Below are 54881 nucleotides of genomic sequence, written 5' to 3' on the forward strand. Positions count from 1 at the left end.
TATTCCGACGCGATGATCAAGCTGATCCTTGCGGATAGCGTCGAGCGGGGCAATGTCGCGGCAGCCGCCACCCCCGGTGGCACCGGTGCCGTGCGTCAGGCGTTTGAGCTGATCAAGATGGCCAACCCGGGCGCGCGGGTGTTCGTGTCGAACCCGACCTGGCCAAACCACATCTCGATCCTGAACTATCTGCACATCGAAACCGTCGCCTATCGCTATTTCGACCGCGAGACCTGCGGCGTTGATTTCGATGGCATGATTGAAGATCTGAAAACCGCCAACAAAGGCGACGTGGTGCTGCTGCATGGCTGCTGCCACAACCCGACCGGTGCCAACCTCAACATCGTGCAGTGGCAGGAAGTGGTGGCGCTGCTGAACGAACGCGGTCTCATTCCGATGATCGACATTGCCTATCAGGGCTTTGGCGATGGTCTGGAAGAGGACGCGCAGGGCGTGCGCTACGTGGCGGCCAGCACGCCGGAATGTCTGATCGCGGCCAGCTGTTCAAAGAACTTCGGCATCTACCGCGAACGCACCGGCCTGCTGATGGCAGTATCGCAGGATGCAGGCGCACAGGGGCTGAACCAGGGCACGCTGGCGTTCCTGAACCGGCAGAACTATTCCTTCCCGCCGGATCATGGCGCGCGTCTGGTGACCATGATCCTGAATGACGACGCGCTGCGCGCCGATTGGGCGGCGGAACTGGAAGAGACCCGCCTTGGCATGCTGAAACTCCGCCAGCAGCTCGCGGATGAGCTGCAGCGCCTGACCGGGTCTGACCGCTTTGCCTTCCTGGCCCAGCATCGCGGCATGTTCTCACTGCTCGGCACCACGCCTGAAATGGTCGAGAAGATGCGCGCCGACAGCGGCATCTACATGGTCGGCGACAGCCGCATGAATATCGCAGGTCTGAACACCCAGACGGTGCCGATCCTCGCCCGGGCGATTGTCGACGCTGGCGTCTGATCCTGCCTGGCTGATCCCGCCTGTCTGATTCAGGCTGTCAGAACCGATGATCACGCCCCGCTTCGGCGGGGCGTTTTGCGACGGCTCACCAGACTTTCTCAATTCGTCTGGGCAAAAGCCTTCAAAGACTTATGGCTGCGGCTCGGGGGGGCACCCAAATGAAAACGCGGCCCCCGGAGGCACCGGGAACCGCGTTCAGTGTCAAGCCGGGTTCGGATCAGCTGGGGGAAAATTCGGGATAGGCTTCCATACCCAGTTCCGCCATGTCCAGACCGTTGACTTCGTCCTCTTCGCCAACCCGGATACCGGTCACCGCCCGCAGGATCAGCCAGACCACGGCGGAAGAGATAATGACGAAGAGCGCGACAACCACGATCCCGGTCAGCTGTGTGATCAGGCTGGCTTCGGGGTTGGTCAGCACAACCGCGATGGTGCCCCAGATACCGGCCACCAGGTGAACCGGGATGGCGCCGACCACATCGTCGATTTTCAGCTTGTCCAGCAGTGGCACCACAAAGACCACGATGATGCCGCCAGCAGCCCCGATCAGCGTTGCCATGCCCAGACCGGGCGTCAGCGGTTCTGCGGTGATCGACACCAGACCCGCCAGCGCGCCGTTCAGGATCATGGTAAGATCGGGCTTCTTGAACAGCAGCTGCGTCAGGATCAGCGCGGCCACGGCGCCGCCAGCTGCGGCTGCGTTGGTATTGGCAAAGATCCGGCTCACGTCCGCGACATCCCCGACAGTGCCCATCGCCAGCTGCGAGCCACCGTTAAAGCCGAACCAGCCCAGCCACAGGATGAACGTCCCAAGGGTGGCCAGCGCCAGGTTGGATCCGGGCATCGGGACGGTCTTGCCGTTCTTGTACTTGCCAATGCGCGGGCCAAGGATCAGCGCGCCGGTCAGAGCCGCCCAGCCCCCAACGGAATGCACCACGGTGGAGCCTGCAAAGTCGAGGAACCCCATCTCGTCCAGGAAGCCGCCGCCCCATTTCCAGCTGGCCTGCAGCGGGTAGATCACTGCGGTCAGCACGATGGTAAAGGCGAGGAAGGGCCAGAGTTTCACGCGCTCGGCGAGGGTGCCGGAGACAATGGAGGCCGTGGTTGCACAGAACATCAGCTGGAAGAAGAAATCCGATCCGGTGGAGGCATAGGAGTAATCATCCGCCTGCTCGGCGGTGATGCCCACCGCCTCCAGAACGCCTGGACCCCAGACACCGGAGAGGACGCCCTCAATCGACCAGGTGCCCAGCGGATACATCAGGTTATAGCCGATCAGGTAATAGAAGATGGCCGCCAGAGAGAACAGCGCAACGTTTTTTGTCAGCTGCATGGTGACGTTCTTCGACCGCACCAGACCCGCTTCCAGCATGGCAAAACCGGCCGCCATCCAGAACACGAGGAAGCCGCCGACCAGAAACAGCAGCGAGTTGAGGATAAACACCGTGTCGGTGGCTGCCGCTCCGGGCGCCGGGGCCGCAGCGGCGGTCTCCTGGGCGAGGGCGAGGCCGGGCAGGGCCAGCGTCGCCACCGCTGCAAGGGAAAGGGTTGATTTACGCATAACTGATTTCCTTCCTTTGCGCGTTTTCACAGCGCGTCGTGATTGGTTTCGCCGGTGCGCACGCGGATCGCCTGCTCAACGTCGAGAACAAAAATCTTGCCGTCACCGATCTTGCCGGTGCGGGCGGTCTGGGTGATGGTGTCGACGACCTGATCGGCCAGCCCGGAGGGCACCACCAGATCCAGCCGCATCTTGGGCACGAAATTCACCTCATATTCCGCCCCACGATAGATCTCCGTATGGCCGGACTGGGCGCCGAACCCCTTGATTTCCGTGACCATCAGCCCGGACACGCCGATGGATGTCAGCGCCTCGCGGACCTCCTCCAGCTTGAACGGCTTGATGGTTGCTATGATCATTTTCATGCCCGACCCCCTGTGATGATGGCGGCGCGTGGTGACAGCGCCTGAACTGTTTGCAGGTGCAGCAAATCCGCAGAGCCGAGTCGGTGGAACGTTCGGGGCCGGGTTTTGAGGGCGGTTGCGGCGGGACGGCTAAAAAATAGGCGATCTTTTGCCAGTCCGCCTAAAAAACACCCGGCTTTCAGAGGGGAAATGTCGTGAAACTGCCCCTCAACAAACCGTCGCAGACACGGTATGGTCCGCAAAACGGGCAAACCGGGCAGGATCTGGAAGATGGCACAAGGACCGCGGCGCCGACCTCTGGTCGCAGACAAGCGCTACGCGACAGCGGGGCGCGGCACGCAGGGCAAAGCGCCCGCGCGCAAGGCCAAACCACGGCCGAAATCAACCGCAAGGCCGCGTAAATCGGGCTGGCTTGGCCTGTTCGGCGGCGGTCGCAAAACGGGTGGCACCGGGGGCGGCGGCAGAGGCCCGCGCAAACCGCAGAAACCAAAGACCCTGCTGGGCAAGATCCTCGCGCTGCTGCTGGCACCATTTCGCTGGGCGTTCCGGCTGGCCTGGGGATTTGCCTGGCGGATCGGCATGATCTCGACCGCGCTGGTGGCGCTGGCGGTGGGCTACCACTACATGAAACTGCCCGAGGTTGCTGAACTGTTGGACGGGCGCGCGCGCGGCTCTGTCACGCTCACCGATCGCAACGGCGAGGTCTTTGCCTGGCGGGGGGATCAATTCGGCGGCGTGGTCACCAGCGAAACCGTCTCGCCCTACCTGAAGAACGCCATCGTCGCGACAGAGGATAAACGGTTCTACCGCCACTTCGGTGTATCGCCGCGCGGCGTTGCCAGCGCTGTCCGCATCAACCTGAGCGAAGGGCGCGGCCCGCTGTCCGGCCATGGCGGCTCCACCATCACGCAGCAGACCGCCAAGCTGCTGTGCCTCGGCGTGGTCTATGATCCGACCGAATGGGAGAGCGAGCGCGCCTATGAACGCGACTGCCGCCAGGGGTCGCTGTGGCGCAAGGCCAAGGAAGCCATCTTCGCGATGGCGATGGAGGCCAAATACACCAAGGATGAAATCCTCTCGATCTATATGAACCGCGCCTATCTGGGCGGTGGCGCCTATGGGGCCGAGGCCGCAGCGCAGCGCTATTTCGGCAAATCCGCCAATCAGGTGGATGCCGCAGAGGCGGCGATGCTGGCGGGTCTGCTGACAGCCCCTTCAACGCTGGCACCGACCAATAACCTGCAACGCTCGCAGGATCGCGCCGCCACCGTGCTGCGCCTGATGCAGGAGCAGGGGTATCTGACCACCGCTGAAATGCGCGCGGCGCAGAATACCCCTGCGGTCCTGAGCGAGGCCGCCGCCGCCCGCGCCGGTGGCTATTTCGCCGATTGGGTGATGGACACCATCCCGGATTTCTTTGGCAATGAGACAACCGAGGATGTGGTGATCCGCACCACCATCGACCAGCGCCTGCAACGCGCAGCCGAAGATGCGCTGAACCATGTCTTTGACACCAAGGTCCGCGAAGGCTCCAAGGCGCAGGCCGCCATTGTGGTGATGAGCGCGGATGGCGCGGTCCGGGCCATGGTGGGTGGGCGCAAATCCCGTGTCTCCGGTGTGTTCAACCGCGCGACCCAGGCCAAGCGTCAGACCGGCTCGGCCTTCAAACCCTTTGTCTATGCCACGGCGCTTGAGCTGGGGTATTCGCCGCTCGACCGGGTGCTGGACGCGCAATATTGCCTTGATGTTCCGGGGTCCGGCCAGTGGTGCCCAAAGAACTATACGCGGAAATTCTATGGCGAGGTCACCCTGGCGCAGGCCCTGCGGGATTCGCTGAACGTCCCGGCTGTAAAAGTGTCCGAGGCGGTGGGCCGCGATCTGGTGCGTCGCGTGGCCGGTGATTTCGGACTGGACAGTGAACTGGCCGCCGGCCCGGCGCTGGCGCTGGGTGCCTCCGAAAGCACGCTGCTTGATATGACCGGAGCCTATGCGGGCATTCTCAATGGTGGCTCCTCGGTGACCCCATATGGCGTGACGGAGCTGACGATCATTGGCGACAACACCCCTCTGATGGGCGCCAGCGGCGGTCTGGGCGAGCGGGTGATCCAGACCAAGGCGGCGCGGGAACTGATCTGGATGATGGAACAGGTGGTGTCGCAGGGCAGCGGTCGGCGGGCGCAGATCCCCGGCTGGCAGGCGGCCGGCAAGACCGGCACGACACAGGCGGCCCGTGATGCCTGGTTTGTGGGCTTCACTGCCGATTATGTCGCGGGCGTCTGGATGGGTTATGATGACAACACGCCGCTCTCCGGCGTGACCGGTGGCGGTCTGCCCGCCGATATCTGGCGCGAGGTCATGGTGCGGGTGCATGACGGTCTGACACCCAAACCGCTGCCGATGATCGCACCGCAGCCCATCGCACCACCGCCACAACCGCAGCCACAGCGTCGCCAGCGGCCCAACGTCGGGCAGGAACTGGGGCGCGCGGTGGACGGTCTGCTGCGTGACATCTTCGGCAACCGATAGCGCATCATGCCGGACCAAGCCGGGCCAATATGGGTCTTATGTCCCGCATGTCTCTGCGCTGTCACCGTGCAGCGTTCCGGCGCGGTCGTCGGCGGTCAGTCACTCCGTTTGGTGACCGCCGGTAGCCCCGTTTGGTGTCGCACCGCGCTGGGGATCATCGCGCGACCTTATGCGCGCTGACCGGGCGCGGCGCACAAACTGCAATCCTGAAATAGAAAAAGGGGCCGCCGGGCCCCTTCTTCGTGATCTGTCTGACGCTGCGGTGGCTGAACTCAGCTCAGCCGCTTCAGCTCGGCGATCAGCTTGTTGATATCACCCTTGTTGCGGTCAAGGATGGCCCCGATCTCGGTGCGTTCGGTCAACAGCAGGTTCACGCCTTCGATGAACATGTTGTAGAATTTGTCGCGACCGGATTTATCGGACACGAGGAAGGTCACCTCAAACGGGGCCTGACCTTTCAGCTTGGCCAGCGATTTGATCTCATAACCCGCCTTGATCTTGCGCGCGGATTGCACCTCGACCGAACCGCCGATGAACTCGCGGAACCGCTTGCCGTATTTGCGGGAGATATAGCCCTGGAACGCATCGGCAAAAGCGTTCATCTGCGCGCCCGAGGCGCGGCGGGCATCCACACCCAGCGCATAGCGTGCCATGATGTTCACATCCGCATAGCGCACGAAAATCTTCTCGAAATCACGGATCATCGCGCCTTCGGACTTGCCGGAGGCGATGACCTTGTTGATGTCGCCAACGACGCTGCCGACAAGGCTGCGCGCGGCGGCTTCACTCAGGGCAAGCACTTTACCGGGCAGGGCGGCCAGCCCGAGAAAGGCAACGCCAGTGGCCAGGAAACTGCGGCGGGTCAGAAAATTACTCGGCATAGATGTCCTCATACGGATCTGAATAGGGATCGCCATAGACCCCTTCGTATTCACTTTGATCGCCGCCCAACTCGAAGCGGCGGTTCTGAAGGTAGATCAGCCGCGCCTGCGCGTAGCTGTCGGCGCTCTCATACAAAATCGAGTCGATGGTGTCGGAATATGTGCCACGATCCCCCAGACGACGCACCACCTCGGCATAGATGCCGATGTTGTCGGCTGGATTATGCCGAGCGTAGCTGATCGGATTGGTGAAGAAATCCACCACGATGCCAGCCCCGTCGCGGGCGGTGGAGGGGCCAAAGAACGGCAGCTCGACATAGGCGCCTTCGCCAACACCCCAGACATGCAGCGTTTCGCCGAAATTGGTGTCCACACGCGGCACGTTGAAGTCAGAGGCCGGATCGCCAAGGCCGCCGATGCCAAAGATCGTATTGATCACAAAGCGCGATACAGCGATGCCCGATTCCTTGAAATTGCCCTGCAACAGCGCATTCACCGCCTGACCCGGCATCGACAGGTTCTCGGCAAAGTTGTTGAAACTGGTCACCATATCCGGCGGCACAATCGCGACATAACCCTTGGCAGCGGGGCGAAAGGCAAAGCGGTCAACACCACGGTTGAAATTGTGAATGGACCGGTTGGTGTTCTCGTAAGGATCGAACACCTCACCCGACGCGCGCGAGACACTATCTTGGGTTGCGCAGCCTGCCAGTGTCGACGTAACAGTTACCAGGGCCATAATCAAAAAAGGTCGCAGCGGGAAGGTCATTCGCTTCGGTGTCCAATCTGTCTGCTGTGGGCGCGTTGGACCCACTTAGGGTGTTTCTCAGCTCTGCCTAGTCAGAGACTGGGCTTGTTTACACAGTTGTGGCAGATTTGGAACATATGTGGTCCGGTTTTCTGCGCGCGTGGCTGATACATAGGGCATATTGACAGGGAATTGCAGACCTCTCATGACGAAAACTACTAATAAATCCGGCTTCGATGAGCTGCGGGCGCATCGTCGCCGCAGTCGTGGTCTCTATTGGTCGGTCGGTATCTTCAGCTTCTTCGTGAATATGCTGATGCTGACGGGACCGCTATACATGATGCAGGTCTATGACCGGGTGCTGGGCAGCCGGTCGGTGGCGACGCTGATCGCGCTGTCACTGCTGGTGGTGTTTCTCTACGGCACCATGGGTATTCTGGATTATGCGCGCGGTCGCATTCTGTCGCGGGCCGGGGCGCGGTTTCAGGCCGAGCTGGACCAGCGCGTGTTTGATGCCATGATCCGCCGTTCCGCGGTGGCTCAGGATCCGGTGGCGCAGACCGGTCTCAGCGATTTGGAATCGGTGCAACGTCTGATCGCCTCGCCGGTGCTCGGTGCCGCATTCGATCTGCCCTGGACGCCGATCTTCCTGTTTGGCATCGCTCTGTTCCACCCCTGGCTCGGGCTGCTGGCGCTTGGCGGTGGTGCGGTTCTCATCGCCATCGCGGTGCTGAACCAGTTCCTGTCGCGCCGCCCGCAGATGCAGGCGGGCATTTCCGGCCACCGGGCCAATCTGATGTCCGAGGAAATCCGCACCGAAGCGGAGATGATCCAGTCTATGGGTATGCGCCGCGCCGCGTTTCAGCGCTGGAAAGCGGGCCGCGATGCCGCACTGGTGGACAGTGTCGCCGCCAGCGACGTTGGCGGCGGCTTCACCACATTGACCAAAACCCTGCGCCTGTTCCTGCAATCGGCGATGCTGGGTCTGGGCGCGTATCTGGTGCTGCAGAACGAGGTGACCGCCGGCGCGATGATCGCAGGCTCGATCCTGATGGGCCGGGCGCTGGCGCCTATCGAACTGGCGCTTGGTCAATGGGCGATGGTGCAGCGCGCGCTGAAGGGCTGGCGCAATCTCGCCGAGCTGCTGGAGAAAGTCCCGGAAGAGCCGCAGCGCACCGAATTGCCCAAACCCTCCGCCAATCTCGAAGTACAGGCGCTGGCGGTGGTGCCGCCGGGGGACAGCCGTCCGCAGCTGCGCAATGTCAGCTTCCGGGTGCAGCCGGGTCAGGCCATCGGCGTGATCGGCCCCTCAGGCTCCGGCAAATCCACCCTCGCGCGGGCACTGACCGGCGCCTGGCGCCCGGCGGCGGGCACGGTGCGGCTGGATGGCGCCTCGCTGGAGCAATACGCCCCCGAGGTGCTGGGCCAGAACATCGGCTACCTGCCGCAGCGCGTGCAGCTGTTCGAGGGCACCATTGCCCAGAACATCGCCCGGCTGTCGTCCAACCCGGATTCCGAAAAAGTCGTCGCCGCCGCGAAAAAGGCTGCGGCCCATGATATGATCGTGCATCTGCCCGATGGCTATGACACCCGGATCACGGCTGGGGGCGGGCGGCTCTCCGGCGGTCAGATGCAGCGCGTCGCCTTGGCGCGCGCGCTTTATGACGATCCGGTGATCGTCATTCTGGATGAGCCGAATTCGAACCTCGACAACGACGGGTCGGTGGCGCTCAACCGGGCGATCAAACAGCTCAAGGCCGATGGCAGATCGGTGCTGATCATGGCCCATCGCCCGGCGGCCATTCAGGAATGTGACCTTTTGCTGGTCATTGATCAGGGGATCCAGACCGCCTTTGGCCCCAAGGACAAGGTCCTGCGGGAAATGGTTTCGAACCACCAGAGCATTCAACAGGCAGCGCCAGGAGGTGTGCGATGAACCAGACCGATACCGGGGCCACATCCTGGTCCGCCCGCCGTCCGCTGCTGATCGGCCTGTTCGGCGTTGTGATCCTGCTCGGGGGCTTTGGGACCTGGTCGGTCGCCACCTCCATCGCCGGTGCCATTGTAGCCTCGGGCCGGATTGAGGTCGACCGCAACCGGCAGGTTGTGCAGCACCTCGACGGCGGCATCGTGCAGGACATTCTGGTGGAAGAGGGCGACACCGTGGCCGAGGGCGCGGTGCTGCTGCGGCTGGATGCCAAGGAGCTGCACTCGCAACTGGTCATCACCGAAGGTCAGCTGTTTGAACTGATGGCACGCCGCGCGCGCCTTGATGCCGAGCGGGACAGCGCCGAGACGGTTGAGTTCGACGCCGAGCTTTCCGAACTGGCCGAAACCCGGCCAGAGGTGGCCGATCTGATGCAGGGCCAGCTCCGCCTGTTTCAGGCGCGCAAGGATTCGGTGGCGCGCGAAATCGACCAGCTGGAAAAACGACGCTCGCAGATACAGGATCAGATCAAAGGCGTTCTGGCGCAGCAGGCCTCGCGCCGCACCCAGCTCGAGCTGATCGAGGAGGAGCTGGCAAACCAGCAGTCGCTGCTGGATCGCGGGCTGGCGCAGGCCGGCACGGTTCTGAACCTGCGCCGGACCGAGGCCGACCTGCAAGGTTCGCTGGGCGAGCTGATTGCCACCGAGGCCCAGGCCGAGGGGCGCATCACCGAAATCGACATCGAAATCCTCAAACTGGGCACCCAGCAGCGCGAGCAGGCCATCACCCGGCTGCGCGATCTGCGCTATCAGGAGCTGGAATTGGCCGAGACCCGCCGCGCGCTGAAGGAACGTCTGGCGCGGCTCGATATCACTGCACCGGTCTCCGGCATCGTCTATGGTCTGCAGGTCCATACGCCGCGCTCGGTGATCCGGGCGGCGGAGCCGGTGCTTTATCTGGTGCCGCAGGACAGGCCGCTGGTGATTGCCGCGCAGGTGGCCCCCACCGATGTCGATCAGATCTATGTCGGTCAGCCGGTAACCCTGCGCTTCCCGGCTCTGGATCAGCGCCTGACGCCGGAACTTTTCGGCACGGTGAAACAGGTCTCTGCCGATGCGTTTGAGGATCAGGCGAGCAAGCTCTCCTACTACCGCACCGAGATCGAACTGGATCCCGGCCAGCTGGAAACCCTGCCCGAGGGCACGGTGCTGATCCCCGGTATGCCGGTCGAAGGATACATCCGGACCGCCGAGCGCACGCCGCTGGCCTATCTCGTGAAACCCCTTGCCGACTACTTCGTCAAAGCCTTCAGGGAAAGCTGACGGGGCCGAGCAGCGCGAAGCCGAAGACACGTCGCAAAACCGCCCCACCCGGGGCGGTTTTTTGCTTTCCGCCCTGCCGCTTCCCGGTTAGCGTTCCGCAAAACCTGATGCAAAGGACTGCACCCATGGATATCGAAGCCAAACTCAAAGAACTGGGCATTCAGCTGCCGAGCGCACCGGCCCCGGCTGCCAATTACGTCCCCTATGTCGTGGTCGGCGATATGGTCTACATCTCCGGCCAGATCTCGGCCGGCCCCGAAGGGCTGATCACCGGCAAACTGGGCGCCGACATGGATGTGGTCGCAGGTCAGAAAGCCGCCCGCCAATGTGCCATCGCGCTGCTGGCGCAGCTGAAAGCCGCCTGTGATGGCGATCTCAATCGCCTGAAGCGCGTCGTCAAACTCGGCGCCTTTGTGAATTCCACCGACAGTTTCACCGATCAGCCGCAGGTGGTGAACGGCGCTTCCGATCTGATGGTCGAAGTGCTGGGCGATGCCGGCCGTCATGCCCGTGCCGCCGTCAGCTCGCCTTCGCTGCCGCTGGGGGTCGCTGTGGAAATCGACGGCGTGTTCCAGATCTCATGAGAGCTGACCTGCCTGCCGCACTCCTGCGCCAGCCCATAACCCATCGCGCGCTGCATGATGTGCGCGATGGCCGCCCGGAAAACAGCCGCGCCGCCATGCGCGCCGCGATCGAGGCTGGCTATGGTATCGAAATGGATTTGCAGCTGTCCTCGGACGGCTGCGCCATGGTGTTTCACGATTACGCCCTGGACCGGCTGGCCGAAGGCACCGGTCTGGTGGCGGATCACACCCGCGATCAGCTGCGCGCGATCCCGCTCAAGGGCGGCGACGGTGAATGTATCCCCGATCTGGCAGAGATCCTTGATCTGGTGGCAGGCCGCGCGCCGCTGCTGATCGAGCTGAAGGATCAGGACGGCGATATGGGCCCCAACATCGGCGCGCTGGAGGCAGACACCCTGCGCCAGTTGCAGGGCTACAAGGGCGATGTCGCCCTGATGTCCTTCAACCCGCATTCCGTGGCAGAGCTGGCACGGCTGGCGCCCGAGGTGCCGCGCGGACTGACCACCAGCGCCTATGATCCGGTCAGCTGGCGCGAATTGAGCACGCCGACCTGCGACCACCTGCGCGCGATCCCCGATTTCGACCGCGTCGAAGCCAGTTTCATCAGTCACGAGGTGCAAGACCTCGGCCGGGATCGCGTCACGCAGCTGCGTGATCAGGGTGTGCCGATCCTGTGCTGGACGGTGACCTCTGCCGCGATGGAAACCGAGGCACGCAAAATTGCGCATAATGTCACCTTCGAGCGCTATCTTTCTGATATTCCGGGTTGAACCCGTCCGCGACGGACACAGATACTGTCTGTCGCGGAGGCATTGAATGGAACAGGCGCAGATCGAAATCGAAGTGCTGGCTGCGCTGTCGCAGCTGGAGGCTGCGGAATGGGACGCCTGCGCCTGTCCCGAGGCCGCTGATGGCGGCCCACCGCTCGACCCCTTTACCACCTACCGGTTCCTGTCCGCGCTGGAGGACAGCGGATCGGTGGGGCGGGGCACCGGCTGGCAGCCGCAGTATCTGACCGCGCGGCGCGACGGCCTGCTGATTGCCTGCGCCCCTATGTATGTGAAATCCCACAGCCAGGGCGAATATATCTTCGACCACAACTGGGCCCATGCCTATGAACGCGCGGGCGGGCATTACTATCCCAAACTTCAGATCGCGGCCCCCTTTACCCCCGCGACAGGCCGCCGCTTTCTGGTCAGGCCCGGGTATGAAGGCGTGGGCCAGTCCGCGCTGGTACAGGGCGCCGTGCAGCTTGCCGCCAATAACCGCGTCTCCTCGCTGCATGTCACCTTCTGCACCGAGGATGAGGCCGCCATGGGCGCCGAAATGGGTCTGATGGCGCGGGTCACCCAGCAGTTTCACTGGCTGAACGACGGCTACCGCAGCTTTGACGATTTCCTCGCCGCGCTAGCGTCGCGCAAACGCAAGACCATCCGCAAGGAACGCGCTCAGGCGCAGGGCTTCGGCGGCGAGATCCGCTGTTACCACGGCAGCGATCTGCGCCGCGAACACTGGGATGCCTTCTGGACCTTCTATCAGGACACCGGCGCGCGCAAATGGGGCTCGCCCTATCTCAGCCGCGCGTTCTTTGACATCGCCCATGACACCATGGCCGACGACATGCTGCTGATTCTTGCCGAACGCGACGGGATACCGGTGGCCGGTGCACTGAATTTCCTAGGCCGTGAGACGCTTTACGGTCGCTACTGGGGGTGCACCGAACACCACCCCTGTCTGCACTTCGAACTGTGCTACTATCAGGCTATTGAACACGCGATTGCGCGTGGTCTGACGGCCGTCGAAGCAGGCGCGCAGGGCGAACATAAACTGGCGCGCGGCTATCTGCCCCGGCAGACCCACAGCCTGCATTGGGTGGGCGATCCCGGCTTTGCCGATGCAATTGCCCGCTATCTGGACGCCGAACGCGGCGCCATCGAGGAAGAGATCGAGATCCTGACGGACTACGGTCCGTTCCGCAAACCCCATGTGGAGGAGCAACAATGACCGAGAAACTTTCTGAAGCCACCCGTGGCCCGCTGCTGGACCCGCTGTTCAGCGCCGGATGGGAGGTGGTCGAGGGCCGCGACGCCATCACCAAGACCTTTAAATTCGCCAGCTTCGTCGATGCCTTTGGCTGGATGACGCGGGCTGCAATCTGGGCCGAAAAATGGGACCACCACCCGGAATGGAGCAATGTCTACAATACCGTTACAGTGACCCTGACCACCCATGACGTCGGCGGTATCAGCGCGCTGGACGCCAAGCTGGCGCGCAAGATGGAGAGCCTTGTCTGACAGGCGCCGTCTTCATCCGCGGTAGAATGACAAGAGAGGCAAGGGTATCCGCGCCTCTCTTGGTGTTTCTAGCGCCCCGATCTTGGTCTGGGGCAGGGGCTCAGCCCATCGCCTCCAGCAGGGCCTCGCCTGCCGACAGCTCACATTTGCCGGGCGAATCCTCGGCATTCATGATCTCGACCTTGCCGTCGCGGGCCAGCATCGCATAGCGCAGAGAGCGCCCGACCAGCCCCGCCGCAGGCGCGTCCAGCCGCATCCCGATCGCATCGGTAAAGCCGCATTCGGCGTCCGACAGCATGGTAATCCCCGCTGCACCGGCACCGGTCGCCTCTGACCAGGCCTGCATCACAAAGGGATCGTTGCCCGCAATGCAGATGATTTCATCCACGCCCTTGGCCGCCAGCGCCTCGGCGTTGCGCACGAAACTGGGCACATGGGCGGAATGGCAGGTCGGCGTAAACGCACCCGGCACCGCAAAGATCGCCACCGTGCGCCCCTTTGTAAGATCACTGATCGCGACCTGCTCCGGCCCGTCCTTGCCCATCCGCGTCAATGTCGCCTCCGGCAGGCTGTCCCCTTGTGAAATCATGCTGTGTTCCTCTCCGTGCTGATTGTGTTTTATGTTCCCCCACATATAGGGTTCGGCAACAGCCTGACCAGCACGCAAACTGGCAATGGCATTTCCGAAAGACAGCAGAAGGCACAATAGCAAATGACCCATTTTGTCGTGATCGGGGCAGGCCAGGCGGGGGCCTCGCTGGTGGCGCAGCTGCGCAAGCAGGGTTTTGACGGAGAGATTACGCTGATTGGCAGCGAACCCGTTGTGCCCTATCAGCGCCCGCCTCTGTCAAAGGCCTATCTCCTGGGGGAGATGGAGATGGACCGCCTGTTCCTGCGGCCCGAGAGTTTTTATGCCGAGGCCAATATCACCCTGAAACTTGGCCAGCAGGTGCAGGCCATCGACCCGGCGGCGAAAACCGTGACGCTGGCGGATGAGGTGCTGCACTACGATCAGCTGGCGCTCACCACCGGCTCCACCCCCCGCCGCCTGCCTGCGGCCATCGGCGGCGATCTGGGCGGGGTCTACGTCCTGCGCGATCTGGCGGATGTGGATGCCATGGCCCCGGCGGTCACGGATGGCGCGCGCACGCTTATCGTCGGCGGTGGCTACATCGGGCTGGAGGCCGCAGCGGTCTGCGCCAAACGCGGGGTTGCCGTGACGCTGGTCGAGATGGCGGAGCGCATCCTGCAACGGGTCGCAGCTCCCGAAACCTCGGATTATTTCCGCGCGCTTCACACGGGCCACGGTGTTGATCTGCGCGAAGGCGTGGGTCTTGTGCAGCTGGAAGGTGAGGGCGGCGCCGTCAAACGCGCCGTGCTCAGCGATGGCAGCACGGTCGAGGTGGATTTCGTCATTGTCGGCGTCGGCATCACCCCGGCCACCGATCTGGCAGAGGCGGCAGGCCTCGCGCTGGAGAATGGCATCCGGGTGGATGAACAGGGCCGCACCTCGGATCCGTCGATCTGGGCGGCGGGCGATTGTGCGTCCTTCCCCTATCACGGCAGCCGCATCCGGCTGGAAAGCGTGCCCAACGCCATTGACCAGGCCGAAGTCGCCGCCCGCAATATGCTCGGCGCGAATGAAACCTATGTGGCCAAACCCTGGTTCTGGTCCGATCAATACGACGTCAAACTGCAGATCGCGGGCCTCAACACAGGCTACGACAACGTGGTCACCCGCACCGGCAGCGATGGCACCATGTCGTTCTGGTACTATACCGGCGATCAGCTGGTGGCGGTGGACGCAATGAATGATCCGCGCGCCTATATGGTTGCCAAACGTCTGATCGAGGCCGGGCGTACCGCTGACAAATCCGTCGTGGCGGACGCTGACGCGGATCTGAAGCCGCTGCTGCGCACATGAGGATCATCGCCGGCGAGTTTCGTGGCCGCGCGCTCACCAGCCTGGGCAAGGGCGACGCGGGCGCGCATCTGCGCCCCACCACCGACCGTGTGCGCGAAAGCCTGTTCAACGTGCTGGGCCATATCGTCGATTTCGACGGCGCGCGGGTGCTGGATCTGTTTGCAGGCACGGGTGCCCTGGGGCTTGAGGCGTTGTCGCGCGGCGCGGCCGAGGCCGTGTTTGTGGATGATGGCCGGGTGTCGCAGGGGCTGATCACCAAGAACATCGACCTGCTGCGCATCAAGGATCGCGCCCGCCTCATCCGCCGTGATGCCACCCGCCTGCCGGTCAATGACGCTGCGCCTTACGATGTGGTCTTTCTCGATCCGCCTTACGGCAAGTCGCTGGGGCAAAAGGCGCTGGCGGCGGTGACAAAAGGCGGCTGGCTGGCCGAGGAGGCGCTGGTCGTCTGGGAAGAAAGCAGCCCCATGCAGCCCCCCGAAGGATTCACTCTGCACGACAGCCGCAAATACGGGGACACCCATGTCACCCTTCTGTGGCGCGAGAGCTGAGCATCAGCCCAAAAGGACAGCACCATGCCGATTACATATCCCACGCCGAAACTGGTGATTTTTGATTGCGACGGTGTGCTGGTCGATAGTGAAACACTTAGCAATCAGGTGCTGGTCGACAATCTTGGACGGTATGGTCTGCAACTGTCGTTGGCGGAGTGCATGGACCTCTTTGTTGGTGGCACCATGGCGGATGTCCGAACCAAGGCCATCGCGCGCGGTGCGGATCTGCCCGAGAACTGGGTGGCGCAGGTCTATGATGAAACCTACGCAAGGCTGCGGCAGGGTGTGGATCTGGTGCCGGGTATCCCGGATCTTTTGGCACTGTTGCAAGTCCGCGGCATCGCCTTCTGCGTCGCCTCCAACGGCAGCGAGGAAAAGATGCGGATCACTCTTGGTCAGAACGGCCTCTGGGACCTGTTCCATCCCCATGCCATGTTCTCGGCCCAGACGCTGAAGACCGGCAAACCCGATCCCGATCTGTTTCTTGCGGCGGCCTGTCATTTCGACGTGCAGGCGCGCGACTGTCTGGTGATCGAAGACAGCGAAAACGGCGCCCTCGCCGCCGCCCGCGCCGGGATGCGCTGCCTCGGCTTCGACCCCCATGGCAAGGGCACGCGCCTCAAGCGGCATAATGCCGAGCATATCACCGCCATGTCAGAGGTTCCGCGCCTGATTGGACATATTCCCTAAAGGCACCCTCAGGTAGAGTGCGACATTTTCACAGCAATCTATACGCTTTGTTCAGCGGAACACCCCACGATCCAACCGCAGGATTTACACCGTTCGATGCAGGCAATATTCGACCTGTGAAACGGACGATCAATCGTTTCGTTCAGCACTTCATTTCAGATGCCCAGAATTGACGTAGGACACAATGTGAAATTCAATCTCCGTATTGGCCTGGCGCTCGCCAGCGCCTTGGCCCTGTCGGCCTGCGTGTCGCCTGATGTTGTCACCAAAACGCAGGTGGGGGATGCCAAGCTGACCTGCACTGAAATCGCGGTGCAGCTGAACCAGCTGGAAGAAATCCGCAAAGAAGCCAAGAAGGGCAAGAGCATGTCCGGCGAGAATATCGCCGCCGCGCTATTGTTCTGGCCGGCTGTTATCGGCAACCATTCCAACGCCAAGCAGGCGCTAGAAGCCGCGAACGAGCGTCACGAGGTTCTGGTAGCCCTGGCAGAGCGCAAACGCTGCAAGCTGTGATATCGGTACGGGGCAACCCGTATCGCAGAACGACAAAGGGGCGCGCCACAAGGCACGCCCCTTCTTTGTTAAATGATACGGTATCAGCCGTAGGTCGGGTGAAACTTCCCGCCGGGCGACAGGGTAAAGATCTCGGCCCCATCAGCGGTAACGCCAACCGAATGCTCGAACTGCGCGGACAGCGATTTATCGCGGGTAACAGCGGTCCATTCGTCCGCCAGGATCTTGGTTTCCGGGCGGCCAAGGTTCACCATCGGTTCAATGGTGAAGAACATGCCTTCCTCCAGCACCGGGCCGGTGCCCGGGCGGCCATAATGCAGCACATTGGGCGGCGCGTGGAACACCTGACCCAGACCATGGCCGCAGAAATCCCGCACCACGCTCATGCGCTGCGCTTCCACATAGGACTGGATCGCATGGCCAATGTCGCCAAAGGTATTGCCGGGTTTCACCGCCTCGATCCCCTTCATCAGGGAGTCATGGGTCACCTGGATCAGCCGCTCGGTCTTGCGCGACAGCTTGCCTGCCACATACATCCGGCTGGTGTCGCCGAACCAGCCATCGACGATGACGGTGACGTCGATATTCAGGATATCGCCATCCTTCAGCTTCTTGTCGCCGGGAATCCCGTGACAGACCACATGGTTCACGCTGATGCAGCTGGCGTGCTGATAGCCCTTGTAGCCGATGGTGGCCGAGGTCGCGCCTGCGTCCTCCACCATCTGGGTGATCAGCCGGTCCAGCTCGCCGGTGGTCTGACCGGGGACGACATGGGCAGCGATATCGTCAAGGATCTGTGCCGCCAGCGCCCCGGCAGCGTGCATTCCGGCAAAATCGCCGGGCTCATAAATGCGAATGCCGTCTTTGGTGGTGCGGCCGTCTTTCGATCTCATCAGATGAGGCTCCATCGGGTGTCTTTGACATAGCTATCTACGCGCTCCGCGCCAAAAGGGCCAGAGCCGGCACCACCGCCTGCCGGGAACTTTTTGCCACCCGGATGCGTTCCCCTCCCTGACGAATTGCAATCGCACCACGGAGGGACCCGCAGCCATGGACAGCATGAATGCCCTGATGCAGACCGAAATCTATAACGGAAAAGCGCTGGCCGATCTGATCACGCTGGAATTTCTGGCTCAGGCCATGGGCAGCGTGCTCGCCGCCATGCTGATCCTGATGGCTGGCTTCATCGTCGCGGGCTGGGTCAAACGACGGATCGTTCAGATCGGCGACAGCCATGCCAGCCTTGATGTGACGCTGTTCCACTTCCTCGGCAATCTGGCACGCTATGTGATCCTTGCCTTTGCGGTGCTCTTTGTTCTCAACACCTTCGGGGTCCAGACCACCTCGATCATCGCGGCCATCGGTGCCGCGGGTCTGGCCATCGGTCTGGCCATGCAGGGCGCGCTGTCCAATGTGGCAGCTGGCATCATGCTGATCCTGTTCCGCCCGTTCAAACTGGGTGATTTCATCGAAGTGGACGGCGAAATGGGCACGGTCAAGGAAATCACCCTGAACAACACGGTGATCGCCGACCTGTCGAACCTCAAGGTGATCATCCCCAACTCCGAAGTCTGGGGCAACACGATCACCAATTACTCCGAATATGACACCCGCCGCGCGGAATGGACCTTCGGCGTCGGCTACGGGGCCAACCTTGCCACCGCCGAGCAGGTCATCCGCGACGCCATCATGTCCGACAGCCGCTCGCACGCAGAGCCGGAACCCTTCATCCAGGTCAATAATCTCAACAGCAGCTCGGTGGATTTCCTGGTCCGTGTCTGGGTCGATGCGGCGGAATATTTCCAGTATCAGGCGGATATGAAACGCCGGGTGAAGGAAGCACTGGATGCGGCCGGAATCGATATTCCCTTCCCGACCCGGACGCTGGTGCAGGCCAGCCCCGACAGCTCGGACAGCTCGGATAGCGCCGAGCAGAGCAAAAGTGGCACCACCGACACGCAGAGCGAAGCAGCCTGACAGGCGACCCGCAGCGCTCAGCCCGCGCCTGCGCCAATCGCGCCCGCAATTGCAACACCCTCCGGGGTGATGCGGGTGGCGATCACCAGCCGCTCCACCCCCGCAGCCGCCGCCGCATCCCAGGCGGCGGCATAGGTCGGGTCGATATCGCCGGCGATCTGAAACCGCTCACAATCACCGCGCTGCACCAGATAGAGCAGCACCGCCCGGTGACCGGACCGGCACATGTCGGCCAGGTTGCCCAGATGCTTGGCCCCGCGCGCGGTCACGCTGTCGGGGAACTCCGCCAGACCGGGCTGGCGTGACAGCGTCACGCTTTTGACCTCAACATAGCAATCGGGCAGGCCGGGCTGGCTCAGCAGGAAATCAATGCGGCTCTTCTCGGCATATTTCACCTCGGCCCGGACCGTTTCATAGGCCGACAGCGCTGCGATCTGGCGCGCCTCCAGCGCCGATTTCAGCGCGCGGTTCGGCACCGATGTATCCACACCCACCAGGGTGCCACCGGCAACCTCGACCAGCCGCCAGCCGTATTTCAGCTTCTTCTTCGGATCGTCATTCGGCTCCAGCCAGACCGTGCTGCCCGGGTCCGCCAGCCCCATCATCGAGCCGGGATTGGCACAATGCGCGGTTATTTCGCGCCCATCCGGCAACTGGCAGTCCGCCAGAAACCTCTTGTAGCGTCGGATCAGCGTGGCGGGCAGCAGAGGGGTTTGAAAGCGCATGTGACAGGGCCTATACCTGCGCTATCATTGGTTCAAGAGGAGGAGCGCAGATGGCCACCCCAACCGGCGCCATGCCAACCGCAGCGATGCTTGTCATCGGTGACGAGATTCTGTCCGGGCGCACCCGCGATGCCAATATGTATTACCTCGCCGGCGAGCTGAGCAAACATGGCATCGACCTGCAGGAAGTGCGCGTCGTCAGCGACAATGAGGCCGCGATCATCGCCGCCGTCAGGGCGCTCTCGGATGGTTTTGACCATGTCTTTACCAGCGGCGGTATCGGCCCCACCCATGACGACATCACCGCCGATTGCATCAGCAAGGCCTTTGATGTGCATCTGGACGTGCGCGAGGATGCGCGCGCGCTGTTGCAGGCCCATTACGACAAATCCGGGCAGGAGCTGAACGCGGCCCGCCTGCGCATGGCCCGGATCCCCGATGGCGCCACGCTGATTGAAAACCCGGTCTCCACCGCGCCCGGTTTCACCCTGCGCAACGTGCATGTGATGGCCGGGGTGCCCAGCGTGTTTCAGGCCATGGTCGCCTCGGTCCTGCCGACGCTCACCGGCGGTGCGCCGCTCTTGTCGCAGACCCTGCGAGTGCAGCGGGGCGAGGGCGACATTGCCCCTATCCTGACTGCCATTGCCGAGGCCTATGATGACCTCTCGATCGGCTGTTACCCGTTCCAGCAGAATGGTGCCTTTGGCGCCAATGTGGTGGTGCGCGGTGCCGATGGCGCGCGGGTGGATGCGGCGATTACCGCGCTGGCGCGGGATCTTGATCTTTGACTGCCACGCCGTCGCTGACCGACCCGAAATACTATGACGTCACCGACCACACCTGGCCTGCCGCCGAGGTCCGCCAGCTGGGTCCGGTCACCCTGCGCCGGGGCGATGGCGGCGGCAGCCGGGTCTCCGCAGCAACCGTCATCACAGGCCACGCAAGCGAGGCAGAAATCACCGCCGCCGAACTGGCGATGTCGGAGATGGGGCAGGATCATCTGTTCATGATCCGCGACGGTCAGGACGCCCTTGATGCGCAGCTCGCTGCGCGGGGCTATGTGATCAAGGATCCGGTGGTGCTCTGGACCTGTCCTGTCGAACAGCTCTGCCATGTTGAAATCCCGCCCGTGACCGCCTTCTGCGTCTGGGAACCCCTTGCGATCCAGCATGAAATCTGGGCCGCCGGTGGCATCGGTCCCGAGCGCTTTGCGGTCATGCAGCGCACGGCGGGGGCCAAGACCTCGCTGCTGGGCCGCTGCGATGATTCCCCCGCGGGCACCGTTTTTGTGGCGATCCACGACGGCACCGCCATGGTGCACGCGCTGGAAATCCTGCCGCACCAGCGGCGCAAGGGCATGGGCGTCTGGCTGATGCACCGCGCTGCGCAATGGGCCGCTGATCAGGGCGCGCGCGAACTGGCGGTTCTCTGCACCGAAGCCAACGCCGGGGCAAACGGTCTATATGCCTCACTTGGCATGCTGCGCGCCGGGCGTTACCACTATCGTCACAACCCAGAGGGAGTGTAACCGATGACCCGCGACGCTGATGCCCCAACCGCATTGGACCTGCCGATGGTAGACCCGCTGCCGCCGGAGACGCAGAAATATTTCGACATCTGCCAGGACAAACTCGGCATGGTGCCCAACGTGTTGCGCGCCAATGCCTTCGACATCGACAAGCTCAACGCCTTTACCGCGATGTATAACGACCTGATGCTGGCGGACAGCGGCCTGTCAAAGCTGGAGCGCGAGATGATCGCGGTGGTGGTCTCCGCCATCAACAGCTGTTTCTACTGCCTCGCAGCCCATGGCGCGGCCGTGCGTCAGCTGTCGGGCGATCCCAAGCTGGGCGAAATGCTGGTGATGAACTACCGGGTTGCTCCGTTGGAGCCGCGCCAGCGCGCCATGCTGGATTTCGCGGCCAAGGCGACCAAGGCCAGCGCCGAGATCGAAGAGGCCGACCGCCAGACCCTGCGCGACCACGGCTTCAGCGACCGCGATATCTGGGATATCGCCAATGTCACCGGCTTCTTCAACATGTCCAATCGGGTTGCCAGTGCCACCGGCATGGTCCCCAACGACGCCTATCACGCGCAGCACCGGTGATCCGTCGCGCTGTCCTTGCCGCCCGGCGGCTGACGCCTGCGGTGGCGGGGCTGCTCTGTGCGGCCCTGCCGTCATTTGTGGCAGCCCAGGGCATCGAGCTGCCGCCCGGCGCGCGCCAGCTGGCCGAACGGCCAACCGCCCTTGGCAGCTATGCGGTACCGCTAGGTGCGGCCAGCGACGACGGCGTGCCCGAACGCCAGGTTGAAGGTCAGATTCTGCGCCGCAGCTGGCGAATTTCCGGCGATTCCACGGTTTTGCAGGTGCTGGCGCCATTGCGCGCGCAGCTGGTCGATGCCGGCTATGACCTGCTGTTTCAATGTCCGGCGCGCAGCTGCGGCGGCTTTGATTTCCGCTTTGATATCGAGGTGATCCCGGCGCCGGATATGACGGTGGATGTCAGCAACTTCAGCTTCCTCTCTGCCGAACATCCCGACGGGCGGATCGTCACCCTGCTGGTTTCCCGCTCCGGCAATGCAACCTTTGTGCAGATGATCGAAGTCCGCTCCGCGGAAACCGCCAGCGCGGCACCGCGCGACGACACCGCCACCACCGCCAGCCAGCCAGCGGAGGCGCCGATCGTGGCACCGCCGCTGGTGGGCGCGGCAGAGCTGATCGAGCGCCTGCGCCGCAATGGGCGCGCGGTGCTGGCGGATCTCGAATTTGAAACCGGCGCGGTGGCGCTGGGGGCCAAACCCTATGCCAGTCTGGCGGCGCTGGCAGAGTTCCTTAGCCAGAACCCCGACTATTCCGTGCTCTTGGTGGGCCATACCGATACCGTCGGCAGTCTTAGCCAGAATATCGCGCTCTCCGAACGGCGCGCCGATGCGGTGCGGACCCGTCTGCTGGAGGAGGGCGATCTGGAGCCCGGTCGCGTGTCGGTGGCAGGTGCGGGCTTCATGGCGCCGCTGACCAGCAACCTCAGCCCCGAGGGGCGCGAGGCCAACCGCCGGGTTGAGGTGGTTCTGATCGCCCGCTGACAGGCCGCCCGCAGATCTCCCATGGCCACCGCCCAGAGGCCCGGAACGGGAAAACCCGGCACAATGGCCGGGTCCTCTCCAGTTCCAACGGGGCGCGCGGCTCACCAGGTGATGCCATCCTTATCGGCAAAGGCCTCAGCGAGAAAGTCGATGAACGCCCGCACCTTGGGCTGGGTAAAGCGGCCAGGAGGGTAGACCGCATAGATGCCTTGGGTTTCCATCGGCAGCGAGGGCATGACGTCCTCGACCAGCCCCTCGGCCATGGCATCTGAGTAGAGATAGCTTGGCAGATAGGCGATCCCGAGGCCTGAAATGGCCGCATTCAGCAGCGACTGCCCGTCATTCACCGACAGCCAGCCAGAGGTCCGCACCTGCCGTTTTTCGCCCGACGGCGCGGTGATCTTCCACATGCTGCCGCTGGACTGGTTCGAATAATGCAGCAGCTTGTGCATGTTGAGATCGTCGATCTTCTGTGGACGACCGAATTTCTCCAGATAGGCGGGGGAGGCGATCATCCGCTTGGTGGTTTCGGTCAGCTTGCGCGCCCGCAGAGAGCTGTCTTCCAGCTCGCCGATCCGCAGCGCCATATCAAACCCTTCGGAGATCAGCTCCACATAGCGGTTGTTCAGCACCATGTTGACGGTGATATCGGGATAGTCGCGCAGGAAGTCCGACAGCACCGGCGACAGGTGATTGACGCCGAAATCCGTCGCCACTGAAATCCGCAGCAGCCCCGATGGCGCCGATTGCATGGAGGTGACCAGCGCATCCGCCTCACCGGCATCATTCAGGACACGGCGGGCGCGGTCATAGTAGGCCAGCCCAATTTCTGTGGGCGAGACCCGCCGCGTGGTCCGGTTCAGCAGCCGCGCGCCCAGACGGGCCTCAAGGCTTGAGACATGTTTGGACACCGCCGATTTGGAGATCCCCATCTTCTTTGCCGCATCGGTGAATCCGCCCTGGTCCACCACATTGGCAAAGGCCTCCATTTCGGTCAGTCGGTCCATAGCACTCGCGTCCTTGTTTACCCGTGTTGCCTCAAATGTCGCGGGCAAATCGGGCAAGAACGGGGCGAGGATGGGATAATTGCAGGGTTATTCACCCATAGTTTACCAGCTGGAAACACCTGCGGCTCGGCCCGAAGATCGCAATAGCAGTCAAAGCCACTATGTTGAGAGGGGCTTACATCAATGGGAGGACAACTTATGACTGCGATCATCAGATCCACGATGAGAACCGCGCTGGCGGCCCTCGTCGCCTGTGCCCTGCCGGTTTCCGCGGCCCTGGCCGGCGGCGAAACCCCGTCGCCGGAGGGGGCGGAGGTCTACTTCGTGATGCCCAGGGATGGCGATACCGTCTCATCCCCGGTCACCGTGGTCTTTGGCCTGCGCGGCATGGGGGTGGCCCCGGCGGGCACCGAAAAGGAAAACACCGGTCACCATCACCTGCTGATCGACCGCCCGCCGCTGGGCGAGGGCGAGGATGGCGCGGATGAGCTGTCCTACGGTCTGCCATCGGATGAAAACCACATCCATTTTGGCGGCGGCCAGACCGAAACCACGCTGGATCTGGCACCGGGCGAACATACGCTGCAACTGGTGATGGGCGATTACGGCCATGTGCCGCATTCCACCCCGGTGGTATCGCAGGTGATCACCATCACGGTCGAATAGGCGAGGTAACGGGCGGCGATACTTCGGCGCAGGGCGAAGCATCGCCGTCGGGCCGGCTGCTAGATCAGGGGCGTATTTCTCAACGAAGGACGCCCCATATGCTCACCTGTGTCATCCGCTACCATATCGACCCCACCAAACGTGAGGATTTCGCCACCTACGCCCGCAACTGGGGGCAGGCGATCCCCCGCTGCGGCGCCGATCTGATCGGCTATTATGCCCCGCATGAAGGCTCATCAACGCTGGCCTATGGCATCTATGATGTGGCAAACCTTGCCGAATACGAAGCCTACCGCGCGCGCCTCGCAGCCGACCCACTGGGCCGCGAAAACTACGCCTTCGCCCAGGAGCGCCGCTTCATCCTGCGCGAGGACCGCACCTGGCTGAAAAAAGTTTCCGACCCAGAAGGATCCACAGGATGATCGCAGTCATATTCGAGGTTGAAATCAAGGATGGCGCCAAGGACCGCTATCTTGAGATCGCAGCCAGTCTGAAGCCGCTCCTGGAGCAGATCGAAGGCTTCATCTCCGTCGAACGGTTCCAGAGCCTCACCACGCCGGGCAAACTCCTGTCGCTGTCCTTCTGGGAGAGCGAGGAAGCCGTGGCCAACTGGCGCCAGCTCAGCGCCCACCGCGCGGGGCAGAAAGAGGGCAGGGACCATGTGTTCAGGGATTACCGCCTGCGGGTGGCAGGCGTGCTGCGCGACTACGGCATGGAGCGGCGCGACGAAGCCCCCGCCGATGCCCGCGCGGCCCACGACCCTGTTGCCACGTGAAACACGAGGGGCGCAGGCTACACCTCTGGGGCTGTGCCGTGATCGGTATGGCCCTCTTCACCTCTCTTGTTGGGGCGGAAGAGGCGCGAATACCCGGCGCGGCGATCCTGTCGCCCCGAGATGGCGATATCGTCGCGTCGCCCATCACTGTTGGTATCCGCGTACCCGCAAAGGGCGCATATCACCTCTATGTCGATGGCGACCCTGTCGGTTCCGATGGGTTGCCCATGGGCGACATCCGCCTGACATTGGATGTGCCAACAGGGGTCCACGAACTCGACGTGCGCCAGATGGGCGCCGCCGTCAGCGGTCAGGCTATCACCGTGCTTGTTGACCGGATCACCTTGCCGGACGACAAGAACTGCCTCGCCTGTGGCGGTTTGCGCCGCCCTTGATCGTTACGTCAAAGACCCCGGTTGCGAACCGGGGCCGTTGTGGAAATAGACACATTAACCGGTCGCAGCTTCAGCGCGGGTGGCGGCCTTCTTCGATCTCTTCCACGATCTTGCCGACAAATGCCTTCAGATCATCGGGGTTGCGGCTGGTCACGATCCCGTTGTCCGCGACGACCTCCGCATCCTGCCAATCGGCCCCCGCGTTGATCATGTCGGTCTTGATCGACTGAAACGAGGTCATGGTGCGGCCCTTGACCAGACCGGCCTCGATCAGCAGCCAGGGCGCATGGCAGATTGCGGCGACAACCTTGCCCTGATCGTAGAAACCGTTGATCAGCTCGATCACATCGTCATTGATGCGCAGCAGATCCGGGTTGATCTGACCGCCGGGCAGGACCAGCGCGTCGTACTCCTCGACACGGACCGCCTCCAGCGCCAGATCCGCCTCGGCCTCACGGCCCCAGTCATCGCCTTCCCAGCCCTTGATCGCCTTGCCATCGAGGCTGGCGACAGAGACCTCAGCGCCCTTGACCCGCAGCTGATCGCGCGGGAATTCCAGTTCGGACTGCTCGAACCCATGGGTGGCAATCATCAGGATCTTGGCGTCGGTGATACGGGGCATGAAACTCTCCTGTCTGTCGTGGCGGTAATCGCGCCACCGGGGCGGCGCCGTTCACGGACAAAACGCCACTGGGCGCCGGAGGTTCCACAACCGCAAACGACCCCCGCCACCACAGGCGGCGAGGGTCGCAAGATTTACACAGCGGCGAGACGGTGCCGGATCAGAGGCTGGCCGCCAGCCGTGTACCCTGATTGATGGCCCGTTTGGCGTCCAGTTCGGCCGCCAGATCGGCGCCGCCGATCACGTGGCAGGATGTGCCCTGTGCCTCCAGCGCATCCGCCAGCGACCGCTCCGACAGCTGGCCAGAGCACAGAACAACGGTATCCGCCGCGATCACGGTTGGATTCTCGCGCGCCTCGCCAAAGCTGACATGCAGCCCGTCGTCGTCGATCTTCTCATAGTTCACGCCGCCGACGAAATTCACATCCTTCATCTTCAGCGTGGCGCGGTGGATCCAGCCGGTGGTCTTGCCCAGCCGCTTGCCGTGGCGCTCCGCCTTGCGCTGCAACAGCGTCACCTCGCGGGCCGGGGCCTCAGGCTGCGGGCCTTCGGGGGCCAGACCGGCGCGATGCTCGGCCGGGTCCGCAACGCCCCATTCCTTCATCCACAGGGGCAGGTTCTCCGTGGCGCTTTCACCTTCGTGCAGCAGGAATTCCGACACATCAAAGCCGATGCCGCCTGCGCCGATCACCGCCACCCGCTTGCCCACCTTGGCCTTGTGGCGCAGCACGTCGATGTAATCGACCACATTGTCGCGGTCCTGACCGGGGATCTGCGGATCGCGCGGCACTACGCCGGTGGCAATCACCACCTCGTCAAAGCCCTTGAGATCGCCCGCCGACACCTCGCGGTTCAGCTCCAGCGTGACGTCGCTCTGGGCCAGCATGGTGCGATACCAATCGACCAGCCCCCAGAATTCTTCCTTGCCCGGCACCTGCTTGGCCATGTTCAGCTGGCCGCCGATCTCGCTTGCGCGATCAAACAGCGTCACCTTGTGGCCGCGCTCCGCTGCCGCCAGCGCGGTGGACAGACCCGCAGGACCCGCGCCGACAATGGCGACGGTCTTCACGCTCTCCGCAGGCGTCAGCACCAGTTCGGTCTCATGGCAGGCGCGCGGATTCACCAGGCAGGAGGTCAGCTTGCCGCTGAACGTATGGTCCAGACAGGCCTGATTGCAGGCGATGCAGGGTGCGATCTGATCGGCCTTGCCCTCCGCTGCCTTGGCGACAAAATCCGCATCCGCCAGCATTGGCCGCGCCATCGACACCATATCGGCGCAGCCCTCGGACAGCACCTGCTCGGCGACCTCCGGCGTGTTGATCCGGTTCGATGTGATCACCGGAATGCCAACCTTGCCCATCAGCTTTTTGGTGACCCAGGCAAAGGCCGCGCGGGGAACAGATGTGGCAATCGTCGGAATGCGCGCCTCATGCCAGCCGATCCCGGTGTTCAGGATGGTGGCACCGGCCTTCTCGATCTCCTGCGCCAGTTCGACCACCTCGTCATAGGTGGAGCCATTGGGCACAAGGTCGATCATCGACAGGCGGTAGATGATGATGAAATCCGTCCCCACCGCCTCACGGGTGCGGCGCACGACCTCGATCGGCAGGCGCATCCGGTTCTCATAGGACCCGCCCCAGCGGTCCTCGCGCTTGTTGGTATGGGTGACGAGGAACTGGTTCAGGAAATAGCCCTCCGACCCCATGATCTCAACGCCATCATAGCCCGCCTGCTGTGCCAGCACGGCGGCATTCACGATGTCGGAAATCTGCTTCTCGATACCCTCTTCATCCAGCTCCTGCGGCGGGAAGGGCGAGATCGGCGATTTTATCGGGCTTGGCGCCACGCATTTCGGACCATAGGCATAACGCCCGGCATGCAGGATCTGCATCGCGATCTTGCCCCCGGCCTCATGCACGCGGTTTGTGACGATGCTGTGGTTGGCCACATCCTGCTCGCTCGCCATCATCGCCGCCCCTGGCAGAACCGATCCTTCAAGGTTCGGACCAATGCCACCGGTGACCATCAGCGCCACGCCACCGCGCGCCCGGTCGGCATAGAACTCGGCCACCCGGTTCCAGTCCTTGGTTTCCTCAAGCCCGGTGTGCATGGATCCCATCAGCACGCGGTTTTTCAACGTGGTAAAGCCGAGATCCAGCGGCGCCAACATTTTCGGGTACGCAGTCATGACACTCTCCCTGGTAGTTCTCTGATAAGTCTTTGGTCTTCGTTTGCGCGAAAATGGCCCGGCCTGAAAGGGATTGTCACTTTGGACGCGGCGTCAACCTCTTGCACGACGCTGGGGCACAGGTGCACAAGGGATGCATCCAACCAAGGAGAGACTGGATGACCCCCGAAGATATCGCAACCCTGCCGTACCGGCCCAATGTCGGCGTGATGCTGGTCAATGCAGCGGGTGAGGTCTGGGTCGGCCAGCGCATGGACCGGCACAAGGACGCCTGGCAGATGCCCCAGGGTGGTATCGACGCAGACGAAGATCCCAGGCTGGCGGCGCTGCGCGAACTGGAGGAAGAAACCGGCGTCACCGCCGATCTGGTCGAGATCATCGCCGAAAGCAACGGCTGGCTGCCCTATGATCTGCCCGCCGAGGTGGTGCCGCATTTCTGGGGCGGCAAGTATCGCGGGCAGGAACAGAAATGGTATCTGATGCGCTTTCTCGGGCGCGACGATCAGATCAATATCGCCACCGACCACCCGGAATTCTCCGCCTGGTGCTGGCAGCCGGTCGATCAGCTGGTCGGCAAGATCGTGCCATTCAAACGCGAGGTCTACGAACGGGTTATTCAGGAGTTTCAGGACCATCTATGATGGTTCGGACTGCCCCCCGTCTGACAAAGGATGTCCTGATGTCGCCGCTTTGCACGCGTTTTCTGCCCGTTGCCCTCCTGTCTGCGCTGGCCGGTCCCGCATCCGCTCTCAGCTGCCTGCCTTGGGGACCGTCGGACGCCTATCTGGAGGCGGTGAAATCCGACAAAAACTACGTCGTGGTCGAGGGTAAGCTCAGCTTTGATGAAACCGCCCTGCCGAAACCGCCGCAGGACAATCCCAATGATGCGCCGCCGCGCAGCCTGATCCCCGCGCGGATCAACGGTAAGGTGATGACCCCGGACGGCTTTTCAAAAGACGTCGATCTGGACATCACGCTGGAAATCCTCTGCTTTGGGCCGTGGTGTGCTGGCGCTGCGGATGGCGTGGACTATCTGGCCTTTCTGGAGCAGCGCGCAGGCGATTACGTGCTGCGCATGGATCCCTGTGGCGGCTTTGGCTTCGGGGGCACCGATGGTGCCGCCCGAGAGGAGGTGCTGGCCTGCCACGCGGGCACATCCTGCACTCCTTGGTCCGAACGCTAACCCGGTCCCGGCTTTGGTCCTGCACATCCGGCAGGGTCTCAGGCCCCGGCCACCCGCCGCCTGCGCCAGCGCAATCCGCTTTGCCCCAGCCACAGGCTGAACAGCGCAAGGCCCGCGCCAATCGCCTGTTTCGCCGTCAGCACCTCGCCAAGGAACACCCAGCCCAGCACCACCGCTGATAGCGGGCTGAGCACCCCGAGAAGCGACACCACCGATGGTTCCAGCCGGGCGATGCCGCGAAACCACAACACATAGGTCGCAGCGCCGCCGATCAGGCTCATGTACGCCAACCCCAACAGGTTCTCGGCACTCAGCTGCGGCAGCGATGGCAGCGACCACAGGGTGGCCGGGATCAGCAGCAGCCCGCCCGCCGTCAACTGCCAGGCGGTGAAGGTCAGCAGCGACACAGGCGGCTGCCACTTGCGGCTCAGCACAACGCCGGCTGCCATCGCAATGGCCCCGGCGAGCCCTGCCAGAACACCGATCCCGTCCAGCTGCGCACTCGGCGTCAGCACCAGCAGCGCCACGCCCAGAATGCTCAGGGCCGCCGCCAGCACTGCCGCCGTGCGCACCGGCGTCTTCAGCATCAGCGCCGACAGGAACACCACCACCAGCGGCTGCACCGCGCCAAGGGTCGCAGCAACCCCGCCGGGCAGGCGGTAGGCAGCGACAAACAGCAGGCTCCAGAAGATCGAGAAGTTCAGCGCCCCCAGCACCAACAACCGCGGCACCCAGCTCAGCGGCGGCAGTTGCCGCACCATCAGCATCAGCAACAGCCCCGCAGGCAGCGCGCGCAGCAGTGCCACCAGCAGCGGCGACTGCCCCGGCAGCAGGGTGGTGGTGACAATATAGCTGCTGCCCCAGATCACGGGGGCCAGCGCGGTTAGGATCAGATCGCGGCTTTGCATGGCAGAGATTCCTTTATTTCTCGACATCAAGATATATCGGTTTTTCTTGACGTCAAGATATCATGCGATAATACCTTCCCACATGGACCATGTGGATTTTGTGACCCAGCAATGGGAGCGAGAGCGCCCCGACCTTGATGTATCGGCGATGGCCGTCATCGGGCGGGTCGGACGATTGGCGCAAGCCTATCAGAAAGAAATGCAGAAAACCTGGGCGGGCTATGATCTGAACGCGGCCAAGTTCGATGTGCTGGCCACCCTGCGCCGGGCAGGCGCGCCTTATCGGCTGTCACCGGGCGATCTGTTGCAGGCCACCATGGTCGCCTCCGGCACCATGACCAACCGCATCGACCGGCTGGTGGACGCCGGTCTGGTGGCGCGCAGCGTCAACCCCGAGGACAGCCGCGGCTTCCTGATTGAGCTGACGCCAGAGGGGCTGAAGCTGATCAACGAGGTGGTCGAGGCCCATGTCGCCACTCAGGCCCGCCTGCTCGGCGATCTGTCGGACACCGAACAGCGCAGCCTGACACATCTTCTGTCCAAGGCGCTGAACGCGGCAGAAACCGCCTGAAGCCCCCCGCGACCGTCAGGGTCGATCACCGATGAACAAAGCCGCCCCCGATTGCTCGGGGACGGCTGTGCAATAGTGGCTGCGGGCACGGCCCCGGCTCAGATCAGCCCTTCGCGGCGCAGCACCTGATTCATCACCGCCTTGGGGCGGGGGCCGATATGGCTGATCACCTCGGCGGCGCAGACATTGCCGATCCTGGCGCAGGTCTCGATATCCAGCCCCTTGGCCATGCCGAACAGGAACCCGGCCGCAAATTGATCGCCGGCCCCGGTGGCATCCACCGGCACCACCCGCTCAACCGGCACTGTCACGCGGGTGTCGCCCTCAACCACGGTGACGCCATCGCCGGAGCGGGTGCAGACCACCAGCGGGCAGATGGCGGCTGTCTTGGCCAGCGCCTCTTCCAGATCGTCGGTTTCAAACAGCGATTTGATCTCAGCCTCATTGCCAATCACGAAATCGAGGTCGTGTTCGATCAGCGACAGGAAGTCGGCCCGGTGGCGTTCCACACAGAAGGGATCGGAAATCGCGATGCCGCATTTGCCGCCGCCGTTGCGGCAGTCCCGCGCCGCTTCCATAAAGGCGCTCTTGCCCTTGTCTTTGTCGAACAGATAGCCCTCAAGGAACATCAGCTGCGCCTTGCCGGCCACCGTATCCGGCACATCCGACGAGGACAGCTCGGAGGAGATGCCCAGATAGGTGTTCATCGACCGCTCGCCATCGCCGGAGACAAAGATCATCGACCGCGAGGTCGGCAGCTCGCCGCCCGCAACCGGCGGGTTCACAAAATCCACGCCGTCATCCGCCATCGCCTTGGCGTAGAACCGTCCCAGCGCATCGTCATGCACCCGCCCGATAAAGGCCGCATCCAGCCCCAGTGCACCCGCGCCCGCAATGGTATTCGCCACCGAACCGCCGGGCGTCTGCACCCGTTCCTGCATAGCCGCATAGAGCACCTCGCCGCGATCACGTTCGATCAGCTGCATAATGCCTTTCTCGATGCCCATATGCTCCAGAAAGCTGTCGTCACATTGGCTGATCACGTCCACAACGGCATTGCCGATCCCGACGAGCTGGTAGGTTTTCATAGAGTCTTGTCCTCAAACTGGCAGAGATCGCGGATGATGCAGGTGGGGCACATCGGCTTGCGAGCCTTGCAATGGTATCGTCCGTGCAGGATCAGCCAATGATGGGCATGAAGCTGGAAATCCGCCGGAATATTGTCTTCGATGGCACGTTCGACCGCATCGACATCCTTGCCCGGCGCAATGCCCGCCCGGTTGCCAACGCGAAAGATATGGGTGTCCACCGCCTGTGCGGGCTGGCGCCACCACATGTTCAGCACCACATTTGCGGTCTTGCGCCCGACACCGGGCAGGGATTGCAGCGCCGCGCGGGAATTGGGCACGATGCCGTCATACTCCTCGACCAGAATCCGCGACATCTTGATCACGTTCTTGGCCTTCTGGCGATATAATCCGATGGTCTTGATATGCTCGATCAGACCTTCTTCGCCCAGATCCAGCATCTTCTGCGGGGTGTCGGCAATCTTGAACAGCTCGCGTGTTGCCCGGTTCACGCCCGCATCGGTGGCCTGCGCCGACAGCGCCACCGCCACCACAAGCGTATAGACGTTGACGTGATCCAGTTCGCCCTTCGGCTCTGGATCCGCTGCCTGAAACCGCGTGAAGATCTCACGCAGCGTGTGATAATCGAGTTGCTTTGCCATCGCGGCCCTTAATGCCGCGCAGGAACAGTCGGCGCAAACAGAAAAGCGGGTCAGGGTGAGCGAAGCGTTACACTGCGGCTTGCCGGTCTCGCGCAGGCCCTTCGCGCAAGATCCGGGTCGCACTGCCCGGCCAGCGCCATATACTGGAGCACAGGACCACAGGCGGGAGTGCGACCCATGACATTGCAGACGCGCGAGGAGAGCTATCATTACGGCGTCATGCGCCGGGCGATTGCGCTGATTGACGATGGCGGCGAGGATCTGACGCTGGCCGAACTCTCTGCCGCGATGGGGATGAGCCCCTCGCATTTCCAGCGGCTGTTCTCGGCCTGGGTCGGCGTCTCCCCCAAACGCTACCAGCAATATCTGCGGCTGGGCCATGCCAAGAGCCTGCTGGAGGATCGCTTCACCACGCTGGAGGCCGCCCATGCCGTGGGTCTTTCGGGCAGTGGCCGACTGCACGATCTGTTCCTGCGCTGGGAGGCGATGAGCCCCGGTGAATACGCCCGCAAGGGGGCCGGTCTGACAATCCACTGGGGCTGGTTTGACAGCCCCTTCGGTCTGGCGCTGGTGATGGGCACGCAGAAAGGCATCTGCGGGCTGGCCTTCGCGGCGGAAACCGGGCCGGAGGCGGCGATGGCAGATATGCGGTCACGCTGGCCTCAGGCCGCGTTTGCCGAAACCCCGGAGCTGTTGCGGCCGCAGGCGGAGGCGATCTTTGCACAGCGCGGCGAGGCGGCCCTGCATATGATCGGCGCCCCCTTGCAGATCAAGGTCTGGGAGGCGCTGCTGCGCATCCCGTCCGGGCAGGTCACCACCTATTCCGAGATCGCCCAATCCATCGGCGCGCCGCGGGCGGTGCGCGCCGTCGGCACGGCGGTGGGGCGCAACCCGGTCAGCTGGCTGATCCCCTGCCACCGCGCCCTGCGCAAATCCGGCGCTCTCGGCGGCTACCACTGGGGGCTGCCGGTCAAACGCGCGATGCTGGCCTATGAGGCGGCGCGGGAGGAGGGGCAGCAGGACGGCGCGGCCTGATCCGCGCGCACCCTGTCCTGACCCGCGCGCCGCGCAAACAGGCGCCGCAGCAGGCCGGGGCGCTTGCCACCCGGCGCGATCTCGGCCTCGGCCCGCGCTGCGGCCATTGCGGCGGCCGTTGCCGCGCCCCGGATCTGAGCGGCCTCCCGCTCTACTTCGTAGGATTTGGAAAACTGGCGCTGCGCCTCCCATTTGTCTTTGCCCAGCGTGATCAGAACAATCCAGTCATAGGTCAGCATGGTGTTTCTCCTTCTGTCTGAAGTCAGAACACCACAACGCTGCTGACACGCTTTGTCAGCGGCCTGTGCTAAGATGTCAGCAGCCTGTCAGCGGAGAGAGACCATGGAACGCACCGGCCGCCTGTTCGAAGTCATCCAAATCCTGCGCGCCGCCTCCGCCCCGATCCGGGCGGAGGATCTGGCGGAAAAGCTGGAGGTCTCAAAACGCACCGTCTACCGCGATATCGCCGCGCTACAGGGGATGCGCACCCCGATCGAGGGGGAGGCGGGCATCGGCTATGTGCTGCGCAAGGGCTATGATCTGCCGCCGCTCAACTTCGACGAAGAAGAGCTGGAGGCGCTTTATGTCGGCCTGTCCCTGTTGATGCGAACCGGCGACGGCGCCTTGCAGGAGGCGGCCAAAAGGGTCTGTCGCAAAGTCATGGAATGCCGCTCGCCCGGAGATCGGTTGCAGGTGGCCCCCTGGGGCGGCGCGCCGCTGGATGATCCCGAGCGGGGCTGCGTGTCAAAGGGGCTGCTGCGACAGGCGGTCCGGGAAAGCCGCAAACTGCGGCTCACCTATCTCTGTCCCGACAGCGGCGAAACCCTGCGGGTCCTGCGCCCGCTGGCGCTGATCTACAACGTCGAAACCACGCTGCTGGCGGCCTGGTGCGAATTGCGCGGCGGCTTTCGCCATTTTCGCGCCGACCGGATGCTCTGCGCCGATCTGCTGGCGGACAGCTTTGCGGCAGAGGCCGATCTGCTGCGCAAACTCTGGATGGAGCAGGGCGGCGGACTTGAGGAGGATGCGGCCCGGATCACCTCAGCCTAAAGCAGAGCTTGGGCAGGTTTTCGCCGAGCCAAAAAGACGTTACCTTGTGATGACGGCACCGCGACACGATATTCTCCGCAGCACGGGCCCCGCCCGGATTGAGCAAGCAAAAGGCAGATTTTTGATGATGCAGATGAAACTTACCACCGCCGCCATCCTGGCCGCAGGCCTGGGCCTGACCGCCTGTACCGATCCCGCAACCGTCGGCACCCCCGGCAGCAAGACCCAGAGCGGCGCTCTGATCGGGGGCCTGATCGGCGCGGGCGTTGGCGCTGCTGCCAATGATTCCGACCGGGGTCTGGGTGCTGTCACCGGCGCGCTGGTCGGTGCCGCCGCCGGCAGCGTCATCGGCAACCAGCTGGACGCGCAGGAGCGCGAGCTGCGCCAGTCGATCTCCAATGATGGCATCTCCATCGTCAACACCGGCGACCGTCTGATCGTGTCGCTGCCCAATGACCTCACCTTTGCCACCGACAGCGCGGCGATCTCGCCCGCGGTGCGCTCTGACCTGAACAAGGTTGCCGCCAGCCTGGTGCGCTACCCCAACAGTCAGGTTCAGGTGATCGGCCATACCGACAGCGATGGCGATGCCGCCTATAACCAGGGCCTGTCGGAGCGTCGCGCAAATGCGGTCGCCGATCAGATCCAGGCCGGTGGTGTGCCCTACAACCGCGTCCAGATCATCGGCCGCGGCGAAAGCCAGCCGGTGGCGTCGAACCTCACACCCGATGGCAAGGCGCGCAACCGCCGCGTGGAAATCGTCGTGATCCCGCAGGGCGCCTGAGCCTCCTGACGCAGCCATATCCGGGGTGTTGCCCCGTCCAAGCAGAAAGACCGCGCCGCAGGGTGCGGTCTTTTTTCTGCGCAGTTATGTAACTATTCCAGACTGCGTGGCGTTGTGTGGATGACTGCACATCGGCTGCGCAGGCGTCGGGGTTTTCTCACCGGCCTGACGGCATAGGTTTGTCCGAGACAGAAATTCAAAACCGAAAGAGGCATCACACCATGTCCGACCCCAAAATCCTGACCATCTCCGGTTCGCTGCGTGCGGGCGCCACCAACCGTAAACTGCTGGCCGAGGCCCTGCGCCTGTTCGGTCCCGCCGAGGTGAGCGAGGCCGATCTCAATCTGCCGCTTTATGACGGTGACGACGAACAGGCCAATGGCATTCCCGCAGCGGTTCAGACACTTGCGGATCAGATCGAGGCGGCGGATGCGGTGATCATCTCCACCCCGGAATATAACGGCGCGCCCTCTGGCGTGTTGAAGAACGCTCTCGACTGGGTCAGCCGCACCAGCAACAAACCGTTTCAGGACAAACCGGTGGCCGTCATGTCCGCCGCTGCGGGCCGCGCCGGCGGGGAGAAGTCGCAGATGCTGCTGCGCACATTCCTGGTGCCGTTTCAGCCCCGCGTGCTGACCGCACCGCAGGTGCATGTGGCGGCATCGCAGTCCGAATTCGACGAAGGCGGCCGCCTGAAAGGCGAGATGTATGTCAAAACGCTGGAAACGCTGATGACGGCGCTGCGGGCCGAAATCGCGCGCTGAGCGGACCCAGACCAGAGATCAACCAGACCAGAGATCAACCAGCCTCGCAGCGCAACCACCGCTTCGGGGCTGTCTTTGTGTCGGCGTCTGCCGCATTGATCACCCGTCGCGGCCCGGCTCGTCGGGAGAGTTGGAAAACAGCGCGATCTTATTGCCGTCAGGGTCGCGCAGATAGCCGACATAAAACCCGGCGCTATAGGCCGCGCGAAACCCCGGCTGGCCGTCATCAGATCCGCCCGCCGCAACCGCCGCCGCGTGCAGGTCGCGCACCTGCTGCTGATCGCGGGCCTGAAACGCCACCATCACGCCATTCCCAGCCGAGGCGGCAGCGCCATCAAACGGCGGCTTCACATAGAAATCGGGCAGGGTCGGCAGCTCTCCCTCCGGCACTGGCAGGGCAAAGCTCAGCCCTTCCGGCCCCTCGCTGAGACCATAGCCAAGCACCGGCAGAAATGCGGTGTAAAAGGCCTTTGCCTTTGCCATGTCATTGGCACCGATGGTGATATAGGCGATCATTGCTCTTCCCCTTCGCCTGACATTCAGAAGTTATCTTCGACCCGGAACCCGTCCGGGATATCGTCGTTTCCGTCCAGAACCAGATCTGCCATTGTCCCGGCCACCTTTGGCGCCATGCCAAAGCCGATCTTGAAGCCGCCATTGGCAATGAAATGACCATTCCTGCCGGGCCAGCCGCCCAGCATCGGCGCGCGTGAGCGGGCGCGGGGCCGCACCCCGGCCCAGCGTTCGATCACCTCGGCACCATGCAGCACCGGCAAGGCGGCGCAGGCGCGCGCGATCACATCGTCCAGCTGCGCATCGGTGCTGCTGGGATCCTCAAACTCACGTTCACTGGTGGAGCCAATCGCGAGGGTGCCATCGGCATGGGGAATGATGTGCAGCCCGTCGGCATAAAGCTGCGGCACATCCCCCTCGGCAAAGCGCAGCAGCGCCGCCTGACCCTTGACCCCATTGCCCAGCGTCTTGCCCTCGGCCGGGCCGCCGGGGCCTGCCAGCCTGTCGTTCAGCTCCAGCAGTCCTGCATAGCCCTTGGCATGGATCACCTGTCCCTGATCGGCGCCCTCTGCCTGCACCTCGATCCCCATGACGGACAACCCTGCCACGAGCGCGGCACAGGCGCGGCGCGGGTGCATCCGGGCGCTCAGCGTATCGTGGATGACATATCCGCTGGCGCTGGGCGGCACCCATGGCCCTGCGTCGGCGGCGGCGATGACGGACCAGTCCGCCAGTCCCCGCCACAGCGACCGGGCGCTTTCTGCGCGGTCATGGGCCAGATCCAATGTCCGCTGATCATTGATCGGTTGCAGCCGCCCGGTGCGCCCATAGCCGGGAGACACCCCGCCGGTTGCCTCAACCTCGGCCCAGAAGGCGTCGGCCATCAGCAGGCTTTCCAGCTGATATTGTTTCTTTGGGTTCCAGTTCTCCGGCACATGCGGCGCCAGCGCGCCGACCAGACCGCCGCTGGAGCCTGACCCGGCGCCAAAGGGATCAATGATCTGGACCTTGGCGCCGCGCCGTGCGCAGGCCCAGGCAATCGACAGGCCAAAGATCCCGGCCCCGCGTATGGTGATATCCGCCATTGCCATTCCTGCACCCTTTCGCCAGTGTCGCGTCGTTCACCACATCACTTAGGGGATTATAGCATGGCAGACCAGCAGGCCCGGCTCAGCTGGCGGGATGGCAGCATTCCGGTGTCGGATCAGTTCGACGATCCCTATTTCTCCATCCATGATGGGCTGGCCGAGACGGAGCATGTGTTTCTGGGCGGCAATGATCTTTCTGATCGCTTTGCCGCTGCGGCGGAGGCGGGCGCGGATTTCCATATTGCCGAACTCGGCTTTGGCACTGGGTTGAACCTGCTGGCTGCCTGGCGGGCCTGGGAGACGGCGCAGGCTGAACATGACACCGCAGCGGTGCTGCATTTCACCAGTTTCGAGGCCTTCCCCATGGCCACGGATGATATGGCCCGTGCGCTTCAGGCCTTTCCCGAGGTGGCGCCCTGGGCCGAACGGTTTCTGGCGGTCTGGGGCGGGCCGGGCCTCTGCGATCTCGGCAACCTGCGTGTCACTGTCCTCACCGGCGACGCCCGCGTGTCGCTGCCGGAGTGGACAGGCAAGGCGGATGCCTGGTTCTTGGACGGGTTCTCCCCGGCAAAGAACCCGGAGCTGTGGCAGGACGACCTGCTGGAAGAGGTTGCCCGTCACACGGCGGCAGGCGGCACGGCGGCGACCTACACGGCGGCGGGATTTGTCCGCCGCGGGCTGGAGGCTGCCGGATTTGACGTAACACGCACGCCCGGTTTCGGGCGCAAGCGGCATATGACAAAGGCAATATTGCGATGACCATGCGCCCCGACGCCAAGATGCTGGAGCCTCATCCGCCCCGGATTATCCAGCAGAACAACGTCACCGCCGGCGTGCTTCTGATGATTGCGGCAACCATTGTGTTTGCCTTGCAGGATGGCATCTCGCGGCATCTGGCGGGGCAGTACAACACCTTCATGGTGATCATGGTGCGTTACTGGTTCTTTGCGCTGTTTGTGATTGCACTTGCGGCGCGCGCACCGGGAGGTATTCGCGCCACGGCCCGCACCGATCAGCTGGGGTTGCAGGTCTTTCGCGGCGTGCTGCTGGTGGCGGAAATCTGCGTGGCTGTCTATGCCTTTACCGTGCTTGGGCTGGTCGAAAGCGTGGCGGTGTTTATCTGCTATCCGCTGCTGGTCGCGGCCCTGAGTGGGCCGGTGCTGGGCGAGAAGGTCGGCTGGCGGCGCTGGGCGGCGATCTCGGTGGGGCTGATTGGCGTGCTGATCATCCTGCAACCGGGCGTCGGTGTCTTTGATCCGCTGGCGATCATCCCGTTTGTTTCGGCGCTGATGTTTGCGCTTTATGGTCTGATCACCCGCTATGCAGCGCGGCGCGACAGCACGGCGACCAGTTTCTTCTGGACCGGGGTTGCGGGCATGGTGGCGATGACCCTTGTCGGCATCTGGTACTGGGAGCCGATGAGCCAGGGCGACTGGATGTGGATGGGCGTCCTGTGCCTCACGGGTGTGACCGGGCATTGGCTGCTGATCAAATGCTATGAGATGGCCGAGGCCAGCGCGGTGCAGCCCTTTGCCTATTTCCACCTGATCTGGGCCGCGGCACTTGGGGTGGTTGTCTTTGGCGAGGTGATCCGCACCAATGTCGCCATCGGTGCGTCCATTATCGTAGCGGCCGGCCTGTTCACCCTATGGCGCGAACGCGTCAAGAGTTGATCCGGCCAGTTCCTTGGAAAACGGCACCGGCAGCGGCGGTTTGCCAAGGCGCGCGCGATAGATCGGCAGGCTCTCGGTGACGCGCATCACGTAGTTGCGGGTCTCGTTGAAGGGGATGTGTTCGATCCAGTCGACAATCCCCGGCGTGCCATCGCGCGGATCGCCGTAGCGTTCCATCCAGGCCTTTGGGCGATGGGGGCCTGCGTTATAACCTGCCGCCATCATCACCACATTGCCGTTAAAATCACCCGCCAGATCGGCCAGGTAATTGCTCCCCAGAAGCGCGTTATAGGACCAGTCGGAGATCAGCCGCCCGGTGGTGTGATCGGCCAGAAGACCCATGTTCGAGGCCACCAGCTTGGCGGTGGCGGGCATCACCTGCATCAATCCGCGCGCGCCGGCATGGCTGATCACGATGGGGTCGAATTCGCTCTCGCGGCGGGCAATGGCAAGGGTCATCTCCCGCGCCATTGGCAGATCTTTCTCGGCCACGGGATGCAGCGGAAAATAGGCCGCTTCCAGCTCTTCGCCGGTCTGCGCGGCGCGTTTGGCGATCATCACTGCCAGATGCGGTTCGTTCATGGCCACCGCCATCTCGCCCAGCTGCCGCGCCTCGACCGGGCCCAGCCCCTCAACCAGATGGGTGAGGAAGCGTTCCGCCAGGGCCAGATCGCCAGCCTGCAACAGCAGCAGGCCGGCCTCTGCGACGGTGGAGTTCAAAAAGCTGGCCGCGCGCCAGTCGGGCAGCTGCGGCGGGGTGATCAGATCGGGATCAAAGGGGCGGCCCAGAACCTCTGCCGCCAGCAACCCGTAGAAAGACGTCTGATAATCTGCCGCCTTGGCATAGGCGGCATGGGCTTTTTCGATATCGCCGTGGGCACCATAGGCCTGACCCAGCCAATAGCCGCCGCGTCCGATTGAGATCGGGCTTTCGACGGAGGCGAGGAAGCGTTCGAAGTGATAGGCGGCCAGCTCGGGGTCGTTGAGCTTGCGCAGGGCGATATAGCCGGCCAGCCATTCGCAGTCGGAATAGCCATAGCCTGCATCCGCCGTGGCAAAGTGATGGGCGGCCAGCTGATAGGCGCGTTCGTGGTTGCCGTCGCGCATGTCCTGCCGCGCCAGATCCCGGCGGCGGCGCAGCCATTTTTCGGGCTGTCCCAGTTTCTTGGCCGAGGTGCTGCGGTCCATCATCAGGCTGATGGCATCCTCCTGCCGCCGCTTGCGGTCGCGCCAGGCAAAGCGGTCATAGGCGAGACCCGCGTCATCCTTCAGCGCGTCGGGGACGGCGGCGATTTTGCCGTCAACGCCCGGCTCGGCGTCTTGCAGGGCGAGGCGCGCCTCCGCCAGCCTGCGCTGATCGGCGCTGACCAGGGACAGCATCTGCCGCGCGCTGACCTTGTGATTGTCCCACAACATCTGGTCGAGCCGGGCCGCGTGATGCGCTGAGAGCAGCTTGGCGTGGTCTTTCAGATAGTCGTCCTGGATCACCGACCCCATCGGCATTGTACGCCAGGCCAGCACCAGCTCGGCCTCGCCTTCGCCCTTTTGCTCGGCCCCGATCAGCGCACGCCCATAGCTCAGCGCGCCCTCGGCGGTCTGCGGGCGATGGTCGCGGTAAAAGGCCAGAATGGTGTCGCGGCTGGCTTCGGCGATCTGCGGCTCGTGCTTGCGCCGCAGAAGGTCCAGCCCCGGCCAGTCGGCACGCCGCGCCAGAAAGGCCACAACATCGGAGACCGACCCCATGCCCTCCCGCAGGCGGTGCCATTCGATGACGTCGCGGGCCACGGTGGTTTCGCGCCCGGCACTGCGCCCCGCCTCGCTCCATTTTTCCGAGCGCATCAGCTCCAGCGCGCGACCAAGGTCGACCGCCATGGCAGGTTGGCCGCTCAGGCTGGCGGAAATGAGGGCAATGAGGGCCAGAATGCGTGTCATCTCTTGCATTTTCCAACGTTCCGGGGATAGAGCCAATGACGATAATCCGTGACCTGCCGGTATCAACTCAAATCCCCGGCATGTCCATCACCCAAGGCGGCGCAATCGCGCCTGCACGAACAGCAAAGGGAGCGTGCCCATGTTCAAAGGCTCTATGCCAGCCCTCGTCACCCCGTTTTCCAACGGCGAGCTGGATCTGGATACGCTCAAACGCTTGGTCGAATGGCACATTGACCAGGGTTCCACGGCGCTGGTCCCGGTCGGGACCACCGGTGAAAGCCCGACGCTGACCCATGAAGAGCATGAAACCGTGATTGCCGAGGTGGTGAAAACCGCCGCTGGCCGGGTGCCGGTGATTGCCGGTGCGGGCTCCAACAACACGGTTGAGGGCAAGCGGTTTGTGCAGTTTGCAGCCGAGGTCGGTGCCGATGCCGCGCTGGTGGTGACGCCGTACTACAACAGGCCGACTCAGCGCGGGTTGATTGCGCATTTCACCGAGCTGCATGACTGCGCCGATATTCCGATCGTGATCTACAATATCCCCGGTCGCTCGGTTGTCGATATGACCCCCGCCACCATGGGCGAACTGGCCAAGCTGGAGCGCATCATCGGCGTGAAGGATGCAACCGGCGATATCGCCCGTGTGTCGCAGCAGCGCGCCTCCTGTGGTGCGGATTTTGTGCAGCTGTCCGGCGAGGATGCCTCGGCGCTGGGGTTCAATGCCCATGGCGGCGTCGGCTGCATCTCGGTGACGGCCAATGTGGCGCCGAAGCTCTGCGCGGAATTCCAGGCGGCGACGCTGGCGGGTGATTACGCATTGGCGCTGGAGTATCAGGACAAACTGATGCCGCTGCATGAGGCGATTTTCATTGAGCCGGGTTTGGTCGGGGCGAAATACGGCCTGTCGAAACTGGGTCTGTGCAGCGAGGAGATCCGCCTGCCGCTGACCGGTCTGACCGACAGCACCAAGGCCGCGATTGATGCCGCGATGGTACACGCGGGCCTGCTGTAAGCGCAGGACACCGACCATAGACATGGTTTTTCGGACCGGGACGCTGCTGCGTTCCGGTCTGTTTCGTTTGGGCTGTCTTCTGTCTCTAACTGGCGGTTCAGGGTCACATCCCCAGCGCCAGATCCGTCGAGAATAAAAAGGCGGCGCCGCCCCGAGGAAGGATCCCGGGAAAGGCTGGAAGCTGCGGGGCGCGTCACTGCCCCGGTGCCAAACTGTTTTGCACGGACCCCGGCGGCATTCCTGCCAGCGGGGCCGGTTTCCATGGTGTCCGGGGTCGTAAATCCCGGAGCAGATCGCGATCCCCAGCAGCTTAGCCAATCGGCGTGCAGGCCCGGTAAACGCTGCGCGCGCCGCCCTGCAACGGGGGGCTGCCCATCACGGCAGAGCCGCCGCCAGATGCCGGGTCTTGTCCGGGTTGCGGGTGACATAGATGCGGGCAATCCGGCCGTCGCGAATATCCAGAGAGGTGGCTTGCAGGATGCCGTCCTCGGCCCGGGTCAGCATCGCAGGCAACCCGTTCAGCTGGCACAACCGCCATTGTTCGGGGGCTGTCTGATTGCTCTTGCGGGCAAGCCCCGCCAGCAGCCGCAGCACCTTGTCGCGCCCGTAGATCGGGTTGAGCGCCGCAGTCGCCTTGCCACCGCCATCAGAAATCAGCTGCACATCTTCGGTCAGCAGCCGGGTCAGGGCGGCGGTGTCACCGGTCTTGGAGGCGCGAAAGAACGCCTCGGTCAGCGCGCGCCCCTCATCCGGGTTGCCGGGGCGCTGGGGGCGCAGCGCCTGCACCTTGCGGCGGGCGCGGGTGGCGAGCTGGCGGCAGGCCTCGGGCGAGCGGTTCAGGGCGGCGGCCACATCCCCGTAAGAGCTGTCGAAGATATCATGCAGCAAAAAGGCCGCGCGTTCGAGCGGCGACAGCGCGTCCAGTGCCAGGAGCAGCGCAACCGAGACGTCATGGTCCAGCTGCTCTGTGGCGTCATCGGTGAGCACCGGTTCCGGCAGCCATTCACCGGGGTAGGTCTCGCGCCGTTTGCGGGCCGATTTCAGTTGATCAAGGCACAGCCGCGTGGTGATCCGCATCAGATAGCCGGTGGTATCCAGAATCTCGCCCTGGGGTGCGGATTGCCAGCGCAGATAGGCATCCTGCAAGACGTCCTCGGCGTCCGTCACACTGCCCAGCATCCTATAGGCGGCCGCAAACAATCGCGGCCGCGCTGTCAGGAACGCGTCGGTTCCTGTGTCTTTCATCTGTGCTGTCACGCGGCGTTGGCCCCTGTGGTCTGGTCCTCGCTCACAGGGTGGGCGCTGCGAAAGCCGATTGCAATGCGGTTCCAGCTGTTGATGGCGCCAATCAGCAGCGTCAGCAGCACCTGTTCGCGCGGCTCAAACAGGTCTGCCATGGCGTCATAATCGGCATCCGGTGCGGCGGTGGCCTCCACCCGCGTCAGCGCCTCGCACCATGCCAGGGCGGCGCGTTCGCGGGGCGTGTAGAGCGGCGATTCACGCCAGGCGTTCAGCAGATGCATCCGATCCTCGCTCTCGCCGTGGGCGCGCATCTCATGGGTGTGCATGTGGATGCAGAAGGCGCAGCCGTTGATCTGCGAGGCGCGCAGCTTCACCAGCTCCACAACGCTGAATTCCAATGTGCTGTTCTTGAACAGATTCTCCTGCTCCAGCATCGGTTTGAAGAGATCACCGGCGACGGAGAAATAATCGAGACGTTGGGTCATGGGTTTGGTCCTTTCTGATGGGTTCAGAAACAGGACGAGGCAGCGGCCGGGTTTGTGACATGACCGGCGCGATTTTTTGAAAAAGGATGCGCATTCAACGAAAAAAGGGCGCCGCTGGGGCGCCCTGATTGTGGTCTTTGGTGGTGATCAGCGTTTGCCGTAATAAAGCCCGACCACATGTTCGGCCTGGGCAAAGAACAGCCAGCGCGACACGGCAATACCGGCGATATGCAGCAGTACGGCGACGCCTGCGAGCAGGTGTTTGAGCATCAGACCCTCAACTGGCAGGATCAGGCAGATCAAGGGCAGCGCAAAGCCAAGGGCAAAGGCAATGACCCGCAGTTTCTGCGCGTGTTTGCGCCCGACAACATGCACGAATTCGCGCAGCAGATAATTGGAGCCGGTATGGGGCGGCTCAAACGCGCGCACGGTGCCGCGATCGCCAAGGCCGGTGGCGGTGCCCATATTGGTGCCAGAGGTAGCAAAGGCCTGATCGCCCTTGGCCCAATAGGCCAGCTGCACCGAGCCCGCGATGGCCAGAAGCCAGGGCGCCAGCGCCTCGGCCCCCGCCAGCAGCGACCCGCCCGCAAGGCTGAAGGACAGGAACATCACCGGCGTCAGGGACATGTTCCAGCGTGGGATGGTCTTCAGCTGGGTGTAGATCATCGAGGTGGTAAAGACCGTTGCCAGCGACAGCGCCGCACCGAGCCAGCCAAGCGCCCACCAATGGGTGCCCAGAAACACCGCGCCAAAGGCAAAAAGCCCCATCGCGATGAGGGCTGCAACTGCGCAGATGCCCTCACGGCTGAGCCAGCTGGTTTTCCACTGGGTGAAGGCGCGCCAGGCCCGTTCCGGTCGGCCGAGGTGAAACGTCGAAGCCAGTAGCCCGCCCACCGCAAAGCCAAAGGCGATGGTATAGAACACAAAGGCAACCCAGCCGGTGACCTCGGGCTTGCCGAGGCCAAGGAAGGCCAGAAGGCCAAAGCCCAGACCGGAGAGAGTGGTGAAGATGATAACGGATGGTGCCGGATGCATCAGCTCGCCCCCCCTGTGGTCTGTCCCGGAAGCTTATCAAGCGCCTTGTCCAGCCAGCCAAGGAAGCCTTTGGGATCTTCGGCGACGGGGGCCAGCAGCGGGGCGAGGATGTCGATCTGATCCTCGATCTGGTCCTTGGGGCGGGGCGGCAGGTATTTGTTCACCGGTTTGGTGCCCATTTCCGGCATCAGATCCATGCCGCCGCGCGCGGCCACCAGTTTGGAGACATCGCTGTCGGGATCCCCCAGATCGCCAAAATGGCGCGCGCCTGCCGGACAGGTGCGCACGCAGGAGGGCACACGGTCCACCTCCGGCAGGTTCTCATTGTAGATCCGGTCGACGCAGAGGGTGCATTTCTTCATCACCCCTTCGGCCAGATCCAGCTCGCGCGCGCCATAGGGGCAGGACCAGGCACATAGGCCACAGCCGATGCAATTGTCCTCGTTCACCAGCACGATACCGTCTTCCACCCGCTTGTAGCTGGCGCCGGTGGGGCAGACGGTGACGCAGGGGGCGTCTTCACAGTGCAGGCAGGATTTCGGGAAATGCACCAGCTGGGCTGCTGGGTTGGGCTGGCTGGCACAGGGGGAGGGCTGCACCTCATAGGAATGCACACGGTTAAGGAAGGTGCCGGAGGGATCAGCGCCATAGGCGTTCTGATCGCTGAGCGGCGCGCCATAGTTTTCGGTGTTCCAGCCCTTGCAGGAGATCACACAGGCATGGCAGCCGACGCAGGTATCAAGGTCAATGACCAGACCCATCTTGCGGTCGGTCCTGGTGGGAAGCTCGGTCATTGCATACCCTCAGTACAAGTTGCGGAACCAAGAAGACGGGTATTTTCTTGGCAATTTTCTTCGAAGAAAATTGGGTCGATCATTTGCCCACCTTCCATGTGAGGTCTTTGGGGCCGGTGCCCACCGGCGAGGCCTGCGCCGGGATGGCGGGTTGGCTTTCGCTCAGATCTTCCGGCGCGGCGGCTTTCTCGATCTTCACCTTGAGGTCGAACCATGCGGCCTGACCGGTGATCGGGTCGGAGTTGGCCCAGCGGAGGCCGTCGCCCTTGGGCGGCAGCAGCTCGTGGATCAGATGGTTCAGCAGGAAGCCCTTGGTCGCTTCGGGCGCGTTTTCCTCCAGCGCCCAGGCACCCTTGCGCTTGCCGATGGCGTTCCAGGTCCAGACGGTGTTTTCATTGAGCGCGGCCATCTCCATCACCGGAACGGTGATTTCGCCATGGGGGGAGGTGACCTTGGCCCAGTCGCCATCGCTGAGATTGTTCTGCCGCATCAGTTTGGTCGGCACATAAAGCGGGTTGCGCCCGTGGATCTGGCGCAGCCAGGCGTTCTGCGTGCCCCAGGAGTGATACATCGCCATCGGGCGCTGGGTCAGGGCGTTGACGGTGAAGCCTTCGTTGCCCTGCTGATCGGTCTCGTACCAGATCGGCAGCGGGTCCATGGTCTGGCGAATGCGGTCGCGCAGATGGTCGGGCGGCTGACGTTCGCCGTGGCCTTCGGCGGCCAGCTGGAATTTGCGCAGCGGTTCGACATAGAGCTGGAACAGATAGGGCTGCGGGCTGTCGAACAGACCGAGGTTCACCGCCCAGTCCTGATAGGCCATGTTCCAGGGTTTGAAATAGCTGGCCTCTGCCGGGATATGTTCGACAAAGAAACCGCCGTTTTCGATGTATTTGTTCAGCTGTTCGGGGTTCACCTCGCCCCGGCCAACCTTGTCGCCATTTTCACCGCGAAAGCCAGCCAGCGGACCGATGCCGGGTTTGCGTTCGTGGTTCACGATATAATCGGCGTAGTCCTGCCATTTGGCGGTGCCATCCTCATGGGTGAAGCCGGGCAGCTTCATCTTGTTGGCAAGCTGCACCAGCACGCTCTGGAAACCCCGCACATCGCGGTCGGGTTCGACCACAGGCCAGCGGATCGCATCGGCTGCGCCATCGGCTTCGCAGATGGGGCGATCCAGCAGGGAAATACAGTCGTGGCGCTCCAGATAGGTGGTGTCGGGCAGGATCAGATCGGCATAGGCCACCATCTCAGAGGAGTAGGCGTCCGAATAGATGATCCGGGGGATCACATAGTCGCCGTTGTCGTCGGTATCGGTCAGCATCTCCATCACGCCGCGCGTGTTCATCGAGGAGTTCCACGACATATTCGCCATATACATGAACAGCGTGTCGATCTTGTAGGGATCGCCGGCATGGGCGTTGGAGATCACCATATGCATCAGCCCGTGGCTGGACATCGGGTTTTCCCAGGTAAAGGCCTTGTCGATGCGCGCCGGGCTGCCGTCGGTTTTCAGCGCCAGATGTTCCGGCCCATGGACAAAGCCCAGATGCGGGCCGTCCAGCGGTTTGTTCGGGGTGACGCGGCAATGGGGGGCGGGATGCGCCTCTACCGGTTTGGGGTAGGGTGGTTTGAAACGGAAGCCGCCGGGGGCCTCGACCGTGCCCAAAAGGATCTGCAACACATGCAGGGCGCGGCAGGTCTGGAACCCGTTGGCATGGGCCGAGACACCGCGCATGGAGTGCATGGCAACCGGGCGGCCCTTCATGGTTTTATGGGTTTCGCCGCGGAAATCGGTCCATTCCTGATCCAGCTCAAACGCCTCGTCAAAGGCGACGCGGGCCAGTTCGGCGGCGATGGCACGGATGCGTTTGGCGGGGATGCCGCAGCGCTCGGCCACCGCTTCGGGGGCGTAATCGTCGCTGAGATAGCGCTGGGCCATCAGCTGGAACACCGACACATGGGTGATGCCATCGAGTTCGAACGAGCCGCCCAGATCGGGGCGCACGCCGCGCATGTCAAAGGGCGCCAGCTTGCCGGTGGTGCGATGGATCACCAGCGGCGCGCCATGATCGTCGCGCAGGAACAGGCCATAGTCGGGGCTGGCGGGATCCTGATTGACCAGCACCGGCGCATTGGTGAACTGGCCGAGGTAGTCGAGGTCGATCTTGCCAGCCTTCATCAGCACATGCACCAGCGACAGGATGAACAGCCCGTCGGTGCCCGGCGTGATGCCGACCCAGTCGTCAGCCACGGCGTTGTAGCCGGAGCGGATCGGGTTTACCCCGATGACCCGCACGCCGCGCGCCTTGATCTTGCCGATGCCCATCTTGATCGGGTTGCTGTCGTGATCCTCGGCAACGCCGAACAGCATGAACAGCTTGGTATGATCCCAGTCGGGCTGGCCGAATTCCCAGAACGCGCCGCCCATGGTGTAGATGCCGGCGGTGGCCATATTGACCGAGCAGAAGCCGCCATGGGCTGCATAATTGCAGGTGCCGAAATTCTGCGCCCAGAAGCTGGTGAAGCTCTGGGACTGGTCGCGGCCGGTGAAAAACGCGAGCTTTTCGGGATTATCCTCGCGGATCGGTTCCAGCCAGCCTGCAGCGATATCCAGCGCCTCGTCCCAGGAGATTTCCTCAAACTTGCCGGAACCGCGCGGGCCGACGCGTTTCATCGGCGCGCGCAGACGCGAGGGCGCGTTGTGCTGCATAATGCCGGCGGAGCCTTTGGCGCAGAGCACGCCCTTGTTCACCGGGTGGTCGCGGTTGCCTTCGATATAGGCGACTTTCTTCTGGCCATCCTCATCCGTTTTCATGTGGACGTTGATGCCGCAGCGACAGGCGCACATGTAGCAGGTGGTCTGGCGGATCTCGTCCGATACGGGCGGCGAGGTGTCTAGCTGGGGCTGGGTATGTGCCATGGTGTCCCTGTTTGATGATGCGCCGGGCCTGCATGGGCCGGGCGGCGTTATTTGGTGTGGCGCGGAGTGCGTGGGATCAGCGCGTATTTATCGGAATATAGGCGCGGGGTTCCGGCCCGTTGTAAAGGGTCAGCGGGCGGATCAGGATATTGCCGCGCTGCTGTTCGATGCACTGGATGATCCAGCCGGGCATCCGCCCGATGGCAAAGATCGGCACGTAGAGATCCATCGCGATGCCATGCAATTGGTAGATCACGCCGGAGTAGAAATCGACATTCACGTTGAGGCCATGGCGCGCGTAGGGTTGCATCGCCTCAACCACGGCTTGCAGGATTTCGTACCATTCGGGCGCGCCCATTTCCGCGCCCAGCTGGCGCACGCCGTCGCGCATGTGCCGCGCGCGGGGGTCTTCCTTGCGGTAGACGCGGTGGCCAAATCCGGTGACGGCCTCCTTGGCGGCGCGCTTGGCCTTCACATAGGCGGCGGCTTTGTCGGGGGTGCCGATCTCATGCACCATTTTCATCACGTCCTCGGCAGCGCCGCCATGGGCCGGACCTGCAAGGGTAGAGAGCGCGGTGACAATGCCGCCGTGCAGATTGGTCTCTGTCCCGATGGTCACGCGCGCGGCAAAGCTGGAGGCATTGGCGCCATGTTCGGCGTGCAGGATGAAATCCACATCCGCCAGCCGGGTCGCCTCGGGTGTGGGTTTCTCGCCCTTCAGCATCCACAGCCAGTTGCCCGCATGGCTGAGATCCATGTCCGGGGCCACAACTTCGCGGCCATTTCGGATCGCGTCATGGGCCGCGATGATGATCGGCACCTGCGAAATCAGCCGGATCCCGTTGGCGACAAAAGCGTCTTCGCCGACCTGCTGGCTGTTCGGTTCCAGTGCCGCAAGCGCCGAGACAGCGGTGCGCAGCACGTCCATGGGATGGCCATCCTTGGTGGCGCGGATGATATCGAGCACCGGTGCCGGCAACACGCGTGCGGATTTCAGTGAGGCGTCAAACTCTGCGAGTTGGTCAGCGGTCGGCAGCTCGCCGTGGATCAGCAGGTAGCAGACTTCCTCGAAGGTGGAGTGGGTGGCGAGATCGTGAATCGAATAGCCGCGATAACTCAGCTCTCCCTTGGCGCCATCAATGTCGGAAACCCCGGAGCGTTCGAAGTAGATCCCCTTGAGACCGCGGTTGATCTTGACGTTATCGCTCATTGCTGGCTCCTTTCCCCGCAAGGGAGATCAAAATGACTGTACTTGAAAAGGCATATGCGCTGGCCCGCAACCGTAGGGCGCGGGTGGTGTTCCCCGAAATGGACGACCCCAGAGTGGCGGCTGCGGTGGACCAGCTGACCCGCGAGGGGCTGGTTGAGGCGGTGCCTTTGGCGCCGATATCTGCGGCGCATGTGGAGGTGTTGGTTGCGGCGCGCGGCATGAAGGAGGGCATTGCCAAGCGGATGCTCTCCAAACCTTTGTACCGCGCGGCGGCAATGGTGGCTGCAGGCGAGGCGGATGCGATGGTGGCGGGCGCAGATGTGCCCACGCGCCGGGTGATTGAGGCGGCCAGCATCGGCATCGGGCTGGATGCAGGGGTTAGTACCGCGTCGTCGTTTTTCCTGATGATTTTTCCCGATGGGCGCGAATTGGTGTTTGCTGATTGCGCGGTAAATGTCGCGCCGGATGCAGCGCAACTGGCGGATATTGCACGGGCCTCGGCACGTTCGGCAGAGGCTCTTTTGGGGTCAGCACGGGTTGCGATGCTGTCGTTTTCCACCGGCACCTCGGGCGATGGCGACAGTGTGGCGCTGGTGCGCGCGGCGGCAGAGGCCAGCGGTTTTACAGGCCCGGTGCAGGCGGATGCGGCGCTGAACCCTGTGATTGCCGAGAAGAAGGGCATCGCCCCGGTTAAGGCCAATGTGCTGATCTTCCCGACGCTGGATGCGGGCAACATCGGATACAAACTCTGCCAGGAATTGGGCGGCGCGCAGGCGCTGGGGCCGTTCTTGCAGGGCTTTGCCAAGCCGGTCTGCGATCTGAGCCGGGGCGCCTCGGTCGAGGATATCGTGGCGGCGACCGTTCTAACGGTGGCGCAGATCTGATCTGACGCCGGGCCGGACAGGAGGGCGGGGGCGGCGATCATGGCGTCCCCATCAGGGTCTGGGTATCCATGGCGATCTGGCGCTCTTCCTCGGCCTCGACCACCCAGATCGCCACCTTAGAGCTGGCCGCATGCAGGCGCGATTTGCGGGCGTGGTTGGCATCGACATCCATCCGCGCGCCGATCCATTCCAGACCGCGCAGGATGCGGGCGCGCACACCCACCGCGTTTTCGCCGATGCCGCCGGTGAAGGCGATGGCATCCAGCCCCTCCATTGCGGCAATCAGACTGCCTGTATGACGCAGGCTCCAATAGCAGAAATGTTCGATGGCAAAGGCGCTGTCAGCGCTGGGGTCGAGCATCAGGTTGCGCATGTCGGACTTGCCGCCGGACAAACCCAATAGCCCGCTTTCATTGTTCAGGATCGCCTTGGTGCGGTCCAGCCCGTTGTCTTCGACCAGGCGCAGCACCGCATTGGCGTCAATCCCGCCTGACCGGGTGCCCATGGTCAGCCCATCCAGGGGCGAATAGCCCATTGTGGTGGCAACGGACTGGCCATTGCGGATCGCACAGAGCGACGCGCCATTGCCGAGGTGAAACGCCAGCAGGCGCGAGGGCAGGGCGGCGCCGGAAATTTCCGGCAGGCGTCGCACCAGCGAGGCGTAGGACAGCCCGTGAAACCCGTAGCGGCGAATGCCCTTGGTCTCTTCCACGCGGGGGATCGCATAGCGGGTTGCGACCTCTGGGTTGGTGGCGTGAAACGAGGTGTCAAAGCTGGCAAACTGCGGCAGATCGGGGGCGGTGGCAGACATCGTGTCAATTGCGGCGAGGCTATGGGGGTTATGCAGCGGGGCAAGCGGGGTGCAGTCGGCAATTTCCGCCCGGATCTCGTGGGTGATCCGCACCGGCTTGGTCAGTTTGCGCCCGCCATGCACGACCCGGTGGCCCACGGCGGCCAGATCTGCGGGATCAATGCCATGGTCCGGCAGCGCCGCCAGAATGGCCGCCAGCGCCTCGGCATGGCTGGGGAACTGGCTGTCCCGGCTGTCGCCCGCGATGCGCAGGCGCGATTGCGGCGTGCCGATCCCCTCGGCCAGACCGGCGAGCCGCTGAGTGAGGTAGGCGTCGAAGATCGCGAATTTGATCGAGGAGGATCCTGCATTGAGGATCAGGATATCAGCGGCGGATCGGGGGCTCATAGCGCAACCTTCGCGATATTGAGGGCGGCCAGAGCCGCCAGCAGGGTGACGACATAGCGACGAAACAGATGCGGCGCGGCGAGCGCAAAGCCGCGTGAACCGACCCAGACGCCCGCGCCAAGGATCGGAAAGGCAAGGAGAACCCCCCAGAGCGTGTCCGGCCCGGTCAGCCCATGGGCGGACATCACCGGCAGGGCCATCAGGTCGATGCCGGTGAGAAACACGATCATCGTGGCGCGAAACACCGCAGGCGGGATCGGCTGCGCGGTCATGAAGGCGGCGGCGGGCAGACCGCCGACACCTGCGCTATTGGCCATGCCGGAGGCCATGCCCACGGCGACATGACCGGTGGTGCCGATGGGCCGCGCGAGGCTCCAGCCACTGAGCAGGAGCAGGCTGAGCGCAAAGATCAGCACCGAGATCACCAGCCGGGCCTGATCCGGGCCAAGGCGCGCCATCACGGCCACGGCGGGCAGGGTGGCAACGGCGGCACCTGCCAAGAGGGCCGCCGATCTGCGCCAGTCGATATGGGGGCGGATGCCACGCGCCTGAAAGACGGTCATCGCAATCTCGCAGGCAAAGACCACAGGGATCAGCGGCAGCGGGTTGGTGATGAGAGCGGCAAGGATGATGAAGATCGCGGAAAAGCCAAAGCCGGAGTAACCGCGGATAAAGGCCGCCGCAAACAATGCGGCGGCCAGAAAGGCGCCCGCGCCCATTGAGAGATCAAAAGGCAGGGGCATTTGCGTCAGACCTGCTGTTCGCGCATGTCGGCCTTGTCGATGCCTGCCACGCGGACCGGCTTCTTCATGGCGTCACGGCGGAACGGTTCCCCCAGTTCCTGGTTGATCATGGCTTCGATCAGGGTGGTCTTGCCGTTTTTCTGGTCCTCGATGGCCTGCGCCAGTGCCGAGGTCAGCTCGTCCATGGTGCGGGCCACAACGCCGTTGAGACCACAGGCCTTGGCGATGCCTGCATAAGAGACCTGCTCGTCCAGCTCGGTGCCGACGAAGTTGTCGTCAAACCACAGGGTGGAGTTCCGTTTCTCCGCGCCCCACTGGTAGTTGCGGAACACGACATGGGTGATGGCGGGCCATTCCTCGCGGCCGATGGCGGTCAGCTCGGTCACGGCGATGCCGAATGCGCCGTCGCCGGAGAAGCCGACGACAGGGGTGTCCGGGCAGCCGATCTTGGCGCCGATGACAGCGGGCAGACCATAGCCGCAGGGGCCGAACAGGCCGGGGGCGAGGTATTTGCGGCCTTCGTCAAAGGAGGGGTAGGCGTTGCCGATGGCACAGTTGTTGCCGATGTCGGAGGAGATGATCGCCTCACGGGGGAGGGCCTGCTGGATGGCGCGCCATGCCATGCGCGGGCTCATCCAGTCGGGTTTGTCGTCGCGGGCGCGCTGGTTCCAGGTGGTGCCCGGATCGTCGTCCTCGTGGGTCATTTCAGTCAGCTGCTGGGCCCAGCGGGATTTGGTTTCCGCGATGCGGTTCCTGCGTTCGTCGCGGCCCGCGTCACCGGCGGTGTCGCTCAGCTGCGCCAGAATGCCATTGGCCACTTTGGCGGCATCGCCGATGATGCCGACGGAGACTTTCTTGGTCAGGCCGATGCGGTCGGGATTGATATCGACCTGAATGATCTTGGCATTGGCCGGCCAGTATTCCATGCCGTACCCCGGCAGGGTGGAGAACGGGTTCAGACGGGTGCCGAGGCAGAGGACGACGTCGGCGTCCTTGATCAGCTCCATGCCGGCCTTGGACCCGTTGTAGCCCAGCGGACCTGCAAACAGCGGGTGGTTGCCGGGGAAAGCATCGTTGTGCTGGTAGCCCACGCAGACCGGAGCATCCAGACGCTCGGCCAGTGCTTTCGACGCGGCGATGCCGCCCTTGGACAGGACAACACCGGCACCGTTCAGGATCACCGGGTTCTTGGCTTCGGAGAGCAGTTTGGCCGCATCGCTGACAGCGGTTTCGCCACCGGAGGGGCGTTCGAATTCGACGATTGCGGGCAGTTCGATGTCGATGACCTGGGTCCACATGTCGCGCGGGATGTTCAGCTGCGCAGGTGCTGAGGCGCGTTTGGCGTTCATGATCACACGGTTCAGCACTTCGGCCACGCGGGAGGGGTCGCGGACCTCTTCCTGATAGGCCACGCAGTCGGCGAACATGCGCATTTGTTCCATTTCCTGGAAACCGCCCTGACCGATGGTCTTGTTCGCGGCCTGCGGGGTGACCAGCAGCAGCGGCGTGTGGTTCCAGTAGGCGGTTTTGACGGCGGTTACGAAGTTGGTGATGCCGGGGCCGTTCTGGGCGATCATCATCGACATCTTGCCGGTGGCGCGGGTGTAGCCATCGGCCATCATCCCGCCGGAGCCTTCATGGGCGCAGTCCCAGAAAGTGATGCCGGCTTCGGGGAAGATGTCGGAAATCGGCATCATGGCCGAGCCGATGATGCCAAACGCATGTTGGATGCCGTGCATTTGCAGTGTTTTTACAAATGCTTCCTCGGTGGTCATTTTCATCGCGTGTTCTCCTGATGAGACGCCAATAGGGCCGGCACAGAGGCCGGGATGAC

Annotated in this window: 58 protein-coding genes (1 of these 58 only partly in view); 32 read left to right on the plus strand and 26 right to left on the minus strand. The window is 63.4% G+C overall.

Going from position 1 to position 54881, the window contains the following annotated elements:
- Positions 1-966 carry the 3' portion of an aromatic amino acid transaminase gene (locus VXL81_RS13685; RefSeq protein ID WP_416554729.1) on the plus strand. The gene continues 219 nt to the left of window position 1, outside the view, so 966 of the gene's 1185 nt are visible here — the last part of the coding sequence; its start codon lies off the left edge, out of view; it ends in the stop codon at positions 964-966.
- 217 nt (positions 967-1183) lie between these two features.
- Here VXL81_RS13685 and VXL81_RS13690 read toward each other — a convergent pair whose 3' ends face one another.
- Positions 1184-2527 (minus strand): ammonium transporter, encoded by a 1344-nt coding sequence (locus tag VXL81_RS13690; RefSeq protein WP_340546780.1) that lies wholly within the window; start codon positions 2525-2527, stop codon positions 1184-1186.
- Positions 2528-2553: 26 nt separating this feature from the next.
- On the minus strand, positions 2554-2892 hold the full coding sequence (locus tag VXL81_RS13695) for a P-II family nitrogen regulator (RefSeq protein ID WP_024095995.1): 339 nt from the start codon (positions 2890-2892) through the stop codon (positions 2554-2556).
- A gap of 270 nt (positions 2893-3162) precedes the next feature.
- Between VXL81_RS13695 and VXL81_RS13700 the strand changes: the two genes are divergently transcribed.
- Positions 3163-5418, plus strand: a complete 2256-nt coding sequence (locus VXL81_RS13700) for a transglycosylase domain-containing protein (protein WP_416535283.1) — start codon at positions 3163-3165, stop codon at positions 5416-5418.
- Positions 5419-5690: 272 nt separating this feature from the next.
- Here VXL81_RS13700 and VXL81_RS13705 read toward each other — a convergent pair whose 3' ends face one another.
- Both VXL81_RS13705 and VXL81_RS13710 read right to left on the minus strand, forming a co-directional pair.
- Entirely contained in the window at positions 5691-6299 is a 609-nt protein-coding gene (locus VXL81_RS13705; protein WP_340546782.1) for an MlaC/ttg2D family ABC transporter substrate-binding protein, read from the minus strand.
- Positions 6289-7068 (minus strand): VacJ family lipoprotein, encoded by a 780-nt coding sequence (locus VXL81_RS13710; RefSeq protein ID WP_374015516.1) that lies wholly within the window; start codon positions 7066-7068, stop codon positions 6289-6291. The genes VXL81_RS13705 and VXL81_RS13710 overlap by 11 nt, the downstream gene beginning before the upstream one ends.
- Positions 7069-7252: 184 nt before the next feature.
- Here VXL81_RS13710 and VXL81_RS13715 point away from each other — a divergent pair, with 184 nt between their 5' ends.
- The 6 genes from VXL81_RS13715 to VXL81_RS13740 all read left to right on the plus strand — a co-directional run bounded on the left by VXL81_RS13715 (position 7253) and on the right by VXL81_RS13740 (position 13174).
- Positions 7253-8983, plus strand: a complete 1731-nt coding sequence (locus tag VXL81_RS13715; protein ID WP_416554731.1) for a type I secretion system permease/ATPase — start codon at positions 7253-7255, stop codon at positions 8981-8983.
- A complete protein-coding gene (locus VXL81_RS13720; protein WP_416535281.1) occupies positions 8980-10296 on the plus strand; it encodes an HlyD family type I secretion periplasmic adaptor subunit in 1317 nt (438 codons plus the stop codon). Before VXL81_RS13715 ends, VXL81_RS13720 begins: the two co-directional genes overlap by 4 nt.
- A 125-nt stretch (positions 10297-10421) precedes the next feature.
- Positions 10422-10880 carry a RidA family protein gene (locus VXL81_RS13725; protein ID WP_416554733.1) on the plus strand — a complete coding sequence of 153 codons (459 nt, stop codon included), beginning with the start codon at positions 10422-10424 and terminating at the stop codon, positions 10878-10880.
- Entirely contained in the window at positions 10877-11650 is a 774-nt protein-coding gene (locus VXL81_RS13730; protein ID WP_340546787.1) for a glycerophosphodiester phosphodiesterase family protein, read from the plus strand. Before VXL81_RS13725 ends, VXL81_RS13730 begins: the two co-directional genes overlap by 4 nt.
- A gap of 46 nt (positions 11651-11696) precedes the next feature.
- Positions 11697-12884, plus strand: a complete 1188-nt coding sequence (locus VXL81_RS13735; RefSeq protein ID WP_340546788.1) for a GNAT family N-acetyltransferase — start codon at positions 11697-11699, stop codon at positions 12882-12884.
- On the plus strand, positions 12881-13174 hold the full coding sequence (locus VXL81_RS13740) for a 4a-hydroxytetrahydrobiopterin dehydratase (RefSeq protein ID WP_416537419.1): 294 nt from the start codon (positions 12881-12883) through the stop codon (positions 13172-13174). The genes VXL81_RS13735 and VXL81_RS13740 overlap by 4 nt, the downstream gene beginning before the upstream one ends.
- 100 nt (positions 13175-13274) lie before the next feature.
- Here the strand turns inward: VXL81_RS13740 and VXL81_RS13745 are convergent, their stop codons facing one another.
- The gene (locus VXL81_RS13745; RefSeq protein WP_340546790.1) at positions 13275-13763 is read right to left on the minus strand and encodes a peroxiredoxin; all 489 of its coding nucleotides are present in this window, start codon (positions 13761-13763) and stop codon (positions 13275-13277) included.
- 123 nt (positions 13764-13886) lie between these two features.
- On the opposite strand from VXL81_RS13745, the gene VXL81_RS13750 reads away from it, so the two are divergent.
- From VXL81_RS13750 to VXL81_RS13765, 4 genes are all read left to right on the plus strand, one after another.
- The gene (locus VXL81_RS13750; protein ID WP_416554735.1) at positions 13887-15098 is read left to right on the plus strand and encodes an NAD(P)/FAD-dependent oxidoreductase; all 1212 of its coding nucleotides are present in this window, start codon (positions 13887-13889) and stop codon (positions 15096-15098) included.
- Positions 15095-15649, plus strand: coding sequence for a 16S rRNA (guanine(966)-N(2))-methyltransferase RsmD (gene rsmD, locus VXL81_RS13755; RefSeq protein ID WP_340546792.1), 555 nt, complete (start codon positions 15095-15097; stop codon positions 15647-15649). The genes VXL81_RS13750 and rsmD overlap by 4 nt, the downstream gene beginning before the upstream one ends.
- Before the next feature lie 24 nt (positions 15650-15673).
- Positions 15674-16342: an HAD family hydrolase gene (locus tag VXL81_RS13760; protein WP_416537416.1), complete on the plus strand. Its 669-nt coding sequence runs from the start codon at positions 15674-15676 to the stop codon at positions 16340-16342.
- A gap of 186 nt (positions 16343-16528) precedes the next feature.
- On the plus strand, positions 16529-16855 hold the full coding sequence (locus VXL81_RS13765) for a hypothetical protein (protein WP_040181163.1): 327 nt from the start codon (positions 16529-16531) through the stop codon (positions 16853-16855).
- Positions 16856-16938: 83 nt separating this feature from the next.
- Here the strand turns inward: VXL81_RS13765 and map are convergent, their stop codons facing one another.
- Entirely contained in the window at positions 16939-17748 is an 810-nt protein-coding gene (gene map, locus VXL81_RS13770; protein WP_416554737.1) for a type I methionyl aminopeptidase, read from the minus strand.
- Positions 17749-17905: 157 nt separating this feature from the next.
- On the opposite strand from map, the gene VXL81_RS13775 reads away from it, so the two are divergent.
- On the plus strand, positions 17906-18832 hold the full coding sequence (locus tag VXL81_RS13775) for a mechanosensitive ion channel family protein (protein WP_416554739.1): 927 nt from the start codon (positions 17906-17908) through the stop codon (positions 18830-18832).
- Between the two features lie 17 nt (positions 18833-18849).
- Here VXL81_RS13775 and sfsA read toward each other — a convergent pair whose 3' ends face one another.
- On the minus strand, positions 18850-19557 hold the full coding sequence (gene sfsA / locus VXL81_RS13780) for a DNA/RNA nuclease SfsA (RefSeq protein WP_340546796.1): 708 nt from the start codon (positions 19555-19557) through the stop codon (positions 18850-18852).
- A 50-nt stretch (positions 19558-19607) separates the two neighbouring features.
- Here sfsA and VXL81_RS13785 point away from each other — a divergent pair, with 50 nt between their 5' ends.
- The 4 genes from VXL81_RS13785 to VXL81_RS13800 are packed head-to-tail and all read left to right on the plus strand — an operon-like array spanning position 19608 to position 22641.
- A complete protein-coding gene (locus VXL81_RS13785; RefSeq protein WP_340546797.1) occupies positions 19608-20345 on the plus strand; it encodes a competence/damage-inducible protein A in 738 nt (245 codons plus the stop codon).
- Positions 20342-21085: a GNAT family N-acetyltransferase gene (locus VXL81_RS13790; protein WP_416554741.1), complete on the plus strand. Its 744-nt coding sequence runs from the start codon at positions 20342-20344 to the stop codon at positions 21083-21085. The genes VXL81_RS13785 and VXL81_RS13790 overlap by 4 nt, the downstream gene beginning before the upstream one ends.
- A 3-nt stretch (positions 21086-21088) precedes the next feature.
- Positions 21089-21664 (plus strand): peroxidase-related enzyme, encoded by a 576-nt coding sequence (locus tag VXL81_RS13795; protein ID WP_340546799.1) that lies wholly within the window; start codon positions 21089-21091, stop codon positions 21662-21664.
- The gene (locus VXL81_RS13800) at positions 21661-22641 is read left to right on the plus strand and encodes an OmpA family protein (protein ID WP_416554743.1); all 981 of its coding nucleotides are present in this window, start codon (positions 21661-21663) and stop codon (positions 22639-22641) included. The genes VXL81_RS13795 and VXL81_RS13800 overlap by 4 nt, the downstream gene beginning before the upstream one ends.
- A 101-nt stretch (positions 22642-22742) precedes the next feature.
- On the opposite strand, the gene VXL81_RS13805 is transcribed toward VXL81_RS13800, so the two are convergent.
- Complete coding sequence (locus VXL81_RS13805; protein ID WP_340546801.1) at positions 22743-23648, minus strand: LysR family transcriptional regulator; 906 nt, start codon at positions 23646-23648, stop codon at positions 22743-22745.
- A 198-nt stretch (positions 23649-23846) separates the two neighbouring features.
- On the opposite strand from VXL81_RS13805, the gene VXL81_RS13810 reads away from it, so the two are divergent.
- The 4 genes from VXL81_RS13810 to VXL81_RS13825 all read left to right on the plus strand — a co-directional run bounded on the left by VXL81_RS13810 (position 23847) and on the right by VXL81_RS13825 (position 25484).
- Positions 23847-24314, plus strand: a complete 468-nt coding sequence (locus tag VXL81_RS13810) for a DUF4399 domain-containing protein (protein ID WP_416554745.1) — start codon at positions 23847-23849, stop codon at positions 24312-24314.
- Between the two features lie 98 nt (positions 24315-24412).
- The gene (locus VXL81_RS13815) at positions 24413-24736 is read left to right on the plus strand and encodes an NIPSNAP family protein (protein WP_027248680.1); all 324 of its coding nucleotides are present in this window, start codon (positions 24413-24415) and stop codon (positions 24734-24736) included.
- Positions 24733-25089, plus strand: a complete 357-nt coding sequence (locus VXL81_RS13820; protein WP_340546803.1) for an antibiotic biosynthesis monooxygenase family protein — start codon at positions 24733-24735, stop codon at positions 25087-25089. The genes VXL81_RS13815 and VXL81_RS13820 overlap by 4 nt, the downstream gene beginning before the upstream one ends.
- Positions 25090-25136: 47 nt before the next feature.
- Positions 25137-25484, plus strand: coding sequence for a hypothetical protein (locus VXL81_RS13825; RefSeq protein ID WP_416545339.1), 348 nt, complete (start codon positions 25137-25139; stop codon positions 25482-25484).
- Between the two features lie 70 nt (positions 25485-25554).
- On the opposite strand, the gene VXL81_RS13830 is transcribed toward VXL81_RS13825, so the two are convergent.
- Both VXL81_RS13830 and VXL81_RS13835 read right to left on the minus strand, forming a co-directional pair.
- Entirely contained in the window at positions 25555-26106 is a 552-nt protein-coding gene (locus VXL81_RS13830; protein ID WP_416554747.1) for a type 1 glutamine amidotransferase domain-containing protein, read from the minus strand.
- Between the two features lie 160 nt (positions 26107-26266).
- Positions 26267-28294: an FAD-dependent oxidoreductase gene (locus VXL81_RS13835; protein ID WP_416554749.1), complete on the minus strand. Its 2028-nt coding sequence runs from the start codon at positions 28292-28294 to the stop codon at positions 26267-26269.
- A 158-nt stretch (positions 28295-28452) separates the two neighbouring features.
- On the opposite strand from VXL81_RS13835, the gene VXL81_RS13840 reads away from it, so the two are divergent.
- On the plus strand, positions 28453-28935 hold the full coding sequence (locus tag VXL81_RS13840) for an RNA pyrophosphohydrolase (protein WP_340546806.1): 483 nt from the start codon (positions 28453-28455) through the stop codon (positions 28933-28935).
- Complete coding sequence (locus VXL81_RS13845; protein ID WP_416554751.1) at positions 28932-29477, plus strand: hypothetical protein; 546 nt, start codon at positions 28932-28934, stop codon at positions 29475-29477. The genes VXL81_RS13840 and VXL81_RS13845 overlap by 4 nt, the downstream gene beginning before the upstream one ends.
- A 38-nt stretch (positions 29478-29515) precedes the next feature.
- On the opposite strand, the gene VXL81_RS13850 is transcribed toward VXL81_RS13845, so the two are convergent.
- Entirely contained in the window at positions 29516-30385 is an 870-nt protein-coding gene (locus VXL81_RS13850; protein WP_416554753.1) for an EamA family transporter, read from the minus strand.
- 82 nt (positions 30386-30467) lie between these two features.
- On the opposite strand from VXL81_RS13850, the gene VXL81_RS13855 reads away from it, so the two are divergent.
- On the plus strand, positions 30468-30956 hold the full coding sequence (locus tag VXL81_RS13855) for a MarR family winged helix-turn-helix transcriptional regulator (RefSeq protein WP_416554755.1): 489 nt from the start codon (positions 30468-30470) through the stop codon (positions 30954-30956).
- 98 nt (positions 30957-31054) lie between these two features.
- Here the strand turns inward: VXL81_RS13855 and VXL81_RS13860 are convergent, their stop codons facing one another.
- On the minus strand, positions 31055-32044 hold the full coding sequence (locus VXL81_RS13860; protein WP_416535260.1) for an adenosine kinase: 990 nt from the start codon (positions 32042-32044) through the stop codon (positions 31055-31057).
- Positions 32041-32685, minus strand: coding sequence for an endonuclease III (nth, locus tag VXL81_RS13865; protein WP_416541203.1), 645 nt, complete (start codon positions 32683-32685; stop codon positions 32041-32043). Before nth ends, VXL81_RS13860 begins: the two co-directional genes overlap by 4 nt.
- Before the next feature lie 177 nt (positions 32686-32862).
- On the opposite strand from nth, the gene VXL81_RS13870 reads away from it, so the two are divergent.
- Positions 32863-33720, plus strand: a complete 858-nt coding sequence (locus VXL81_RS13870) for a methylated-DNA--[protein]-cysteine S-methyltransferase (protein WP_416537402.1) — start codon at positions 32863-32865, stop codon at positions 33718-33720.
- Here VXL81_RS13870 and VXL81_RS13875 read toward each other — a convergent pair.
- Entirely contained in the window at positions 33675-33959 is a 285-nt protein-coding gene (locus VXL81_RS13875) for a hypothetical protein (protein ID WP_416554757.1), read from the minus strand. The genes VXL81_RS13870 and VXL81_RS13875 overlap by 46 nt on opposite strands.
- 103 nt (positions 33960-34062) lie before the next feature.
- On the opposite strand from VXL81_RS13875, the gene VXL81_RS13880 reads away from it, so the two are divergent.
- The 3 genes from VXL81_RS13880 to VXL81_RS13890 all read left to right on the plus strand — a co-directional run bounded on the left by VXL81_RS13880 (position 34063) and on the right by VXL81_RS13890 (position 36318).
- Positions 34063-34770, plus strand: coding sequence for a helix-turn-helix transcriptional regulator (locus VXL81_RS13880; protein ID WP_340546813.1), 708 nt, complete (start codon positions 34063-34065; stop codon positions 34768-34770).
- A 124-nt stretch (positions 34771-34894) separates the two neighbouring features.
- Positions 34895-35554, plus strand: coding sequence for an OmpA family protein (locus tag VXL81_RS13885; protein WP_340546814.1), 660 nt, complete (start codon positions 34895-34897; stop codon positions 35552-35554).
- A gap of 221 nt (positions 35555-35775) precedes the next feature.
- Positions 35776-36318: an NADPH-dependent FMN reductase gene (locus tag VXL81_RS13890; protein WP_260101076.1), complete on the plus strand. Its 543-nt coding sequence runs from the start codon at positions 35776-35778 to the stop codon at positions 36316-36318.
- A gap of 99 nt (positions 36319-36417) precedes the next feature.
- On the opposite strand, the gene VXL81_RS13895 is transcribed toward VXL81_RS13890, so the two are convergent.
- Both VXL81_RS13895 and VXL81_RS13900 read right to left on the minus strand, forming a co-directional pair.
- On the minus strand, positions 36418-36834 hold the full coding sequence (locus tag VXL81_RS13895) for a VOC family protein (RefSeq protein ID WP_260101075.1): 417 nt from the start codon (positions 36832-36834) through the stop codon (positions 36418-36420).
- Positions 36835-36857: 23 nt separating this feature from the next.
- Positions 36858-37922, minus strand: coding sequence for an NAD(P)/FAD-dependent oxidoreductase (locus tag VXL81_RS13900; protein ID WP_416543275.1), 1065 nt, complete (start codon positions 37920-37922; stop codon positions 36858-36860).
- 57 nt (positions 37923-37979) lie between these two features.
- Between VXL81_RS13900 and mnmD the strand changes: the two genes are divergently transcribed.
- Together mnmD and VXL81_RS13910 are read left to right on the plus strand one after the other, a co-directional pair.
- The gene (gene mnmD / locus VXL81_RS13905; RefSeq protein WP_416537399.1) at positions 37980-38678 is read left to right on the plus strand and encodes a tRNA (5-methylaminomethyl-2-thiouridine)(34)-methyltransferase MnmD; all 699 of its coding nucleotides are present in this window, start codon (positions 37980-37982) and stop codon (positions 38676-38678) included.
- On the plus strand, positions 38675-39592 hold the full coding sequence (locus VXL81_RS13910) for a DMT family transporter (protein WP_416554759.1): 918 nt from the start codon (positions 38675-38677) through the stop codon (positions 39590-39592). Before mnmD ends, VXL81_RS13910 begins: the two co-directional genes overlap by 4 nt.
- On the opposite strand, the gene VXL81_RS13915 is transcribed toward VXL81_RS13910, so the two are convergent.
- Positions 39566-41524: a lytic transglycosylase domain-containing protein gene (locus tag VXL81_RS13915; protein ID WP_416554761.1), complete on the minus strand. Its 1959-nt coding sequence runs from the start codon at positions 41522-41524 to the stop codon at positions 39566-39568. The genes VXL81_RS13910 and VXL81_RS13915 overlap by 27 nt on opposite strands.
- A gap of 139 nt (positions 41525-41663) precedes the next feature.
- On the opposite strand from VXL81_RS13915, the gene dapA reads away from it, so the two are divergent.
- A complete protein-coding gene (gene dapA, locus VXL81_RS13920) occupies positions 41664-42536 on the plus strand; it encodes a 4-hydroxy-tetrahydrodipicolinate synthase (RefSeq protein ID WP_340546818.1) in 873 nt (290 codons plus the stop codon).
- A gap of 375 nt (positions 42537-42911) precedes the next feature.
- On the opposite strand, the gene sigJ is transcribed toward dapA, so the two are convergent.
- The 6 genes from sigJ to VXL81_RS13950 all read right to left on the minus strand — a co-directional run bounded on the left by sigJ (position 42912) and on the right by VXL81_RS13950 (position 50222).
- The gene (gene sigJ / locus VXL81_RS13925) at positions 42912-43781 is read right to left on the minus strand and encodes an RNA polymerase sigma factor SigJ (RefSeq protein WP_416541210.1); all 870 of its coding nucleotides are present in this window, start codon (positions 43779-43781) and stop codon (positions 42912-42914) included.
- 8 nt (positions 43782-43789) lie between these two features.
- Positions 43790-44263: a carboxymuconolactone decarboxylase family protein gene (locus VXL81_RS13930; RefSeq protein ID WP_014875774.1), complete on the minus strand. Its 474-nt coding sequence runs from the start codon at positions 44261-44263 to the stop codon at positions 43790-43792.
- 147 nt (positions 44264-44410) lie between these two features.
- Positions 44411-45298: a dimethyl sulfoxide reductase anchor subunit family protein gene (locus VXL81_RS13935; protein ID WP_416554763.1), complete on the minus strand. Its 888-nt coding sequence runs from the start codon at positions 45296-45298 to the stop codon at positions 44411-44413.
- A complete protein-coding gene (locus VXL81_RS13940) occupies positions 45298-46092 on the minus strand; it encodes a 4Fe-4S dicluster domain-containing protein (protein ID WP_260099133.1) in 795 nt (264 codons plus the stop codon). Before VXL81_RS13940 ends, VXL81_RS13935 begins: the two co-directional genes overlap by 1 nt.
- Before the next feature lie 79 nt (positions 46093-46171).
- Entirely contained in the window at positions 46172-49012 is a 2841-nt protein-coding gene (locus VXL81_RS13945) for a molybdopterin oxidoreductase family protein (protein WP_416554765.1), read from the minus strand.
- A gap of 76 nt (positions 49013-49088) precedes the next feature.
- Positions 49089-50222 carry a citrate synthase gene (locus VXL81_RS13950; RefSeq protein WP_416554767.1) on the minus strand — a complete coding sequence of 378 codons (1134 nt, stop codon included), beginning with the start codon at positions 50220-50222 and terminating at the stop codon, positions 49089-49091.
- 32 nt (positions 50223-50254) lie between these two features.
- On the opposite strand from VXL81_RS13950, the gene VXL81_RS13955 reads away from it, so the two are divergent.
- Positions 50255-51106, plus strand: coding sequence for a phosphate acyltransferase (locus VXL81_RS13955; protein ID WP_416554769.1), 852 nt, complete (start codon positions 50255-50257; stop codon positions 51104-51106).
- Between the two features lie 37 nt (positions 51107-51143).
- Here VXL81_RS13955 and VXL81_RS13960 read toward each other — a convergent pair whose 3' ends face one another.
- From VXL81_RS13960 to xsc, 3 genes are read right to left on the minus strand one after another with little or no spacing between them, the layout of a single operon-like run.
- Positions 51144-52304 (minus strand): acetate/propionate family kinase, encoded by a 1161-nt coding sequence (locus VXL81_RS13960; protein ID WP_416554771.1) that lies wholly within the window; start codon positions 52302-52304, stop codon positions 51144-51146.
- Positions 52301-53047, minus strand: coding sequence for a TSUP family transporter (locus tag VXL81_RS13965; RefSeq protein ID WP_416535248.1), 747 nt, complete (start codon positions 53045-53047; stop codon positions 52301-52303). The genes VXL81_RS13960 and VXL81_RS13965 overlap by 4 nt, the downstream gene beginning before the upstream one ends.
- Positions 53048-53052: 5 nt before the next feature.
- A complete protein-coding gene (gene xsc, locus VXL81_RS13970) occupies positions 53053-54828 on the minus strand; it encodes a sulfoacetaldehyde acetyltransferase (RefSeq protein ID WP_340546827.1) in 1776 nt (591 codons plus the stop codon).
- Between the last annotated feature and the right edge of the window lie 53 nt (positions 54829-54881).

It is taken from the genome of Phaeobacter sp. JH204B, from assembly GCF_048055755.1.
GTDB lineage: Bacteria > Pseudomonadota > Alphaproteobacteria > Rhodobacterales > Rhodobacteraceae > Phaeobacter > Phaeobacter bryozoorum.

Coding starts and splice junctions, on each gene's coding strand:
- VXL81_RS13965 (WP_416535248.1), bottom strand. CDS start 53,047: ATGCCCCTGCCTTTTGATCTCTCAATGGGCGCGGGCGCCTTTCTGGCC.
- nth (WP_416541203.1), bottom strand. CDS start 32,685: ATGGCAAAGCAACTCGATTATCACACGCTGCGTGAGATCTTCACGCGG.
- VXL81_RS13785 (WP_340546797.1), top strand. CDS start 19,608: ATGGCCACCCCAACCGGCGCCATGCCAACCGCAGCGATGCTTGTCATC.
- VXL81_RS13860 (WP_416535260.1), bottom strand. CDS start 32,044: ATGAAAACCTACCAGCTCGTCGGGATCGGCAATGCCGTTGTGGACGTG.
- VXL81_RS13870 (WP_416537402.1), top strand. CDS start 32,863: ATGACATTGCAGACGCGCGAGGAGAGCTATCATTACGGCGTCATGCGC.
- VXL81_RS13735 (WP_340546788.1), top strand. CDS start 11,697: ATGGAACAGGCGCAGATCGAAATCGAAGTGCTGGCTGCGCTGTCGCAG.
- VXL81_RS13835 (WP_416554749.1), bottom strand. CDS start 28,294: ATGACTGCGTACCCGAAAATGTTGGCGCCGCTGGATCTCGGCTTTACC.
- VXL81_RS13825 (WP_416545339.1), top strand. CDS start 25,137: ATGGCCCTCTTCACCTCTCTTGTTGGGGCGGAAGAGGCGCGAATACCC.
- map (WP_416554737.1), bottom strand. CDS start 17,748: ATGAGATCGAAAGACGGCCGCACCACCAAAGACGGCATTCGCATTTAT.
- VXL81_RS13875 (WP_416554757.1), bottom strand. CDS start 33,959: ATGCTGACCTATGACTGGATTGTTCTGATCACGCTGGGCAAAGACAAA.
- VXL81_RS13910 (WP_416554759.1), top strand. CDS start 38,675: ATGACCATGCGCCCCGACGCCAAGATGCTGGAGCCTCATCCGCCCCGG.
- VXL81_RS13695 (WP_024095995.1), bottom strand. CDS start 2,892: ATGAAAATGATCATAGCAACCATCAAGCCGTTCAAGCTGGAGGAGGTC.
- mnmD (WP_416537399.1), top strand. CDS start 37,980: ATGGCAGACCAGCAGGCCCGGCTCAGCTGGCGGGATGGCAGCATTCCG.
- VXL81_RS13810 (WP_416554745.1), top strand. CDS start 23,847: ATGACTGCGATCATCAGATCCACGATGAGAACCGCGCTGGCGGCCCTC.
- VXL81_RS13885 (WP_340546814.1), top strand. CDS start 34,895: ATGATGCAGATGAAACTTACCACCGCCGCCATCCTGGCCGCAGGCCTG.
- VXL81_RS13830 (WP_416554747.1), bottom strand. CDS start 26,106: ATGCCCCGTATCACCGACGCCAAGATCCTGATGATTGCCACCCATGGG.
- VXL81_RS13775 (WP_416554739.1), top strand. CDS start 17,906: ATGGACAGCATGAATGCCCTGATGCAGACCGAAATCTATAACGGAAAA.
- VXL81_RS13710 (WP_374015516.1), bottom strand. CDS start 7,068: ATGACCTTCCCGCTGCGACCTTTTTTGATTATGGCCCTGGTAACTGTT.
- dapA (WP_340546818.1), top strand. CDS start 41,664: ATGTTCAAAGGCTCTATGCCAGCCCTCGTCACCCCGTTTTCCAACGGC.
- VXL81_RS13930 (WP_014875774.1), bottom strand. CDS start 44,263: ATGACCCAACGTCTCGATTATTTCTCCGTCGCCGGTGATCTCTTCAAA.
- VXL81_RS13900 (WP_416543275.1), bottom strand. CDS start 37,922: ATGGCAATGGCGGATATCACCATACGCGGGGCCGGGATCTTTGGCCTG.
- VXL81_RS13700 (WP_416535283.1), top strand. CDS start 3,163: ATGGCACAAGGACCGCGGCGCCGACCTCTGGTCGCAGACAAGCGCTAC.
- VXL81_RS13720 (WP_416535281.1), top strand. CDS start 8,980: ATGAACCAGACCGATACCGGGGCCACATCCTGGTCCGCCCGCCGTCCG.
- VXL81_RS13940 (WP_260099133.1), bottom strand. CDS start 46,092: ATGACCGAGCTTCCCACCAGGACCGACCGCAAGATGGGTCTGGTCATT.
- VXL81_RS13705 (WP_340546782.1), bottom strand. CDS start 6,299: ATGCCGAGTAATTTTCTGACCCGCCGCAGTTTCCTGGCCACTGGCGTT.
- VXL81_RS13915 (WP_416554761.1), bottom strand. CDS start 41,524: ATGACACGCATTCTGGCCCTCATTGCCCTCATTTCCGCCAGCCTGAGC.
- sigJ (WP_416541210.1), bottom strand. CDS start 43,781: ATGAAAGACACAGGAACCGACGCGTTCCTGACAGCGCGGCCGCGATTG.
- VXL81_RS13815 (WP_027248680.1), top strand. CDS start 24,413: ATGCTCACCTGTGTCATCCGCTACCATATCGACCCCACCAAACGTGAG.
- VXL81_RS13740 (WP_416537419.1), top strand. CDS start 12,881: ATGACCGAGAAACTTTCTGAAGCCACCCGTGGCCCGCTGCTGGACCCG.
- xsc (WP_340546827.1), bottom strand. CDS start 54,828: ATGAAAATGACCACCGAGGAAGCATTTGTAAAAACACTGCAAATGCAC.
- rsmD (WP_340546792.1), top strand. CDS start 15,095: ATGAGGATCATCGCCGGCGAGTTTCGTGGCCGCGCGCTCACCAGCCTG.
- VXL81_RS13750 (WP_416554735.1), top strand. CDS start 13,887: ATGACCCATTTTGTCGTGATCGGGGCAGGCCAGGCGGGGGCCTCGCTG.
- VXL81_RS13795 (WP_340546799.1), top strand. CDS start 21,089: ATGACCCGCGACGCTGATGCCCCAACCGCATTGGACCTGCCGATGGTA.
- VXL81_RS13945 (WP_416554765.1), bottom strand. CDS start 49,012: ATGGCACATACCCAGCCCCAGCTAGACACCTCGCCGCCCGTATCGGAC.
- VXL81_RS13955 (WP_416554769.1), top strand. CDS start 50,255: ATGACTGTACTTGAAAAGGCATATGCGCTGGCCCGCAACCGTAGGGCG.
- VXL81_RS13760 (WP_416537416.1), top strand. CDS start 15,674: ATGCCGATTACATATCCCACGCCGAAACTGGTGATTTTTGATTGCGAC.
- VXL81_RS13745 (WP_340546790.1), bottom strand. CDS start 13,763: ATGATTTCACAAGGGGACAGCCTGCCGGAGGCGACATTGACGCGGATG.
- VXL81_RS13820 (WP_340546803.1), top strand. CDS start 24,733: ATGATCGCAGTCATATTCGAGGTTGAAATCAAGGATGGCGCCAAGGAC.
- VXL81_RS13880 (WP_340546813.1), top strand. CDS start 34,063: ATGGAACGCACCGGCCGCCTGTTCGAAGTCATCCAAATCCTGCGCGCC.
- VXL81_RS13725 (WP_416554733.1), top strand. CDS start 10,422: ATGGATATCGAAGCCAAACTCAAAGAACTGGGCATTCAGCTGCCGAGC.
- VXL81_RS13935 (WP_416554763.1), bottom strand. CDS start 45,298: ATGCATCCGGCACCATCCGTTATCATCTTCACCACTCTCTCCGGTCTG.
- VXL81_RS13845 (WP_416554751.1), top strand. CDS start 28,932: ATGATGGTTCGGACTGCCCCCCGTCTGACAAAGGATGTCCTGATGTCG.
- VXL81_RS13855 (WP_416554755.1), top strand. CDS start 30,468: ATGGACCATGTGGATTTTGTGACCCAGCAATGGGAGCGAGAGCGCCCC.
- VXL81_RS13730 (WP_340546787.1), top strand. CDS start 10,877: ATGAGAGCTGACCTGCCTGCCGCACTCCTGCGCCAGCCCATAACCCAT.
- VXL81_RS13840 (WP_340546806.1), top strand. CDS start 28,453: ATGACCCCCGAAGATATCGCAACCCTGCCGTACCGGCCCAATGTCGGC.
- VXL81_RS13715 (WP_416554731.1), top strand. CDS start 7,253: ATGACGAAAACTACTAATAAATCCGGCTTCGATGAGCTGCGGGCGCAT.
- sfsA (WP_340546796.1), bottom strand. CDS start 19,557: ATGCGCTTTCAAACCCCTCTGCTGCCCGCCACGCTGATCCGACGCTAC.
- VXL81_RS13895 (WP_260101075.1), bottom strand. CDS start 36,834: ATGATCGCCTATATCACCATCGGTGCCAATGACATGGCAAAGGCAAAG.
- VXL81_RS13850 (WP_416554753.1), bottom strand. CDS start 30,385: ATGCAAAGCCGCGATCTGATCCTAACCGCGCTGGCCCCCGTGATCTGG.
- VXL81_RS13960 (WP_416554771.1), bottom strand. CDS start 52,304: ATGAGCCCCCGATCCGCCGCTGATATCCTGATCCTCAATGCAGGATCC.
- VXL81_RS13690 (WP_340546780.1), bottom strand. CDS start 2,527: ATGCGTAAATCAACCCTTTCCCTTGCAGCGGTGGCGACGCTGGCCCTG.
- VXL81_RS13805 (WP_340546801.1), bottom strand. CDS start 23,648: ATGGACCGACTGACCGAAATGGAGGCCTTTGCCAATGTGGTGGACCAG.
- VXL81_RS13950 (WP_416554767.1), bottom strand. CDS start 50,222: ATGAGCGATAACGTCAAGATCAACCGCGGTCTCAAGGGGATCTACTTC.
- VXL81_RS13890 (WP_260101076.1), top strand. CDS start 35,776: ATGTCCGACCCCAAAATCCTGACCATCTCCGGTTCGCTGCGTGCGGGC.